General features: G+C 35.0%; 45 protein-coding genes, 1 tRNA gene and 1 riboswitch (2 of these 47 running past the window's edge). Of the genes, 19 read left to right on the plus strand and 27 right to left on the minus strand.

Annotated elements, in window-relative coordinates:
• Nucleotides 1-2,400: the 5' portion of a response regulator gene (locus ACZ5CF_RS01905; protein ID WP_464580007.1), read on the minus strand. It extends 540 nt beyond the left edge of the window; 2,400 of the gene's 2,940 nt are visible here — the first part of the coding sequence; the start codon lies at nucleotides 2,398-2,400; its stop codon lies beyond the left edge, outside the window.
• Between the two features lie 229 nt (nucleotides 2,401-2,629).
• Here ACZ5CF_RS01905 and ACZ5CF_RS01910 point away from each other — a divergent pair, with 229 nt between their 5' ends.
• Entirely contained in the window at nucleotides 2,630-4,078 is a 1,449-nt protein-coding gene (locus tag ACZ5CF_RS01910) for a M14 family zinc carboxypeptidase (protein ID WP_464580008.1), read from the plus strand.
• A 2-nt stretch (nucleotides 4,079-4,080) separates the two neighbouring features.
• On the opposite strand, the gene ACZ5CF_RS01915 is transcribed toward ACZ5CF_RS01910, so the two are convergent.
• Both ACZ5CF_RS01915 and ACZ5CF_RS01920 read right to left on the minus strand, forming a co-directional pair.
• On the minus strand, nucleotides 4,081-4,740 hold the full coding sequence (locus ACZ5CF_RS01915; protein ID WP_464580009.1) for an aspartate kinase: 660 nt from the start codon (nucleotides 4,738-4,740) through the stop codon (nucleotides 4,081-4,083).
• A 54-nt stretch (nucleotides 4,741-4,794) separates the two neighbouring features.
• Complete coding sequence (locus tag ACZ5CF_RS01920; RefSeq protein WP_464580011.1) at nucleotides 4,795-5,154, minus strand: YraN family protein; 360 nt, start codon at nucleotides 5,152-5,154, stop codon at nucleotides 4,795-4,797.
• Between the two features lie 247 nt (nucleotides 5,155-5,401).
• Here ACZ5CF_RS01920 and ACZ5CF_RS01925 point away from each other — a divergent pair, with 247 nt between their 5' ends.
• The 3 genes from ACZ5CF_RS01925 to metG all read left to right on the plus strand — a co-directional run bounded on the left by ACZ5CF_RS01925 (nucleotide 5,402) and on the right by metG (nucleotide 10,668).
• Nucleotides 5,402-6,880, plus strand: coding sequence for a DUF1800 domain-containing protein (locus tag ACZ5CF_RS01925; RefSeq protein WP_464580012.1), 1,479 nt, complete (start codon nucleotides 5,402-5,404; stop codon nucleotides 6,878-6,880).
• 7 nt (nucleotides 6,881-6,887) lie between these two features.
• On the plus strand, nucleotides 6,888-8,504 hold the full coding sequence (locus tag ACZ5CF_RS01930) for a DUF1501 domain-containing protein (protein WP_464580013.1): 1,617 nt from the start codon (nucleotides 6,888-6,890) through the stop codon (nucleotides 8,502-8,504).
• Between the two features lie 94 nt (nucleotides 8,505-8,598).
• A complete protein-coding gene (gene metG / locus ACZ5CF_RS01935; RefSeq protein ID WP_464580015.1) occupies nucleotides 8,599-10,668 on the plus strand; it encodes a methionine--tRNA ligase in 2,070 nt (689 codons plus the stop codon).
• 5 nt (nucleotides 10,669-10,673) lie between these two features.
• On the opposite strand, the gene ACZ5CF_RS01940 is transcribed toward metG, so the two are convergent.
• From ACZ5CF_RS01940 to ACZ5CF_RS01955, 4 genes are all read right to left on the minus strand, one after another.
• Nucleotides 10,674-12,710 (minus strand): beta-N-acetylhexosaminidase, encoded by a 2,037-nt coding sequence (locus tag ACZ5CF_RS01940; protein ID WP_464580016.1) that lies wholly within the window; start codon nucleotides 12,708-12,710, stop codon nucleotides 10,674-10,676.
• Nucleotides 12,711-12,728: 18 nt separating this feature from the next.
• Complete coding sequence (gene nagB, locus ACZ5CF_RS01945) at nucleotides 12,729-14,672, minus strand: glucosamine-6-phosphate deaminase (protein WP_464580018.1); 1,944 nt, start codon at nucleotides 14,670-14,672, stop codon at nucleotides 12,729-12,731.
• Nucleotides 14,673-14,824: 152 nt separating this feature from the next.
• Nucleotides 14,825-16,537, minus strand: coding sequence for a SusD/RagB family nutrient-binding outer membrane lipoprotein (locus ACZ5CF_RS01950; RefSeq protein WP_464580020.1), 1,713 nt, complete (start codon nucleotides 16,535-16,537; stop codon nucleotides 14,825-14,827).
• Between the two features lie 13 nt (nucleotides 16,538-16,550).
• The gene (locus ACZ5CF_RS01955) at nucleotides 16,551-19,652 is read right to left on the minus strand and encodes a SusC/RagA family TonB-linked outer membrane protein (RefSeq protein ID WP_464580021.1); all 3,102 of its coding nucleotides are present in this window, start codon (nucleotides 19,650-19,652) and stop codon (nucleotides 16,551-16,553) included.
• A 241-nt stretch (nucleotides 19,653-19,893) separates the two neighbouring features.
• Between ACZ5CF_RS01955 and ACZ5CF_RS01960 the strand changes: the two genes are divergently transcribed.
• The 4 genes from ACZ5CF_RS01960 to ACZ5CF_RS01975 are packed head-to-tail and all read left to right on the plus strand — an operon-like array spanning nucleotide 19,894 to nucleotide 24,565.
• The gene (locus ACZ5CF_RS01960; protein WP_464580022.1) at nucleotides 19,894-20,937 is read left to right on the plus strand and encodes a sensor histidine kinase; all 1,044 of its coding nucleotides are present in this window, start codon (nucleotides 19,894-19,896) and stop codon (nucleotides 20,935-20,937) included.
• The gene (locus ACZ5CF_RS01965) at nucleotides 20,934-21,650 is read left to right on the plus strand and encodes a LytR/AlgR family response regulator transcription factor (RefSeq protein WP_464580023.1); all 717 of its coding nucleotides are present in this window, start codon (nucleotides 20,934-20,936) and stop codon (nucleotides 21,648-21,650) included. Before ACZ5CF_RS01960 ends, ACZ5CF_RS01965 begins: the two co-directional genes overlap by 4 nt.
• A gap of 10 nt (nucleotides 21,651-21,660) precedes the next feature.
• Nucleotides 21,661-23,472, plus strand: coding sequence for a sodium:solute symporter family protein (locus ACZ5CF_RS01970; protein ID WP_464580024.1), 1,812 nt, complete (start codon nucleotides 21,661-21,663; stop codon nucleotides 23,470-23,472).
• 4 nt (nucleotides 23,473-23,476) lie between these two features.
• Nucleotides 23,477-24,565 (plus strand): acyltransferase family protein, encoded by a 1,089-nt coding sequence (locus tag ACZ5CF_RS01975; RefSeq protein WP_464580025.1) that lies wholly within the window; start codon nucleotides 23,477-23,479, stop codon nucleotides 24,563-24,565.
• Between the two features lie 124 nt (nucleotides 24,566-24,689).
• Here ACZ5CF_RS01975 and ACZ5CF_RS01980 read toward each other — a convergent pair whose 3' ends face one another.
• Nucleotides 24,690-25,022, minus strand: coding sequence for a single-stranded DNA-binding protein (locus ACZ5CF_RS01980; RefSeq protein ID WP_464580026.1), 333 nt, complete (start codon nucleotides 25,020-25,022; stop codon nucleotides 24,690-24,692).
• A gap of 325 nt (nucleotides 25,023-25,347) precedes the next feature.
• Between ACZ5CF_RS01980 and ACZ5CF_RS01985 the strand changes: the two genes are divergently transcribed.
• The 4 genes from ACZ5CF_RS01985 (at nucleotide 25,348) to ACZ5CF_RS02000 (ending at nucleotide 28,086) form a co-directional block, all read left to right on the plus strand.
• Nucleotides 25,348-25,548, plus strand: a complete 201-nt coding sequence (locus ACZ5CF_RS01985; RefSeq protein WP_464580028.1) for a helix-turn-helix domain-containing protein — start codon at nucleotides 25,348-25,350, stop codon at nucleotides 25,546-25,548.
• 110 nt (nucleotides 25,549-25,658) lie between these two features.
• Complete coding sequence (locus tag ACZ5CF_RS01990; protein ID WP_464580029.1) at nucleotides 25,659-26,690, plus strand: DNA cytosine methyltransferase; 1,032 nt, start codon at nucleotides 25,659-25,661, stop codon at nucleotides 26,688-26,690.
• Entirely contained in the window at nucleotides 26,687-27,529 is an 843-nt protein-coding gene (locus ACZ5CF_RS01995) for an NgoPII family restriction endonuclease (RefSeq protein ID WP_464580031.1), read from the plus strand. The genes ACZ5CF_RS01990 and ACZ5CF_RS01995 overlap by 4 nt, the downstream gene beginning before the upstream one ends.
• A gap of 209 nt (nucleotides 27,530-27,738) precedes the next feature.
• Nucleotides 27,739-28,086: a hypothetical protein gene (locus ACZ5CF_RS02000; RefSeq protein ID WP_464580033.1), complete on the plus strand. Its 348-nt coding sequence runs from the start codon at nucleotides 27,739-27,741 to the stop codon at nucleotides 28,084-28,086.
• Here the strand turns inward: ACZ5CF_RS02000 and ACZ5CF_RS02005 are convergent, their stop codons facing one another.
• Nucleotides 28,087-28,557, minus strand: coding sequence for a CBS domain-containing protein (locus ACZ5CF_RS02005; protein ID WP_464580034.1), 471 nt, complete (start codon nucleotides 28,555-28,557; stop codon nucleotides 28,087-28,089). It abuts the gene before it with no gap.
• Nucleotides 28,558-28,671: 114 nt separating this feature from the next.
• Between ACZ5CF_RS02005 and ACZ5CF_RS02010 the strand changes: the two genes are divergently transcribed.
• Nucleotides 28,672-30,960: a M20/M25/M40 family metallo-hydrolase gene (locus ACZ5CF_RS02010; protein WP_464580035.1), complete on the plus strand. Its 2,289-nt coding sequence runs from the start codon at nucleotides 28,672-28,674 to the stop codon at nucleotides 30,958-30,960.
• A 72-nt stretch (nucleotides 30,961-31,032) separates the two neighbouring features.
• Entirely contained in the window at nucleotides 31,033-31,731 is a 699-nt protein-coding gene (locus tag ACZ5CF_RS02015; protein ID WP_464580036.1) for a hypothetical protein, read from the plus strand.
• 48 nt (nucleotides 31,732-31,779) lie between these two features.
• On the opposite strand, the gene ACZ5CF_RS02020 is transcribed toward ACZ5CF_RS02015, so the two are convergent.
• From ACZ5CF_RS02020 to ACZ5CF_RS02040, 5 genes are all read right to left on the minus strand, one after another.
• Nucleotides 31,780-33,849, minus strand: a complete 2,070-nt coding sequence (locus ACZ5CF_RS02020; protein WP_464580037.1) for a M13 family metallopeptidase — start codon at nucleotides 33,847-33,849, stop codon at nucleotides 31,780-31,782.
• A 105-nt stretch (nucleotides 33,850-33,954) separates the two neighbouring features.
• Nucleotides 33,955-34,683, minus strand: a complete 729-nt coding sequence (locus ACZ5CF_RS02025) for a hypothetical protein (protein WP_464580039.1) — start codon at nucleotides 34,681-34,683, stop codon at nucleotides 33,955-33,957.
• A 4-nt stretch (nucleotides 34,684-34,687) separates the two neighbouring features.
• Complete coding sequence (locus ACZ5CF_RS02030; protein WP_464580041.1) at nucleotides 34,688-38,914, minus strand: VPS10 domain-containing protein; 4,227 nt, start codon at nucleotides 38,912-38,914, stop codon at nucleotides 34,688-34,690.
• 89 nt (nucleotides 38,915-39,003) lie between these two features.
• Nucleotides 39,004-39,510 carry a nuclear transport factor 2 family protein gene (locus ACZ5CF_RS02035; protein WP_464580042.1) on the minus strand — a complete coding sequence of 169 codons (507 nt, stop codon included), beginning with the start codon at nucleotides 39,508-39,510 and terminating at the stop codon, nucleotides 39,004-39,006.
• Nucleotides 39,503-40,024: a hypothetical protein gene (locus ACZ5CF_RS02040; RefSeq protein WP_464580043.1), complete on the minus strand. Its 522-nt coding sequence runs from the start codon at nucleotides 40,022-40,024 to the stop codon at nucleotides 39,503-39,505. Before ACZ5CF_RS02040 ends, ACZ5CF_RS02035 begins: the two co-directional genes overlap by 8 nt.
• A 103-nt stretch (nucleotides 40,025-40,127) precedes the next feature.
• Between ACZ5CF_RS02040 and ACZ5CF_RS02045 the strand changes: the two genes are divergently transcribed.
• Nucleotides 40,128-41,081, plus strand: a complete 954-nt coding sequence (locus ACZ5CF_RS02045) for an L-threonine 3-dehydrogenase (protein ID WP_464580045.1) — start codon at nucleotides 40,128-40,130, stop codon at nucleotides 41,079-41,081.
• A gap of 77 nt (nucleotides 41,082-41,158) precedes the next feature.
• Here the strand turns inward: ACZ5CF_RS02045 and ACZ5CF_RS02050 are convergent, their stop codons facing one another.
• The 3 genes from ACZ5CF_RS02050 to ACZ5CF_RS02060 form a co-directional block, all read right to left on the minus strand.
• Nucleotides 41,159-42,571, minus strand: coding sequence for an MBL fold metallo-hydrolase (locus ACZ5CF_RS02050; RefSeq protein ID WP_464580046.1), 1,413 nt, complete (start codon nucleotides 42,569-42,571; stop codon nucleotides 41,159-41,161).
• Between the two features lie 73 nt (nucleotides 42,572-42,644).
• Nucleotides 42,645-43,436: a sulfite exporter TauE/SafE family protein gene (locus ACZ5CF_RS02055; protein WP_464580048.1), complete on the minus strand. Its 792-nt coding sequence runs from the start codon at nucleotides 43,434-43,436 to the stop codon at nucleotides 42,645-42,647.
• Between the two features lie 73 nt (nucleotides 43,437-43,509).
• Nucleotides 43,510-44,142 (minus strand): Crp/Fnr family transcriptional regulator, encoded by a 633-nt coding sequence (locus ACZ5CF_RS02060; RefSeq protein ID WP_464580049.1) that lies wholly within the window; start codon nucleotides 44,140-44,142, stop codon nucleotides 43,510-43,512.
• A gap of 106 nt (nucleotides 44,143-44,248) precedes the next feature.
• A riboswitch (SAM-I-IV-variant riboswitch) is annotated at nucleotides 44,249-44,344 on the plus strand.
• 58 nt (nucleotides 44,345-44,402) lie between these two features.
• On the opposite strand from ACZ5CF_RS02060, the gene ACZ5CF_RS02065 reads away from it, so the two are divergent.
• Nucleotides 44,403-44,843 carry a hypothetical protein gene (locus tag ACZ5CF_RS02065; protein WP_464580050.1) on the plus strand — a complete coding sequence of 147 codons (441 nt, stop codon included), beginning with the start codon at nucleotides 44,403-44,405 and terminating at the stop codon, nucleotides 44,841-44,843.
• 54 nt (nucleotides 44,844-44,897) lie between these two features.
• Here ACZ5CF_RS02065 and ACZ5CF_RS02070 read toward each other — a convergent pair.
• Together ACZ5CF_RS02070 and rseP are read right to left on the minus strand one after the other, a co-directional pair.
• Nucleotides 44,898-44,971 (minus strand) — tRNA-Asn (locus ACZ5CF_RS02070).
• Nucleotides 44,972-45,042: 71 nt separating this feature from the next.
• Complete coding sequence (gene rseP, locus ACZ5CF_RS02075; RefSeq protein WP_464580052.1) at nucleotides 45,043-46,398, minus strand: RIP metalloprotease RseP; 1,356 nt, start codon at nucleotides 46,396-46,398, stop codon at nucleotides 45,043-45,045.
• 175 nt (nucleotides 46,399-46,573) lie between these two features.
• On the opposite strand from rseP, the gene ACZ5CF_RS02080 reads away from it, so the two are divergent.
• The 3 genes from ACZ5CF_RS02080 (at nucleotide 46,574) to feoB (ending at nucleotide 49,662) form a co-directional block, all read left to right on the plus strand.
• The gene (locus tag ACZ5CF_RS02080) at nucleotides 46,574-47,251 is read left to right on the plus strand and encodes an SCO family protein (RefSeq protein ID WP_464580053.1); all 678 of its coding nucleotides are present in this window, start codon (nucleotides 46,574-46,576) and stop codon (nucleotides 47,249-47,251) included.
• Nucleotides 47,252-47,332: 81 nt separating this feature from the next.
• Nucleotides 47,333-47,572, plus strand: a complete 240-nt coding sequence (locus ACZ5CF_RS02085; RefSeq protein WP_464580054.1) for a FeoA family protein — start codon at nucleotides 47,333-47,335, stop codon at nucleotides 47,570-47,572.
• Complete coding sequence (feoB, locus tag ACZ5CF_RS02090) at nucleotides 47,569-49,662, plus strand: ferrous iron transport protein B (protein ID WP_464580056.1); 2,094 nt, start codon at nucleotides 47,569-47,571, stop codon at nucleotides 49,660-49,662. Before ACZ5CF_RS02085 ends, feoB begins: the two co-directional genes overlap by 4 nt.
• A 132-nt stretch (nucleotides 49,663-49,794) precedes the next feature.
• Here feoB and ACZ5CF_RS02095 read toward each other — a convergent pair whose 3' ends face one another.
• The 8 genes from ACZ5CF_RS02095 to ACZ5CF_RS02130 all read right to left on the minus strand — a co-directional run.
• Nucleotides 49,795-51,834 (minus strand): S9 family peptidase, encoded by a 2,040-nt coding sequence (locus ACZ5CF_RS02095; protein WP_464580058.1) that lies wholly within the window; start codon nucleotides 51,832-51,834, stop codon nucleotides 49,795-49,797.
• Nucleotides 51,835-51,888: 54 nt separating this feature from the next.
• Entirely contained in the window at nucleotides 51,889-53,049 is a 1,161-nt protein-coding gene (locus ACZ5CF_RS02100; RefSeq protein ID WP_464580060.1) for a metal ABC transporter permease, read from the minus strand.
• Nucleotides 53,046-54,170 (minus strand): metal ABC transporter permease, encoded by a 1,125-nt coding sequence (locus ACZ5CF_RS02105; protein WP_464580061.1) that lies wholly within the window; start codon nucleotides 54,168-54,170, stop codon nucleotides 53,046-53,048. The genes ACZ5CF_RS02100 and ACZ5CF_RS02105 overlap by 4 nt, the downstream gene beginning before the upstream one ends.
• Nucleotides 54,170-54,913: a metal ABC transporter ATP-binding protein gene (locus ACZ5CF_RS02110; RefSeq protein WP_464580062.1), complete on the minus strand. Its 744-nt coding sequence runs from the start codon at nucleotides 54,911-54,913 to the stop codon at nucleotides 54,170-54,172. The genes ACZ5CF_RS02105 and ACZ5CF_RS02110 overlap by 1 nt, the downstream gene beginning before the upstream one ends.
• 14 nt (nucleotides 54,914-54,927) lie before the next feature.
• On the minus strand, nucleotides 54,928-55,842 hold the full coding sequence (locus ACZ5CF_RS02115; RefSeq protein WP_464580063.1) for a metal ABC transporter solute-binding protein, Zn/Mn family: 915 nt from the start codon (nucleotides 55,840-55,842) through the stop codon (nucleotides 54,928-54,930).
• Nucleotides 55,843-55,850: 8 nt separating this feature from the next.
• Nucleotides 55,851-56,642, minus strand: a complete 792-nt coding sequence (locus tag ACZ5CF_RS02120; RefSeq protein WP_464580064.1) for a transporter — start codon at nucleotides 56,640-56,642, stop codon at nucleotides 55,851-55,853.
• Complete coding sequence (locus tag ACZ5CF_RS02125; RefSeq protein WP_464580065.1) at nucleotides 56,626-57,303, minus strand: metal-dependent transcriptional regulator; 678 nt, start codon at nucleotides 57,301-57,303, stop codon at nucleotides 56,626-56,628. Before ACZ5CF_RS02125 ends, ACZ5CF_RS02120 begins: the two co-directional genes overlap by 17 nt.
• Nucleotides 57,304-57,410: 107 nt before the next feature.
• Nucleotides 57,411-57,671: the end of a polyprenyl synthetase family protein gene (locus ACZ5CF_RS02130; RefSeq protein ID WP_464580066.1), read on the minus strand. 711 nt of this gene lie beyond the right edge of the window; only the last 261 of its 972 coding nucleotides appear in the window; its start codon lies off the right edge, out of view — the gene reads right to left on this strand; its stop codon occupies nucleotides 57,411-57,413.

Here is a 57,671-nt window from a genome sequence, read left to right on the forward strand (position 1 = left end):
AGTTCTATCATCATTTTTAAGCTCTTTTGTTAAGGTTATCCCATCTTTTTTGGGCATCATTATATCTGAAATAATTAAATCTGGGATGAGCTTTAAGGCTAATTCATGGCCTTCTTCGCCATCAGAAGCTGCTACCACATTGTAAGTATCTTTAAATGTATCTACCAACAAATTTCTAACCTCAGTATTATCTTCTACAATTAAAAGAATAGGCATCTCTACATCTTGATATGCAGGTTTTTTCTCTTTATGCTTATTGTAAGGCTGCACATTACTTGCTTTTTCTGATTTTAAGTTTGAATAAGATTGTTTTTTAGATGAAGATATATTTGTTGGGAGTGGCAATGTTACTAAAAAACTTGTAAAGCCCTCTTTTTCACTTTTAACTTCTATTTTACCTTTGTATAAATCAACAAGTTCTTTTACTAAAGCAAGCCCTATTCCTGTGCCTTCATGATACTCATTTACTTGATAAAATCTGTCGAATATTTTATTAATCTGTTTCTTGGTTAATCCTTCACCGAAATTTTTTATTTGGAGTTTTAGTGTGTTTTTCTCTATATATGATTTACACTCAACATTACCATTTATTGGGGTATATTTTAGTGCATTAGAAAGTAAATTAATAGTAATTTTTTCTAAGGCATCTTTATCAAACCAAACTTCTTTGTTTGTGTTTTTAATGTTTAAACTTAAATTAATGTCTTTTTGGTCTGCCAAGTAAAAAAAGGATTCTGCAATAGCACTGATTAACGCTAACGGATTGCCTTTTTTAAATTCTAAGGTAAGGCTACCGGCTTCTATTTTAGACAAGTCCATTAGTTGATTAACAAGTTCTAATAATCGTTTTATGTTATTTTGAATTATCTGCAGCTCTTGTTTATCTTTCTCTTTTAGCTTATTTGAGGCTATTTTTTTTTGAATTGGGACAGAAATAAGAGTAAGTGGTGTTCTAAATTCATGCGAAATATTTGCAAAAAACCTAGATTTTAGTTTATCTATTTCCTTTAGCTTATCATTAGTCTTTTTTCTATTTCTATATAAAAGAAACAAAAACAAAAAAGCAATAAGTAACGTTGAACCAATGGCTATAAATATATTTTTTTGGTTTGTGTTTTTTTGCTGAACCAGCTCATTCTGAGCTTTAAGAAGTGCTATTTCTTGTTCTTTTTTATCTGTTTGGTAAATAGCTTCTATCTCTCTTATTTTAGCAACGTTCTGAATAGTGTTTAAAGAATCTTTTAGCCTATTACCTTCTTCAAGAAATTTATATGCCTCGTAATAATCTCCAATTATTCTATAGGCTTCAGCCAAATTTAAAAGGGCTTCTTGCCGAATGTAAGTGTTCTTTGTTTTGAATTTATTTTGATTGTTTAAGGCTTCTGTTAAATAAGGTATTGCTTTTTGCGAAGCATTCTTTTTTAAATAAAGTTTTCCAAGTTCTAAAGCAGCAAGAGAAGTTTCATAATAACTTTTGTTTGCTTTATGTATTTTATACCCGTTTATTAAAAAATTTTCGCCTTCCTCTAATTTTTGCTGTTGTATTCTTGTTAAACCTAAGTATATGTTTATTTGTGCAACGGTACTTGCATCGTTTATTTTTTTAAAAAAATCAAGGCTTTTTACCAATAAACTATCGGCTTTTGCTATTTCTCCTTTATGATAATATACCTCTCCTAAATGCCAATCGGTTGTTTTAAGGTAAAATGTTACATCGGCCGGTATTTTACTAAATTCAACATTAGCTTTTAAAAAATATTCTTCAGACTTGTTATAATCTTCAAGTTCTTGGTAAACTGTCCCCAAGCTTTGGTAAGCAGCAGCAATAATGTCTGCTCTAAGTGGTTTTAAGGTGTGTAATGAATCAACTTTTAAAAAATATTGTAATGATTTTTTTAAATCGTTTTTTCTAAGATTAATATTTCCTAAAGCAATATATGTATCAGAAATAACCGTTGCATTATTAATTTTACTCGCAGCTTCTATACAGGCATTACATGTTTTTTCTGCTTTCTCTATTTCTCCTAAAACATAATATGTTCTGCACAACCCGTTATTAGATACTGCAATCCCTCTGTAATAGTTAATTTTTTTTGCCCTTTGCAGTGCTTTTTCAAAAAACACTATAGCAGAATCTAATTTATTTATTCTTCTGTAATAACTTGCGTATAGATAATCACTCTCTACTAAACCAATACTATACTTTTTTTCTGTACTGAATTTCTGTATTTGTTTTATGTAATATAATGCACTATCCGGATTAGGATTTATATGCCTTGCCATATTAGTTTTTAAAGCAATAAAGAGCGTAGAGTCTTTTTTATTGAGGTGTTTAAGCTGGGAGTTTTGTGCTTTTAATTTAACACTAACTAATAGTAAGAGTACTAAAACAATTCTCATAACTTTCTGAAAACTAAGGTTTAAATTAAGTTAATTTCATTTTAAATCAAAATATTAAAGATTTTAGTGCCAATTAAATAACCTAATAAGACTGGTTATTTTCTTTTTGATTTTTACTCATAAAAAAGGCTTAAACGGTTTTATATAACTAGTAGATTTCTATTCAAGAAAGTTTTTTAATACCTAGATAAATCAGTAAAATTTAGTACTTTAACAATTAAATATTCCTATGCGATTTGTTTTAGTTGTTTTTAGCCTCTTAAGCTATCTTTCTGTTAATGCTCAAGATTGGAGTACCACTATTTTCTCTGAGTATGAAAACTTCAAAGAACCCTCTTTAGTTAAGAGACAATTTACACACCAAGAAATACAGCCATTACTGCAAAAGCTTAGTAAGTATAAAGCTGTTACTACTACCGTTTTAGGAACATCTATAGAAGGTAAAACAATTACAATGTTAACCGTAGGGAACGGCCCAACCAAAGTGCTTTTATGGTCGCAAATGCACGGAGACGAATCTACAGCTACCATGGCTATTTTTGATGTGCTTAATTATTTAACACGTAGTTCAGATACTATTATAAAGCACATAACTAACAAGCTAACATTACATTTTATACCAATGCTTAATCCCGATGGAGCAGAATTTTTTAAAAGACGTAATGCTATAAATATTGATATAAACCGAGATGCGCTCAGATTACAATCTAACGAATCTAAAATCCTAAAGCGTGTACGAGATAGTTTAACTCCGGATTTTGGATTTAATTTACACGACCAAAGTAAATATTACAATGCAACAAATACGCCTAACACAGCAACCATCTCTTTTTTAGCCCCGGCTTTTAATTACAAAAAAGATGTGAATGATGTAAGAGGCAATGCCATGAAATTAATAGCACAGCTCAATACAATGCTCCAAAACATAATTCCGGGGAAAGTAGCAAAGTATAATGATGATTTTGAGCCCAGAGCGTTTGGAGATAACATTCAAAAATGGGGCACAAGTACCATTTTGGTAGAATCTGGAGGCTACCCAAACGACCCCGAAAAACAGTTTATTAGAAAACTTAATTACGTATTACTTTTAACGGCCTTTAAAAGCATTACTTTGCAAGAGTTTAAAAACTTTTCTTTAGATAATTATTGGTCTATTCCGGAAAACGACAGAAAGCTTTTTGATTTAAAAATTAGCAATATAAACTACAATTACGCGTCAAAAGATTTTGTGTTAGATTTAGGGATAAACCATTTAGAAAGTTATGTAAAAAATGCTACGTATTACCAAGGCGCTATTCAAGATATTGGAGATTTAAGCACACATTTTGGATACCAAACCATAGATGCTCAAGATCTTTATTACGCTCCCGCTAAAGTACACCCTAAAACATTTAACACTGTTGATGATGTTAAAACCTTAAATGCTTTAAATATTATTAAAGACGGGATTGTTTATGTTAAGGTAAAAAATATTACAAAGCCTCAACCTACACAAGCTCCATTTATATTTGTTCCCGAAAATTTTACTCCTTCGCCTAAAATATCGTTTGGCAGCAACCCATCATTTTTACTAGTTTCAGGCAAAGGGAAAATAAAATATGTTATTGTTAATGGATTTGTAGTTGCTGTAGATAGTGAAAACTTACCAATTAAAAACGGCTGGATTCTTAAAAAGTAGCTTTATAGCTTTTTTAAATCTTTAATTGTTTTAAATGCCTTATCTACTTTATCATCATCTACTAAAATGGTAAACTCGTTGGTGGTAGAAATCACTTCGTATATATTAATTCCTTCCCAAGAGAGTCTCTGAAAAATAAAATAGTATAATCCGGGGATTTGAGCATTTTCTTTGGGCAGCTTTACAGTTATAGACGATAAGTTTTCTGTTTTATCAATTAAATGTTCATTTTTAAAAACCTCATCTACCTCATGCGCCACATCGTTACTAACAACAATGGTAACTTCGTTTACTCCTCTTGAGGAGGTGTAGAATATATTTTTATTGTCTTCTATTTTGGTAATAAGCAATGCCATATTCTGCAAAATGGTATCAGACATTTTAAAGTTATAATCATTTAATGCAGACCGTACGGTTATCTCTCCTATATGGCGTAGCACTTTAAGAATTTTATAAGTGGCCCTAAACTCTAAATCACCCGAAAGCCGTTTTAAAGCCATTACTATTGCACCGTTTCTAACTTCTTTTCCTAATTGCTCTTCTACTTCCGGCTTAATTTGTCTTGACAATGAGGTTAAGTTTATAATTCCTTGAGCTAAAGCACTTTGCAAAAAAGGTTTGCTTTTAATATAATGCTCTACTACGGCAGATATTGTTCTCATAATACTAACATTAATCAAACAAATATAACTTAAAGTTATAAATAAAACAATTGGTTAAAAATAGTAGAAAGCATCTTCAATGTGCTCTATAGTAAAGAGGTTGCCTCTTTTTATTATGGCCACAACATCAAAACGTAAATCAACATCTAAATCATTACTCAACACATACTCGTTTGCTGCTTGCACCATGAGCTTTATTTTTTTAACTGTAACAGCATCTAGCGGATTTCCAAAATAAGGGTTGTTTCTGGCCTTAACCTCCACAATTGCTAAGGTGTTTTGATACTTGGCAATAACGTCTATTTCGGCTTTTAAGTAGCGGTAATTTTGTGTTAAAATAGTATACCCTTTATCTTTAAGGTAGTTAGCTGCTAGTTGCTCTGCAATTCGTCCAAAATCGTAATGATTGGCCATAAAAAAACACAATTAGAACCCAAAAAAAGCACAAACTTTAACTTATTGTAAAATCTATATTCTTGCTCTAATTGTCTAAAAAATTAAGTTATTAGTATTCTCTTTATCAATCTATTAAATGTATGAATTTAACCCTGTTGGTGTAATTTTTTTATTTTTTTTTCGTTAAGAGTAAATAAAATAAGGATATATAATCCAAAACGCGCCCTCCAAACGTATATAGTTTAATGTCCCAAATCACTAAACAATGATGTTTGTAAATTGTAACACATCTACCTTAGCTCCGTACGTCCCCACAACCGAGAATCCTTGGGATGCAACCAAAGTAAATCACCTTTACAGACGGTTAGGTTTTGGAATATCGCATGTAGATACACAAACGGCGCTTTCACAATCTCCTTCAAATTTAGTAGATCAGCTAATAGATGAGGCTATTGCCATGCCTCCTACGCCAGCTCCTGTTTGGGCTAATTGGACTAATTTGGATTACCCTGAAGATGATGATTTGGCTAACCAAATGCGCAGAGATCAAAAAAGAGAGTGGGCACTTACCTATGTTAATGCGCTATTAAATAATAACTTAAGAGATAGACTTAGCTTTTTCTGGAGCAATCATTTTGTTACAGAAGAAGACATATACCGTTGCCCATCTTACTTGTATGGTTATATAAACGCCTTACAAATTCATGCCATTGGCAACTTTAAAACATTTGTCAGAGAGATTGGGTTAAACAATGCTATGTTACGGTATTTAGACGGTTACCGCAATTACAGAAACAGACCCAACGAAAATTATGCTCGAGAGCTTTTTGAGTTATTTACGCTTGGTGAAGGGAACGGTTATACAGAAGATGATATAGTTGAAACTGCCAGAGCACTAACCGGTTATGTTGCACAAGGCATTGAAGATGTTGGATGTAGCGGATATGTTTTTGATCCGTCTGAACACGATACTTCAGAAAAAACCATTTTCGGAAGAACCGGTAATTGGGGTTATGATGATGTAATTGATATTCTTTTTGAAGAGCGTACCAATGAAATAGCGTACTTTATTGCAGAAAAACTCTATAAGTTTTTTGTACATCCTGATCCGGATCCTGTTCAGCCAATAATTACAGAATTAGCCAATACCTTAGTAGCCAGCAACTTTGAGTTGGCACCAATGTTACGTCAACTTTTTAAAAGCGAACACTTTTTTGATGATAATGCAATAGGTGTAATTATAAAAAGTCCGTTTGATTATGGTTTAAACTTTATAAAAGAAACCGGACTAACACTTAACGATGAGCTTATAGAAGGCATGATTACCTATTGTGATTTGGCCGGACAACTTTTATTTGACCCTGTTGATGTGGCCGGGTGGCAACGAGACAGAAACTGGATAAATGCCAATGCGCTAATTAGTAGATGGAGCATGTTAGAGTGGTTTTTATTTTACAATTGGCAGCAAGGAGACCAGGAGCGTTTTAGAGAGTTTGCCATAGAAATTGCCGGTAGCGCCAACACAGACCCAGACGATATTACACGCAAAATTGTAGATAAATTAGTTCCTAAAGGCTTGTATTCTGAAACAGATTATCAAGCAGCTATAGATGTTTTTAGAAGCGATGTCCCACCGGAATACTACCAAAATGGCACCTGGAATTTGTATTACGTTAGTGTGCCGGCACAAGTATTCCAGTTATTGTTACATCTTACCAGACAACCAGAATTTCAATTAAAGTAACCTGCTTATGTGTTTAAAACATCAACATCCCGGAAAATCACAAGTAGATCAACATGATTTAGAACATAGCTATTGGAGTAGACGATCTTTTTTACAAGCGCTGGGTATAGCAGGTTCTGGTACCATTATGCTGGGCAGTAACTTAGTAACAGCTTCGGCCCCTTCACCTCTTACGGCAGCTATTAGTAACTCAGAAACAGAAAACATATTAATACTTATAAGGCTTGTAGGTGGTAATGATGGTTTAAATACTATAATTCCGTTAAATCAATTTGATACATACGCAAATTACAGACCTAACATTTATATTCCGGAGAGTAAAATTATTCCTTTAACAGACGAGTACGGTATTCCGGTTTACATGAAAAATGCCGAAACCATGTGGCAAGACGGTCAGATGAAAGTGGTACATGGTGTAGGATACGAAGGGCAAAACTTATCGCATTTTCAAGGTTCAGACAACTGGGCTACAACAGATCCTGCCATGCGTAAAATGAAAACCGGTTGGATGGGAAGGTATTTTGAAGAACTATACCCTGATTTTTTAATAAATCCGCCTCAAGTACCGGCAGCCATACAAATTGGAAGATACAGCAACTTAGTTTTTGAAGGCACTCAAACCAACTATGCCTTTGTAACTGCTAATGCAGAACAGTTAGAGCGAATTGCAGAAAGCGGTTCGTTTTACGATGTACAAGATGTTCCTAACTGTATGTATGGAGAGCAGTTAGCATTTTTAAGAGGAATGACCAATATTACCTACGAGTATTCAGGAGTTATTCACGAAGCTTACACACGTGGTAGCAATCAAGTAGAATATGATGACAATTACTTTGCTCGCCAGATGGCTATTGTTGCAAGGTTAATTAAAGGAAACTTAGGTACCAAAGTATATATGGTTAGTTTAAGTGGTTTTGACACTCACGCAAACCAACCTATAATGCACGAGAGGCTTATGTCTCAGCTTTCATCTGCAGTTAAAGATTTTTACGATGATTTAGCCTTTACACAAATGGACGATTGTGTACTTAGCATGACATTCTCTGAATTTGGTAGGCGTGTTTATGAAAACGGTTCTAATGGTACAGACCATGGTGCTGCTGCTCCAACCCTATTTTTTGGATCTGGCTTAAATGGTAGCGCTTTTGTTGGAGAGCACCCAAGTTTAGAGATTTTAGACAGAGGAAACTTAAGCTATACAACAGACTTTAGAGATTTATATGCAACTGTACTTTCTCAGTGGTTATGTGTAGAGCAAAGTCTTGTAGACGAAGCATTGCTTGGTAGGCCTTCTGTTCCGGTAGATTTAGGATTTAATTGTAACGGAGTAACGCCTCCAAATCCTGATGATGATTCGGTAAGTATAGAGCATATGCCAATTTACCCGAACGAAATGGAACCCTCTATACATATAGAGCTCCCAACAGCCGGCCATGTTGTAATTCATTTATTTAATATTTTAGGACAACGCGTTGGTACTATCTTTAACGAAATGGCTTTTCAAGGCACACATACCATTCCGGTAAAAGAACGTGTTAATACCAGATTATCTACCGGACAATATATTTACAGAATAGAGTTTCAAGGAAAAAAATACAGTAAATCTATGCTAATTAGAGCATAATATTTAAAAGGGCTTACAGCCCTTTTGTTTTTTACAAAGTCTGCTCTTTTTCTCTCGTTAAAATCTGTATTTTTGTGCTTTTAATTCAGCACAAATGCAAAACTCAGCACAACGTTATACTATAACAGCAGCCTTACCATATACAAATGGTCCTATACATATTGGGCATTTAGCCGGTGTATATGTTCCGGCAGATATTTATGCAAGATATTTAAGGTTAATCGGAAACGATGTTGCTTTTATTTGCGGAAGCGATGAGCATGGTGTAGCCATACCTATGCGTGCAAAAAAAGAAGGAGTTTCACCCAAGGAAATTATAGATAAATACCATGCTTTAATTAAGCAATCTTTTAAAGATTTTGGTATTTCGTTTGATAATTATTCAAGAACCTCTGCAGAGATTCATCATAACACAGCATCAGATTTCTTTAAAAAATTATACGAAGAAGGTAAGTTTTTAGAAGAAGTAACAGAACAATTATACGATGCAGAAGCTAAACAGTTTTTAGCAGACAGGTTTGTAACAGGAACATGCCCTAAATGTGGTTATGAAGAGGCCTATGGTGACCAATGTGAAAGTTGTGGCTCTGCACTTAATGCAACCGACTTGATTAATCCAAAATCGGTTTTATCGGGTTCTACTCCAATAAAAAAAGAAACTAAACACTGGTTTTTACCATTAAACCAATACGAAGACTTTTTAAAAGAATGGATTTTAGAAGGTCATAAAAACGATTGGAAGCCTAACGTTTACGGACAATGTAAATCTTGGATTGATGAAGGGCTTAAACCCAGAGCCGTAACTAGAGATTTAGATTGGGGTATTCCGGTGCCGGTTAAAGGTGCAGATGGTAAAGTGCTTTACGTTTGGTTTGATGCTCCAATAGGGTACATCTCTGCCACAAAAGAATGGGCTAAACAACAAGGTAAAGATTGGGAAGTTTACTGGAAAGACAAAAACACCAAACTGATACATTTTATAGGTAAAGACAACATAGTTTTTCATTGTATTATTTTCCCAACCATGTTAAAGGCTCACGGTGAGTATATTTTACCTGAAAATGTACCTGCTAATGAATTTTTAAATTTAGAAGGCAACAAACTATCTACTTCTAAAAATTGGGCTGTTTGGTTACATGAATATTTGGTCGATTTTCCGGACAAACAAGATGTTTTACGCTATGTCTTAACAGCCAATGCTCCTGAAAGCAAAGACAACGATTTTACCTGGAAAGACTTTCAGGCCAGAAACAACAATGAGTTAGTTGCTGTTTTTGGCAACTTTATAAATAGGGTAGTTGTATTAACTAACAAATATTATAATGGCGTAGTGCCGGCTCCGAGAGAACTTACCGAAGTAGATAAAAACACCTTAAAAGAGTTACGCTCTTACCCTGAAAAAATTGCAGCTTCTATAGAGCGCTTTAGATTTAGAGAGGCACTTGCAGAGCTTATGAACGTTGCTCGATTAGGCAATAAGTACTTAGCAGACGAAGAGCCTTGGAAAACTGTAAAAGAAGACGAAACCAGAACCAAAACAATATTATTTGTAGCGCTTCAAATTGCAGAAGCATTAGCCGTTCTGTCCGAACCTTTTTTACCATTCACCTCCAATAAATTAAAACAAATGCTTAATCATAATTTATTGGCTAATACTGTAACCTGGGTAAATATTGGTTCTGCTGAGCATCTCATTCCTGTTAATCACTCCATAAATAAGGGTGAGCTTTTATTCACTAAAATAGAAGATGCCGAAATACAAAGACAATTAGATAAGTTAGAAGCTACTAAAAAGGCTAACGAACAAGCTAATACAGCTATGACCCCACAAAAAGATACTATTCAATTTGATGATTTCACAAAACTCGATATACGAGTAGGCACCATTATAGAAGCAGAAAAAATGCCCAAAGCCAAAAAACTTTTGGTGTTAAAAATAGATACAGGTTTAGATACTAGAACTATAGTTTCTGGTATTGCAGAGCATTTTAAACCTGAAGAAATTATTGGAAAAAAAGTAACGGTGCTTATAAATTTAGCACCAAGAAAACTGCGCGGTGTAGAAAGTGAAGGAATGGTATTAATGGCCGAAACTCCTGAGGGAAAGCTAGTATTTGTTAATCCTGATGAGAGCAACGTTGCTAACGGCTCTGTTATAAGCTAACTTATTTAAGGCAGTAAATAGTTTTTTATTACATAATCACTTAACAGTTTTAAATCTGGTAAAACAGCCAACTCTGTATCTTCAAAGGGTTGGCTTAATTTTTGTAAAGTGCTTTGTATTATTTTAAGTTCTTTTTCACTCATCTTTTTTGTTTTAATTACATGTGCTAACACAGCGCTTACTATTGATAATTGTTCTGAAAGAGTTTGTAATTTAGCAAGCTTAGGATTGGTTTGTAGCGCTGTAAACTTTTTATGGTTTTCTTCCCAAACCGAAAGGTAACCAAGCACTATAGTGGCATTATCTGTTTCTAAAAAAAGTTTAACTGATTTATTAAATGGCCTAACTGCACTGGCATCTGCACTGCAAGCATCTGCAAATAGTGTAAACGGAGAATAGCTTTTGTATTCTGTACCTCCTTTATTGCGTGTATACTGCTTTAAAGGCTCACAAACCGTAACCAACATTTTTAAAGCTTCAGTACTTTGGTTTTCTGTCAGGTTTCTTAGTAAAACATCTCTGTTTCTATAATGGGTAATCCCTACCTCTTCTAACCTGTAACTAACAGTTTTTAACCGATTGTACATATTATCTACATCTGTAATTTGTTGCTCAGACCAGAACCTTTCTGCAATTGCTGCTGTTCTGGGCCATATTCTGGAATCTATGGTAACTGGAGTTACCAACTCACTCCACATGGTCGCTTCACCTCCTAAAATTAATTGTTTCTCTTTGGTAGATAACGATGTTTCGGGTAACGGATCAACTTTATAATGTGATGCAGCAGGATACATTAAGTCTATATAATATCCATTAGACAATACAACTTTGTAGCCTTTTTTTACTGCATTTACTAATGATTGTTTTGCGGGCAACCCCTCATTAGAACCACGCCATGAGTGAATAATGGTAGATTTTGGCATTTGGATATCCATTATTTCTTCCCATCCCATAATTTTCTTGCCGTATTTATTTAAAATTTTTGCTACTCTAACGTTAAAATATACTTGCAGTTCATGATTACTGCTAATCCCTTTTTGCTTTTTAAAGGCTAAAATCTCAGGATTTTCATCCCAATGTTTACCTTCGTTTTCATCGCCTCCAATATGTACATATTCGTGTGGGAAAAGCTGTGACAATTCTTTAAAAACATCTTCTAAAAAAACATAAACTTCTTCTTTTATGGGGTTTAATGTTGGGTTAAAAATTCCTGCATTACGTTCTAAAGTATATATTGTGTCTTTACTTGCCAATTCCGGATAAGCCGTTAAAATAGCAGTAGCATGCCCCGGAACATCTATTTCAGGAATTACCATTATACCACGATTGTGTGCGTAGCTTACAATTTCTTTTATTTGCTCTTGGGTGTAATACAATCCATCTGATGCTAATTCATGAAGTTTTGGCCTGCTGTTAATTTTAACTCTAAAACCCTGATCATCTGATAGATGCCAATGAAAAACATTAAGTTTTAATGCTGCCATTGCATCTAAATTGCGTTTAATAATATGTGTTGGCATAAAATGTCTGGCTACATCTATCATTAAACCGCGCCATGCAAATCTGGGAGCATCGTTTATTTCTGCTGCCGGAAAAAAATAAGTCGATTCATTACTTTTTTGAAGTTGTAATAGCGTTTCTAGGCCTCTAATTGCACCAATATCTGTAGTAGCTGTAAGTATAATTTTTTGATTATTTATAGTTAACTGGTATGACTCGTCTTCGTGAAGCTTTATTTCACCGGGTCTTACAACTTTTATTAACAAAGAAGGAGCATCAGAAAAAACAGAATGTTTGTTAATTATGCCTTGTTTAAAAAAAACTCCGGTTCTATTATCTAAGCGTCTTAAAAACCTATTGGCTGCATCATACAAACGGTCATTGAATGCACCTCGAATACCAACCGTAAAATTCTTGTTAATTAAAAATTTCCCTTCATTAAAAACCACCTCTTTAGGCCAAGGCATCAAAGGTTCTGAAGCAATTTGCGCACTGGTGTTTAGGGCAAGTGTAAAAATAAATATTGTTAAAAGTAATCTCATTAAATAAAATTTAAGGCCTTAATAATAGTGCCTTTTAAAAGCTTCTATTGCTGCATAATCTGCAAAACCAAGTGCTCTGTATCCCTCTGCTGTAGCTCTGTTACGTTCTTCGGCTCTCATCCAAAACTCACGGGTATCATCTCCTTGAAACATTACATTATCTTTTTGTGATTGATGAAAAAAGATGGCCTTACGCTTTTTTAAAACTTGGTCCGGACTCATTGGTACTGCCATGTCTATCTCATGTATGTCCCATTCATGCCAAGCACCTCTATAGAGCCACACCCAGCAATCTTTCATGAAATCCTCGGTTTTTAAAATAGCTAACGCTTTAAACAAAGCATCTAAACACACCTTATGCGTTCCATGAGGATCGGCTAAATCTCCGGCTGCATAAATTTGATGAGGTTTTACTTGCTTTATGATTGCCACCATTTTATGAATATCTTCATCAGATAGTTTTTTCTTTTTTATGGTGCCTGTTTCATAAAACGGAAGGTCTAAAAAGTGTACATTCTCATCATTTAAGCCTAAATATCGGGTTGCTGCATACGATTCTGCTCTTCTAATTAATCCTTTTAAATGCCTGGTTTCATGAGAATCTACAGTATTCTCTTTTTTTTGCTTTAAAAAAGAAATAACATTTTTAGCTTGTTCTGCATTATTATTTAATGCGATGGCTATTTCAGCAAATTTAAGCGCATCGCTATCTGAAACTGCTATATTACCCGACGTTTGGTAGGCTACATGTACTTGGTGTCCCTGCTCTATAAGCCTATCAAAAGTACCTCCCATAGAAATTACATCATCGTCAGGATGCGGACTAAAAATAATGACACGTTTTTGGGCAGGCTTTGCTCTCTCTGGCCTGTATGTATCATCTGCATTTGGTTTTCCTCCTGGCCACCCGGTAATAGTATGCTGTATTTTATTAAACATTTTAATGTTTAAATCGTATGCTGAGCCTTCTTGAGCTAACAAACCAGACATGCCATTGTCATTATAATCTTTGTCTGTTAATTTTAAAATAGATTTTTGAGTTTTTCGGCATAACCAAACTATTGCTTTATTACTTAGCTCATCTGTCCATACGCATGGTCCAACCAACCAAGGTGTTTTATTTCGGGTAAGTTCTGAGCCTGCTTCGGTATCTAAAACAAAGGTTACATTAGTATGCTCTTGCAAGTATGTAGCTGGAACTTGTGAAGAAATATCTCCCTCTATTGCTCTTTTAATAATTTCTGCTTTATGCTGTCCCCATGCCAGTAAAACAATTCTTCTGGCAGATTTAACTGTTGCAACCCCCATAGTAATAGCTTTTCTGGGGACATTTTCTATACCTAAAAATGCTGGAGCAGCATCAACTCGAGTTATATGATCTAGCGTTATGGCTCTTGTTCCGGAATTGTAATGAGAACCAGGCTCATTAAACCCAATATGTCCGGTTCTGCCAATACCCAATAACTGAAAATCTATACCGCCAACTTCTTTAATCTTCATTTCGTAATCTATGCAATATTGGTACACATCTTCCGGTGCAACTGTGCCATCGGGTATATGAATATTTTCCGGTAAAATATCTATGTGATTAAATAAATGTTCGTGCATGAAGTAATGATAACTTTGTATGTTATCTTTCTCCATTGGGTAGTATTCATCTAGATTAAACGTAATAACATTAGCAAAACTCAGCCCCTCTTCTTTATGCATTCTAACCAATTCTTCGTAAACTTTAATTGGAGATGAGCCCGTTGCTAACCCTAAAACACACATTTTGTTTTGCGCTTGTTTATCTCTAATTAAAGAAGCTATTTCTTGAGCAACAATTTCTGAAGCTTGGTCTGAAGAGCTAAAAATTACATTGTGAATTTTTTCGAACCGAGTTTCCTCAAATTTTCCCGGTTCTGAGTACTGAATACTATTTTTACGATTCATGTGATGAATGGTTTGAGAGGTAAACATAAAACACTTATTATTAAAAGTGAAGTAATTAAGCTTTATAATATTGTTAATTTGTTAACTATTCTTCTTTAAAACAAACGGAATTGTTACATCCCGTTTGTATAAAAAAGAAACAAAAAATAGCTAAAAATTAGTTTAAGTACTCTTGTTTGCTACTGTTTTGCCCACCACAATTTTGTTGCTTGTACATCGGGGCCTTGAGCTTGTACAGCTGCTTCCGTATTAGCCCCATTAGTATTGTAGGCAGTACTACCATATCGCATTCGTTGCGGATACGCGCCATTGAGGTCACCACCACTAAATATATCAAAATCAGAAACTCCTTGAGCCAATTCTGTAGGATACCCCGTGTCTCTAACAATTGCCCAGGCTTCAAAACCATCTGTATAGGCTGCAATCCAGCGCTGAATGGCAATTTTCTCTAAATTCTCATCGGTTGTACCATTTAATAAGGCCATATCTTCATTAGCTAAAAACGTATCTATCGCGCCATCATCTACTCCCCATATTTTCATGGCTTGTCTTATACCTTCTTGATAGGCAGCTTGGGCATCACCGGCCGCAAGACCTTTAACAATGGCTTCGGCCATTAAAAAATTCCCTTCGGCTGCAGTAAATACAATTTCAGGAAAAATAGGTTTCCCTTGGTTTTTAGGATTTGTTACAATTTCTGCAGGCCTTGAAAATAATGCTTCTTTTACATGCGGATATATTTCGCCGTTTAATCTGCTAGGTTGCCCAACATAGTACTCACCATCTGTGATTGTTACTGTAACCGTTTCATTACCATCTCCGTCGGTACCATCAACTCTTGTGTAAGATACTCCGGCATCGTCTAATTGCTGAATTATAAAGTTCACATGCTTATCAAAAAGTGCCACGCCAGAACCTTCTGAAGGTTTAGTAAATACCACTTCTCCTCCATCTATTGGTTGTGCGTACATTGGTAATCTTGGGTCGTTATTATTACGGAGGTTATCTATAAGTGTTTTACCAACATTCCAGTTAGAGCCTGTGCCAAAGTTATGCCATATGTCTCCGTAAGCAGCATTAGCCCATTGACTGATTTCTGTGTCTTTTTCCATTAAAGCGTTATCTGTATCTGTGGTTAATAAAGGTTGAGCCATAGCTTCACTTATAGCTGTTTCTGCAAAGCTTGCTCCTGTTGCTCCTTGGGCTCTTAATGCTAATCTTAGCTTTAAGCTATTGGCTAGTTTTTTCCATTTTTGTAAATCACCGTTAAAAAACAAATCATTAGTTGTTAATAAATCTACTCCCTCTCCGGTATTATCTGCATCGCCAATAATTTGCATTGCTTCATCTAATTCTGCAATAACACCTTGGTAAATAGCTGCTTGATCATCAAAAACTGGTGTAACAATATCCGGATTTAATGCTTCTGAATAAGGCACCATCCCAAAAGTATCTGTATACATTTGGTAGTAGAGACCTTTCATGATTAATCCTATGGCATAGTATTTATCGTTTTCTAAATCTCCTCCTTCTTTTACAAAGTTTATAAACACACTAAGGTTGCTTATGTAACCTGCCAACCAATCAAAACTTGCATCTGTATAACCTGCATTATAGCTATAACTTAATCCATCATTCCACCAACTACCGTTAAATCCAAAGGTAAAATGACCTGCAAAACGGTCTGCGTGTATTAGGTGTGCTCGCCAGTACGGAAATCTGTCTGGGGCATATAACCTAATTTGTGTTCCTGTTAAGAAAAACTTTGCGCTTACCTCGTCCGGACCAAAAGCATCGGGCTTTATGTTTATTTCATCAAAATCAGAACAGCCAACCATAACCATTATAATGGCTAAACCTAGTATTTGAATTGTATTTTTTATTTTTTTCATGACTAGCATTAAATTAAAATTTAAGATTTACGTTTACCCCAAAGCTTCTAACTGTAGGCACATTGTTTATTGATATACCTTGACCAGATAATCCTGTCCCTAGGGTTGCATCCGGATCTATGTCTTTTGCTTTTTTATAAAAGAAAAACAGGTTTCTTCCTATGAGTCCTACCGTTGCCGAAGTCATTCCTATTTTTTTAACAACGTTTGAGGGTACTCGGTAGTTTAGCACAAATTCTCTCAACCTAATATTGGTCTGGTCATACACATAGTGTTCTGCAATACCAGAATAGCTAGACCAATACTCTTGAGCAGTGATATTTTCTGTGTTTTGAGAACCGGTTCCGGTGTTTATAGCATCTATCACTATTCCGGATTCTCTGTATTGTAAACTTCTTTCAGATACTCCTGTGCCATCTAAATTAGCCGATGTTGACGAGTAAATTTCTCCTCCAAATCTTCCATCTATTAAAAACCTAAGTGAAAAGTTTTTATACGATAGTGTGTTGGTAATACTACCAATCCAGTCTGGTTGGGCATTTCCTAAAAATTCTCTTTCTGAAGATGCTTGGGGTCTGCCTTCTGCATTTACTAATAAGTTACCACTGTCGTCTGTATCCCAAACGGTACCGTAAATATCGCCAATTCCTCCTCCTACTTCGGCTCTGATAGAAACATTACCACTATTAGTGCTGTTAAGTGGTGTGCCTTCTAAACCATCTATAAGTTCTATCAGCTCATTTTTATTTTTAGAATAAATAAACGAAACATCCCAACTAAAGTTTGGTGTCTGAATTGGTTTTCCGCCAATTAGTAGTTCTATACCTTTGTTTTGAACTTCACCTACATTTTCTCTAAAGAAATTAAACCCTGTTGCCGGTGGTACCGGAACATCAAAAATCATATCGTTTGTTACGATTTTGTATAATGATATGTCTGTGTAGAGTCTGTTACCAAAAAATCTTCCTTCTACACCAACTTCAAACGATTTTACACTTTCTGGTTTTAAATCTTCGTTAAATCTAACATTAGGCGCTCCTAAAGTTGTTAAACCTAAGTAGCCTTGCGCAGGGACATCGAAAGTTTGACGTAATTGATAAACTCCTGTGTCGTTACCTACTTCTGCCCAACTTGTTCTGAATTTTAATAAATTTAGCACTTCTCTATCTGGGTCTACAAACCTTTCTAGCAATATTGCAAAACTGGCAGACGGATAAAAGAAAGAGCGATTATCTTTTGCTAAAGAAGAGGACCAATCGTTACGCCCGGTGAGATCTAAATAAATAAAATCATCATAAGAGAAACTAAACGAGCCGTATAAAGAATTTACTTTCTTTATTGCTAAAGGAGTATGACGACTTTCTTGTATGTTGGTGTTGGCTAAAAAGGCACGAGTAGGAATTTTAAATTGCTCGCCTCTTACCCACATGGTTTCAAAAGTACGCTTAGATAAATTTCCGCCAACACTGGCTACAAGATTAAGCTTGTCTGTTAAATCTCTATTTGCCGTAACTAGAAAATCAGCATTTAACTCTGTGTACTTATTACTGCTAAATGTAACGCGTCCCCAACGCCTAAAGTGATGACCCGGTTGTTGTATTACATCTTCTCTAACATTAGTAATATCTGCACCAACCCTAACAAATGCAGAAAGCCAATCAGTAAATTCGTAGTTTAGTTTACCGAAACCTAAAAAACGTTCTCTTCGTTCATCATTTACATCATTTTCTAGAATCCAATACGGATTTCCGATGCTTTTTCCTTGCCCGGCATAACTAATTACATCATAATCATTGAGTCCTTCTTGTATATCGTACAACGCCGGATTTTCTACTTGATAGCGTTTTAAATCATTAATTCTAATATTTCTGGGCATATAATATACATATGCCATTACTCCTTCTGAACCCAGATTAACTCTGTTGTTAAGCTCTTGGGTAAAATAGGTTGCCTTACCATCAAAACTAAAATTGTCTGAAAGATCAAAAAGTGTTCTTAAATTAACATTATGACTTTGTAATTTAGAGTTTGGCAGTATAGATGTAGTAGCATTATTGGTATAAGAAAAACGAACACTAAAGTTTTCTGCTCCTTTATCTATTGCCAGAGAATTGATGCTTCTGAGTCCGGTTTCAAAAAAATCTTTTACGTTATCCGGTTGTGCTGTATATGCTCTTTGCTCTCCTGTGTAGTATAATTGTTGTGAACCATCTAACTGAGAGCCCCAAGATAAGCTTCCCATACCGGCTAAATCAGGATAAGGGGCGCCATTTGTACCTTGTCCGTATTCATTTTGGAAATCCGGTAAAAACATGGTGTCTTCTATGGCTATGTTAGATGTTAATGTAACTCCTAACCCGGCTCCTTTTGTGCCTTTTTTTGTAGTAATTAAAATTACTCCGCTTGCTGCACGAGAACCATATAATGCAGCAGCATTAGGTCCTTTTAATACCGATATAGATTCTATATCTTCCGGATTAATATCTGTGATTCCGCCTCCTGTTACAGTACTGTTAAATACACTACCGCCAGATTCTGAGCCCGAAGTATCTATTGGAATACCATCTACTACAATTAATGCTTGGTTATTACCGGTAATGGTGTTATTACCTCTTATGGTAATTCTTGAACCAGAACCAAGTCCTCCGGATTGGTTAATTACCAAACCGGCAACTTTACCAACCAAAGAGTTTGCCACATTATAGTCTTTTACCGTATTTACCTCATCTGCTTGAAGTTCTGTTACAGCATATCCTAATGATTTTTTTTCTCTTGTAATTCCTAAAGAAGTGACAACTACTTCGTCTAAAAACTGTGTGTCTTCTTGTAATGTTACATTTATAGTGTTAGATGAACCAACTGTTATTTTTTGTGTTGCCATCCCTAAATACGAAAACACTAAGATGTCTCCAACCGATGCCGTGATGATGTAGTTTCCATCAAAATCGGTTTGTGCTCCGGTAGTAGTTCCTTCAACCAGAACATTAACCCCCGCCAGAGGTGTTCCTGCTTGATCGGTAACCGTTCCTCTTACCTCTTTTTGTTGTGCAAATGCTACCTGAAAAGTAGTTATTAATGCTAAAATTAAGAGGGAAAATGCTCGCGTTTTTTTCATAATAAAATACGTTAGGTCTTAGTTAATTACTACCTAATGTATTCTATTAAGCTATTGTATTGAAATAAAATATCTTAACGGCTGTAAACTACTCATTAACAACATAAATTTATCGACAACCGTTTTGCTAAAAAATAAACTTTTTGTGTTTTTATTGTTAATTAATCAATAATTAGTAACATTGTTTGAGATTTACTCAATAAACTGTTTTTATTTTTAAAAATTAATCAACAATTTAATTTTGCTACTCAAAAACATTAAAACCACTATTCCTATAAAATATCACATCCTTTTTTGGTTTGTGTATTTTGCTTTTAATGTTGTACGTTGGGGTAGTTATTTTAATGATTATTGGTACTCTTTAAAATCTAATCTTGTAGAGTTCCCTATTCACATAATAGTTGTTTATATAAACATCTATTATCTCATTCCAAAGTTTATTCTTAGAAAAAAACACTGGCATTATTTAGCAAGTTTGCTAGCAATGCTTGCTATGATTTATTTAGTTAGAACAGGATTAAATTATTTATTAGTTACAAAAGATATTTGGCCTGAAGCCGATACACAAAGTGCGTTTTTAACCTTTAACCATGTTGCTGCTGTAGTATTAGGAGAATTGTATGTAATTGCTTTTGTTACAGCTATTAAGCTTATTGTAGATTGGAGTATAGAGAAAAAAAGAAACGAAGAGTTGGCAGCGCTCCAACTTAGTACAGAGCTTAAGTTTTTAAAAACACAAATTCAACCGCATTTTTTCTTTAACATCTTAAATAATCTTTATGCCTTAACATTAGAGAAATCAGACAGTGCGCCACAAATGGTAATTAAGCTCTCTAATATGATGCAGTATGTTTTATACGAAGTAAATACTACTAAAATTAGTCTCTTAAAAGAAATTGAGCATATTAATAACTACATAGATATTGAGCGCCTTCGTTTTAAAGATCGTGTTAATGCAAACTTAAACATAACAGGAAATTTAGAAGATATTAAAGTGCCTCCTTTATTGTTTTTACCATTTATAGAAAACTGCTTTAAACATGGCTTAGTTGAGAATGATAATATTTTAATTACCATAAACTTTACCATTAACAATCAATATTTAATTTTTGAAGTCACAAATAATTTTAATGAGAAAGCATTAAACGAACATCAAAAAAAACACGGAATTGGTATTGCCAATGCCGTAAGAAGATTAAATTTACTTTATGCTAATAATTACACCTTTAAAACAACTCAACAAAAAGATAAATATTCAGTGTATTTAAAAATCCCGGCACAATGATTATTAAATGCGTTATTATAGATGATGAACCTTTGGCCATTAATGTTATAGAAAATCACTTAGCCCAGTTTGATAACTTTCAGATTGTGCAAACTTATAACAATCCTATTAAAGCTTATGAGCTTTTAGAAAAAGAAAAAATTGATGTGGTTTTTTTAGATATTAATATGCCGCAAATGACCGGGTTTGAGTTTATAGAAAGTCTTACAAACAAACCGCTTTTTGTAATTACAACAGCTTACCGTGAATATGCCGTTAAAAGTTTTGAGCTGGATGTATTAGATTATTTAGTAAAACCCATTCCGCTTAATCGTTTTTTAAAAACCGTCAACAAAATTTATCAATATAAATACAACACAACCCAAACAGATAGTTTGTTGCAGCAAGAACCCCATATGTTTTTGCGGGTTAACAAAAAACTTATAAAAGTTAACCTTAATGATATTTTACTAATAGAAAGTTTAAAAGATTATGTAAAAGTAATTACTACTTTAGGCGATTATGTAGTACACAAATCATTAACTGCCATAACCGAAGAGCTTCCGGCAAGTAACTTTTTGCGAGTACACCGATCGTACACTATTGCTCTAAACAAAATTGTGGCTTTAGATGGTAACACCATAGAAATATCTAACAGAAAAATACCCATCGGAAGAAACTATCAAAAAATTGCTAAAGACCGAATTTTACACACAAACGAAGACGACTCTTAATTACTTAATTATGGTAACACTAACTACTTTAGATTACGCTCTAATTTTACTGTTTTTTGCTTGCACTTTATTTATAGGTATTTGGGTTTCAAGAAAATCCGGAAAAAACACAACCGAATATTTTTTATCGGGCAGAAGTATGCCATGGTGGTTGTTAGGGCTCTCTATGGTAGCCACTACATTTTCTACAGATACCCCTAATTTAGTAACAGATATTGTTAGAAAAAATGGTGTTTCTGGCAACTGGGTCTGGTGGGCTTTTTTAATTACAGGGCTTTTAACGGTTTTTGTGTATGCTAAACTCTGGAGAAAATCTAAAGTTACTACAGATATAGAGTTTTACGAATTACGATACGGTGGTACTCCCGCTAAATTTTTAAGAGGATTTAGAGCTGTTTATTTAGGAATATTATTTAACATTTTAGCCATGGCGGGTGTAACGTTGGCTGCCATTAAAATTGGTGGAATTATGTTAGGATTAGCACCATGGCAAACCGTTGTTATAGCAGGATTGGTAACCGTTACCTTTAGTGCGCTTGGCGGATTTAAAGGAGTAGTGTATACCGATTTTTTACTGTTTTTTGTTGCTATGGGGGGCTCTGTTGCAGCTGCTTATTATTTAGTTAATCTACCCGAAGTTGGAGGTATGCAAGCATTGCTTTCTCATGAAAATGTAAGCTCTAAACTTTCTATTCTGCCTGATTTTAGTAATACAGAAGCTGTAATTACACTTTTAATTATTCCGTTAGCTGTGCAATGGTGGAGCTCATGGTATCCGGGAGCAGAACCCGGTGGAGGAGGTTATATAGCCCAGCGTATGTTGGCTGCTAAAGATGAAAATCATGCCATTGGCGCAACCTTTTTCTTTAACATTATGCATTATGCTTTGCGTCCTTGGCCTTGGATTATTGTTGCGCTGGTTTCGTTGGTTGTTTTTCCGGATATAGCCAGTATTCAAGAGGCATTCCCAAATATTGCAGACGATAAGTTGGGGCACGATTTAGCCTATTCTGCCATGCTTACCAAACTGCCTGCAGGATTATTAGGCCTGTTGCTTGCAGCTTTAGCTGCAGCTTATATGAGCACTATTTCTACCCATTTAAACTGGGGATCTTCGTATATAGTAAATGACTTTTATAAACAGCAAATCAATAAAAATGCCTCGCAAAAAACCTTAGTAGCTGTTGGTAGACTCTCTACTGTTGTTTTAATGGTGTTTAGTGCGTTGCTGGCTTTAATGCTTCAAAATGCGTTACAATTATTTGATTTTATTTTGATGTTTGGTGCCGGAACCGGACTCATATTTATTTTACGCTGGTTTTGGTGGCGTATAAATGCATGGAGCGAAATTTCGGCTATGTTTGCTTCGGGTATTATATCAATTTTATTTAACACAGAATATATTGGTAATGCACTATTTTCTGATGAAGGCATTTTCCCGTCGTATTTAAAATTTCCTCTTATTGTTTTATTAACTTCTATAATTTGGATTACCGTTACATTACTCACTAAGCCGGAAAGTAACACTGTATTATATACCTTTTACAAAAAAATACAGCCGGGAGGTCCGGGCTGGAAAACCGTTTTAAAACAAGCCCAACAAGACAATATTACCCTAACCGAAACCAACGAGAGCTGGGGTGTTCCGGCCGGTATTGTGGCAATGCTTTTAGGTTGTGTGCTTATTTACAGTGCTCTTTTTGCAACGGGCTATTGGATTTACGGTAACTATACAATGGCATTAATTTTAACTGCAACTGCAACAATTTCGGGCTTTTTATTAACTAAAACCTGGCGAAAAATAAAAGCCAACGTACTGTAATTTTATGCAAAACAGAATAGCATCTATAGATATTTTTAGAGGGATTACAGTTGCAGCCATGATACTGGTAAATAATCCTGGAAGTTGGTCTGACGTTTATGCTCCTCTACTGCATGCACCATGGCATGGTTTAACACCAACCGATTTAATTTTTCCGTTCTTTTTATTCATAGTAGGCATTTCTATCTCATTAGCCTACAAAAACAAAAAATCTAATGCTAAAACTTATAAAAAAATAATAATAAGAGCATTAAAGTTAATTGGTTTAGGGCTGTTTTTAAGTGCTTTTTTACCCTACGTTCCTTTTGTTAAAGATTTTGAAGCCATTAGATTTCCGGGAGTATTACAACGTATTGGTATTGTGTTTTTAGTTTCGGCAGTATTGTACTTAAACGTAACCAGAAAAATGTTACTGCTTATAACCGGATTTATTGTAATAGGATATTGGCTTTTTATGAGTTTTGTTCCGCTCCCGGATGGCACTATGCCAACATTAGAGAGAGCTCCTAACAATTGGGCAAATTATATAGATTGGTATGTTTTAGGCTCTCATATGTGGAAAGCAGATTATGATCCCGAAGGTATTTTAAGCACTTTCCCGGCTATTGCAACCTGTTTGATTGGCGTTTTAATCGGACCAAAAATTGTTCAGGAAAGTCAAGAAAAATTAAAAGATTTACTGCTAATTTCCGGATTATTGCTTGCTATTGGTTACTTGTGGAGTTTTGTTTTCCCGCTTAATAAAGCACTTTGGACAAGTAGTTTTGTGTTGGTTACTGCCGGTTGGGCAACATTATTTTTAGTGCTGCTTCATTATATAACCGATGTAAAAAAAATACCGTTAGGTAATGTTTTTACTGCTATGGGAATGAATGCTATAACGGTGTTTTTCTTATCGGGTTTTATTGCTAAAACATTTTATTTGGTAAAAATAAATGGTATTAGCATTCACACTTTATTATACAACAATCTTTTTACCTACAATTGGCTTCCCAATAAATTAAGCTCGTTATTATATGCCATTGCTGTTGTGACTTTTTACGGAGCTTTAGCTTACGTGCTATATAAAAAACGAATTTTTATTAAGGTATAGGTCTATTCAGGTACAATGGTTTTTAAACAAATTAGGGGGTAGCTTATAAAAAAAGAGGTTGCGCTTAAAGCAGCCTTGGCTTACTTTATTTACGCAACCTCACGCATTAGTAGCTTTTTATAGCTTATTTACCCAGCATTAAAAGCTCGTTACACACAATTTCGGTAACATAGCGCTTGTCTCCTTCTTTGGTTTCGTAACTACGCGAAGTAAGTTTACCCTCTATTGCAACTTCATTACCTTTAAGCAAATACTTTTCTATAATTTCTGCTGTTTTGCCCCACGCTACAATATTGTGCCATTGGGTATCTTTAACAAGCTCGCCCTGCGCATTTTTATAGCTTTCGTTAGTGGCTATAGAAAATTTGGCCAATTTTTTGCCGCTTTCCAGATTAATAATTTCAGGATCGTTTCCTAAATTTCCAATCAACTGTACTTTGTTTCTAAGATTTTTCATGTTTACTAAATTTTTAATGTTAAACAGTTAATACTATTGGTTTTTGGCAACCAACAGTACAAATATGCGACCCTAAAATGCAGCTATCCGACTTATAAACGGTTACTTTCGTTTGTAAATGTTTGTTGTCGTTTGTAAGAAGTTTTTTATTTATATTTGACGCTTTTTACAAGATGTAAAATCTATACACATTCTTGTATATTATATTTTATTCGTGTCTAAAAATAAAAAGAGGTCCTCTTTTCCTTTGTTTACAAATTTTAAGAGAAAGCACACAAAATTTTGAGAAAAAAAGGTATCTTTTTGTCAAAATTTGACAAGTCTTATGGAAACAATATTTAGGGAATATTTAAGGGGGTTGAGAACAAAAAACGAATTGACTCTTACTCAACTTGCTGCTAAGCTGAATTTAGATAGTGCCAACTTGTGTGAAATTGAGAATAGCAAAAGAGACTTTGATAAAAAGCGATTGCCTCTATTAGCAAAATTTTTTAATTTAAATCTGCCAGAGCTAGAGAATGAATAAATTTCTGATCAGCTTGAAAAACTAATTTACAAATACAACTGCTCTAAACAATTTTTGAAAAGTGTAGAAACTAAAGCAGAATACAGAAGAACCTTAAAAGAAAAAAGCGTATGAATATAGTATCATTTTTTGCAGGGGCAGGTGGACTTGACCTTGGGTTTGAGCAAGCAGGATTTAATATTATTTGGGCAAACGAATATGATAAAGAAATTTGGGAAACTTATGAGAAAAACCATAAGAATACCATATTAGACAAAAGAAGTATTGTCGATATAAAAGAAGAGGAGGTTCCCAATTGTGATGGTATAATTGGTGGACCACCTTGTCAAAGTTGGAGCGAAGCAGGTGCTTTAAGAGGTATTAATGATAAAAGGGGAAGACTTTTCTTCGACTTTATACGAATTTTAGAAGCAAAACAACCCAAATTCTTTTTGGCTGAAAATGTAAGCGGTATGCTTTTGCCAAGACATAAAGAAGCGTTACAAAACATCAAAGAAATGTTTAAAAATGCAGGGTATGAATTGTCTTTCCAACTATTAAATGCTTCTGATTATAATGTGCCCCAAGACAGAAAACGTGTGTTTTTTATTGGGATAAGAAAAGATCTAGGATTTAAATATGAGTTTCCAAAAAATACTTTTCCAAAAATTACACTAGAAGAAGCAATTGGAGATTTGAGAGATACTGCACTGCCAGCTTTAGAGTTAAACAAGACAAATGGTGTTAATTGCAAAATCCCAAATCACGAATATATGATTGGTAGCTTCTCAACAATTTTTATGTCAAGAAATCGTGTAAGAAGTTGGGATGAACAATCATTTACAATTCAAGCAGGTGGACGGCATGCTCCAATTCATCCACAGGCTCCAAAAATGAAATTTATAGAACAGAATAAGAGAATTTTTGTTCCAGGAAAAGAACACTTATACCGAAGATTAAGTGTTCGAGAGTGTGCAAGAATTCAAACTTTCCCCGATAGTTTTATATTTTATTATGATAAAGTAGCTGTAGGATATAAAATGATTGGCAATGCAGTTCCAGTAAACCTTGCAAAGTTTTTAGCAGAAAGTATCAAGTCACAGATAGAAACAAGAACAGTTAAAAAAGTAGAAAGACGAAAAACAATATCGGAAGCAGTATGACCAACATTTTAGAGGCTATATGTAATATAGTAAATCATAAAAACTTCGCAATTAGAAGTTTTTATTCTGGAAGAAATAGAGCAAACAGTATGGGAGATGCTCTTGAAAATTATATTAAAGATGCCTTTGCTAATACATTTCAATTAAATAATGAATTGTCTCGATTAGAAATTTATAATAATACGTTTTCTTGGTTAGGCTCACAAAACAATCCACCAGATATTATGATTAAAGGTGGTGATGCAATTGAAGTTAAGAAAACTCAAAGTGCAAATAGTAGTTTAGCTCTTAATAGCAGTTACCCAAAAGCTGATTTAAGACATACAAGCCCGATGATTACAAGTGAATGCAAGTCTTGTGAAGATTGGACAATTAAAGATTTGATTTATTGTGTTGGTCACACTTCCGACGAAAATATAAGTTCACTATGGATGGTTTATGGTAGTATTTATGCTGCTAAGCACGAGACATATCAAAGAATAAAAAAAACCATTTCAGAGGGCATTAAAGATATTTCAGATGTTGTATTTTCTGAGACAAGAGAACTTGGAAGAGTAAATCAAGTAGATCCTTTAGGAATTACTAATCTTCGTATTAGAGGTATGTGGCAAATCGAAAATCCAAGAAAAGTATTTAATTATCTACATGAACCAACAGACAAGGAGTTTGAATTAATATCTATAATTCCTAACGAAAAATACAACAGCTTCCCTGAGAGTAGCAGAATAAAAATTGAAGGAATAAAGGAAGATGGTTTTAGTATTGAAGATAAAAGAGTGAAAGACCCGAATAACCCTGCGAATTTATTGGATTGTAAATTGATAAAATTATGTGTTTAGCTAACGTGAAGTTTAAGCACATAAAAACCTCTCTATTGAGTTTGCAAAGAACTTTCAAGGCAACCAAAGTTAATAAACTAAAGGCAACCATTAACGAGCAAAAAGTCACAAACTAAATTAATATGAATAAATTAAACTGTAGAGCAAATAATAAATATTGTTGATCCATATATCCGTGTTCGTTATCATAAATTTTATAACAATGTAATATGCAACGCAAATGCTTAGAATGCGGCGAGAAGTTAATGGGCAGAATTGATAAAAAATTCTGCTCAGACCATTGCCGTAACACCTATAACAACAACATAAACAAAGACAGTAAAAACCTAATACGCAATATTAACAACCGGTTGCGTAAAAACTACCGTATTTTACAAGAGCTAAACCCGGATGGCAAAGCAAAAACCACGCGCAATAAGTTATTACAACGTGGTTTTGATTTTAATTACATTACAACCGTATATACTACCAAAGCCGGTAAAATATATTATTTTGTGTACGATTTAGGCTATTTACCGTTAGATAATGATTACTACGCTTTAGTGAAAAAAGAATAGCTATTTCCAGTTTTGCCCTTTTAATTGTAGCGCTGCTTTTAAAATATCTTTCTGACTAATTTGACCTACCAATTTACCATTTTCTACAATAGGAAAACGCCTTCTTTTAGAGGTTAAAAACTTGTTGGCTGCATCAAAAATATTCATGTTGCCATCTATAGTTTCTACATTTTTAACCATGCATTTTTCTACCGTGTTGTTTTTATCTAAAGGCATGTTGTAATACCTGCTTTCCGAGACTTGTTTAATACAGTCTCCCTCAGAAATAATTCCTACAAGTTCATTCTTATCATTCACAACCGGCCCACCCGAAATTCTGTTTTTTATAAGTGTTTCTATAACTTCTTCTATAGATTGTTCCGGTTTAAATGTAATAAGCTTACGCGTCATATAATCAGACACTAAAATAGGTTCATGTACTGGACGACTATGATCATTCTTTCGTGCTCCTTGAAAACTTTTTATACCCATAATCGTAAAAATTTAATGTGGTTAGTACTTAAAGTTAGCCATTTTTAACAAATAGCGCAACATAAAATATTGGTATTGTTTCTTTTTATACATTTATATAGAAAACCAAAACTCATGAAAAAATACACACAAGCCCTCTCTTTCTTAGTAATTATTGCATTGGTATATTGGAGTTTTTATGCGCTGTATCCGCAAAAAAGCACATCGTTTACCATTCCTAATAGCAGCTTTATGTTAGATAATGCTTTAGCCCATGTTAAAAACATGGCTCAAAAACCCCATTATGTTGGGGCAGATGCTCATAGTGAGGTTAGAGATTATCTGGTTAATGAACTAAAAAAATTAGGATTAAACCCAACACTACAAGAAGGGTTTACCGGTGGCGATTGGGGTAATGTTAGTAAAGCCATTAATATAATAGCCCGAAAAAAAGGAACGGGCAATGGTAAGGCTCTTTTGCTGCTTTCTCATTACGATAGTAGAGCGCATGCTTCTTTAGGCGCAAGCGATGCTGCTAGTGGCGTGGCAACTATTTTAGAAGGGTTACGTGCTTTTATAGCAGACAACACAACTCATAAAAATGATATTATTGTTGTATTTACAGATGCCGAAGAATTGGGGTTAAATGGTGCACAAGTTTTTGTTAATAATCACCCATGGATAAACGATGTTGGCTTAGTATTAAATTTTGAAGCCCGAGGAAGCGGTGGCCCCAGTTACATGCTTATAGAAACCAACCAGGGCAATGCCAAACTTATTGAGGCATTTAATAATGCAAATGTGCCGTATCCGGTGGCTAACTCCTTGGCATATAGCATTTATAAAATGCTTCCCAACGATACCGATTTAACTATTTTTAGAGAAGATGGTAACATTAACGGTTTTAATTTTGCTTTTATAGATGATCATTTTGATTATCATACTGCATTAGACAAATACGAGCGATTAGACCACACCTCTCTTGCACACCAAGCTACCTATTTAATGCCGGCACTAAACCATTTTAGTAATGCAAATTTAACCGAGCTTTCTGCCACTACAGATTATGTTTATTTTAACGTGCCTGCCTTTAAATTGGTTTCGTACCCGTATAGTTTTATTTGGCCTATGCTACTTTTGGGACTACTTGTTTTTGTAGTATTAATTGGTTACGGATTAAAAAAATCTGTGCTTAGTGTTAGCGATATTGCTAAAAGTTTCATTCCGTTTTTTATAACGCTTATTGTTGCTGGATTAATTGGCTTTTTTGCCTGGAACGTTCTATTACTTATTTATCCTCAGTACCATGATATTTTACAAGGGTTCCCTTATAACGGTCATTATTACATTGCAGCCTTTGTAGCACTTACGCTGGCTGTTTGCTTTTTTGCATACCATAAATTTAATAAGCTAAGCGCTCAAGCCAGTATGGTTGCACCTATTACAATCTGGTTGTTTCTTTGCACAGCTATTGCTGTTTACTTAAAAGGTGCCAGCTTTTTTATAATTCCGGTTTACGGAGCTCTGGCAGTACTTTGGATTTTATTGAACGATAAAAAACCTAACCTTTTAGTGTTGGTTGTATTGTCTGTTCCGGCATTGTGGATTTTTCCGCCATTTATACAAATGTTTCCGGTGGGATTAGGACTTAAAATGATGATTGCAGCAACATTACTTACCACATTGTTGTTTGGGTTGCTAGTTGGCATTTTTTCTTTTTACAACATTAAAAAACAACTCTCCGGATTAGCATTTGCTATAACACTACTTTTATTGCTTATAGCTCATTTTAAAGCAACTCCAACTGTAAATACTCCAAAACCAAACAGTTTATTGTATGTTTTAGATGCCGATAACCAAAAAGCTTATTGGGCAACATACGATAGGGTAATTGATGATTGGACAGGCAATTACATTCCGGACTCTATTAAGGAAAATGCTTTACAAAAAACCACATTAACCAGTAAGTACGGTACCGGATTTACTAAAACTGCTCCTGCACCGGTAAAAAGTATACAAGAGCCTTACATAGAAATTATAAAAGATACCACAGTGGGTAACAACAGGCTACTACAGTTTTGTATTACTCCACAACGCGATGTAAACCGATTAGAACTGTTTATTAATAATGAAGTAGAAGTTTTATCTGCCAAAGTTAATGGTGTTGTGTTTTCTCCAAAATATATTGATAGAATAAATACAACTAAACGTATATTTACACATCATATAAGTGATAATGCTTACACCGAAGTTACGTTGGCGGTTTCACCAAATACGCCTGTAAATATTACCTTATTTGAAGCTTCTTATAATTTACTTTCGCACCCGCAATTTAGTATCCCTGAAAGGCCTGAAAATACAACACCAATGCCTTTTGTGTTAAACGATGCAATTGCTATTCAGAAAACATTACTATTTAATTAAATTGTTTAGGAAGTATTTAAGAGTATAAACAAATAATTTTAATAGTTTTAAGCCCGAATAAATTATTACTACATGAAACGATTACTTTTAGTTATTACAGTATGTTTTGCAGCAAGTAGTTTTGCGCAAAACAACCAGCAATTACAGCAGCATTACGAAGCTTTTTATAAGCAAATGAAGCAGCAAGGCGATATGCAAGGTGTTATAAATGCATTAACTAATTTAAATATTTTAAACCCTTCTCAAGCCAGAAAAGACACCTTGGCTTATTTATACGCTAATGCCGGAAGGTATATGCAGGCACTTAATACTATAGGAATTAATAAAAACACAGCAGATTCTGATTTAGCAGTAGAAACCAAAGCGGTTTCATTAAAAGAGCTTAACCAGCCCAAACTTGCTTTAGAGCATTACGAGCTTTTGTTTTCTAGAAACCCTAACCCATACACTGCCTACACAATGGCCGATTTACAACTACAAATTGGTGATACAGACGGTGCTAATAAAAGTGTTGAATATGGTTTGACTAATGTAAAAGATGATATGAAGTATGCCTTTTATGAAAGCCAACCGCCTTATGAGGTTTCTTTAAAAGCTGCTTTTACCTATTTAAAAGCAATTGTACAGCTATCTAAAGACAACACAAATTTAGATGCTGCTATTGCAACTTTAGATGAAGCTATTACTATGGCTCCAAATTTTAAAATGGCTGTTACGGCAAAGCAAGCTTTAGAAAATAGAAAAAATAATCCTGAAGGAAATAAAAATTAGAACTCCGGTTTTATATTAAAAAAAGGCGCTTTTTAAGCGCCTTTTTTGTTACCAAATTTTAATTCGTTTTTCGGGTGGTAAGTACATACCATCTCCTTCTTTTACATTAAATGCTTCGTAAAAAGCATCAATATTTTTTAACGGTTGTATTGCTCTGTACATCCCCGGAGAATGCGGATCGGTTTTTATTCTGTTCTTTAAAGCTTCGTCTCTCATTTTGGTTCTCCAAACGGTAGCCCAGCTCATAAAGAAACGTTGCTCTGGTGTAAACCCGTCTATTTTGCCGGGATTACCATGTTCTTTTAAGTGAATCTGTAAAGCATCATAAGCAGCATTAACTCCACCTAAATCTCCAATATTTTCTCCTAAGGTAAATTTACCGTTTATAAAAACTCCCGGTAATACTTCTATCTCGCTGTACTGTGCTGCTAATGAATCGCCTAATCTGTTAAATTGCTCAAGATCTTTATCTGTCCACCAATTTACCAAGTTACCATCAGCATCAAAATCAGCTCCGCTATCATCAAAACCATGCGAGATTTCATGCCCTATAACCGAACCGATTCCACCATAATTTACAGCTGCATCTGCATTAAAATTGAAGAACGGAGGTTGTAAAATAGCTGCAGGGAAAACAATCTCATTATACGAAGGGTTGTAATATGCATTTACAATCTGAGGCGCCATAAACCACTCAGACTTATCTACCGGCTTATCTAACTTTGCTATGTTTTCATCAAAATTCCATTTAGAGGCGTTCATCATATTTTGTAAATATGAGCCCCCTTCTTCAACACTTTTTATCTCTAGGTTAGAGTAATCTTTCCATTTATCCGGATAACCAACCTTAACTTGCGTTTTTTTAAGTTTCTCTATAGCTTTTTGTTTGGTTGCCTCATCCATCCAATCTAAAGCATTAATTCTGGCTTCATAGGCTTTTATTAGATTGGCTACCATTTCTTCCATCTGTGCTTTGGCTTCCGGCGGGAATTTTTTATCTACATATAATTTACCCAGTGCCTCGCCAATTGTCCAATTTATAGTTTGTAGAGCACGCTCTTCTCTTGGGCGTTGTTCTTTTGCTCCACGCAACGTTTTACTGTAAAATTCCCAATTGGCTTGCTCAATTTCTTCAGAAAGCATATTGGCTGCATTGTTAAGTACTGTCCAGCGCAAATATGATTTCCAGTCTTCTATATTGTTTTTTGAAAGAACCGTTTGAAGTGATTTAAAATACCCGGGGTCTGTTACAACAATGGTATCTACCTGTGCCATACCAAGGCCTTGCAAATAATTATCCCAATTAACTGCAAACACCATGGTTTTTAAATCTGAAACAGCTGTTGGATTATAACGTTTACTAGGGTCTCTACGCTCAACCTTATCCATTCTAGGCTCTGCAAGCATAATTTCGAATGCTAAAATTCTTTCTGCCTCTTTCTGTGCTTCCTCTTCATTGTAATCTATAAACTGAAGCATTCTTGCAATATGCGCCTTGTACTTTTCTCTTTTTTCTTTAGAATCTTCATCGTCTGCCACATAATAATCTCTATCTGGTAAGCCTAAAGCTCCGGGGCCTAAAAAAGCAACATTTTTGTTACTGTCTTTAGCATCAGCTCTAACACCTACACCAAAAAAGGCAGAAATTCCGTAAGGTTCTGTTTCAATTAAAAATTGCTCTAATTGCGCTTTGTTTTCTATGGCGTTTATTTTCTCTAGATAGGGTTTAATAGGCGCTACACCCATTTTGTTGCGGTTTTCTATATCCATAATTGTTTGATATAAATACACCGCTTTAGCCTCATCTGAATTTGGGTCTAAATTAGGATCGTTTAAAGCTTCGTTTAAAATAGCCAGTGCGTCAGAGTCTGTTTTCTTTCTAAGCGCATCAAAACTTCCCCAACGAGTCCTGTCTGCAGGAATCTCTGTTGAGTCTAACCAAGCACCGTTTACATACCTGAAGAAGTCGTCTTGAGGTCTAACAGATGTATCCATGTAGGCAAGGTTAATACCCGGCTCTGCATCTTGTTTGGCTGTTGCAGCTTCTTTTTTGCAAGATGATATTGTTGCTCCTGCTAAAGCAACTACAAAAAGCGTTTTTGTAAAGTTCTTTTTCATTTTGTGGTTAATTACTTAGTTTCAATGCAATTTAAAACAAAAAAACTGCTCATAAAGAGCAGTTTGCAATTCGTTAACATTTTTTTGGGTAATCTAGATTTATAATTAGTTTACTTTAAACTCAAAGACTTCTGATAGCGACGTGTTTCCTTCGGCATCCCTACTCACAACCTGCCAATAATAAACTGTATCAGAGGAAACAGATACAGTTAACGATGCCTCGGTTACAGCTGTTGCTTCAAGGTTTACAGGAGGTGTAACGGTATCAAAATACACATCATAATTAATTAAATCTCCATCTAAATCACTACCAGTCCAAGATAGTGTAACTTCACCACCCGAAACAGTAATATTTTCTCCCATAGCAGGACTTTGAACTTCGGCCGGATACGGAGCGTAATTTTCTATTCCTTCTCCGGCATTATAAAACTTCCAGGTTTCACTTTCTGCTGTTTGAGAAACCCCGTTTGCTTTAGACTCTACACTCCAAGAATACGGCGTACCACGTAAAATAGTAGCTGCATATTCTGTAGCGCTAGTATTATATGTACTTGTGCTACCGTTTAATAAGTTTTTTATTTTTAAAGTATAGTTATCTGTATTAGCAGACTCATTCCATCTAAAAGTAACTTCACTTTGTGTATCTGATATCACAGTCCCTTCTGTACACTCTTTATCTTTTTCAGGAAAAACCAGTGTAGCAGCAGCTGGCGGATCGGGGTCTGGTGTTGGCCCTGGTCCGTCATCACCTCCGCCTCCTCCGCTTCCGCCACATGAAGCGAATACTAAGAGAGCTAAAAAATATACTGTTGTTAGTGCTTTTTTTGTATTCATGGGGTTATCTTTTAATTACTTTATAGCTTAATTGTTTTTGGTTGGTTTTTATGGTTAAAATGTAAGCTCCGCTTTGTAAGTTTTGTGGATGCAACACTATTTTACCATTATCCGGTTTATAAGTTTTGGTAAATACGCGTCTTCCTGCATACGAATATAATGAAACTGTAACATTTTCGTTTACCTGCCCTAATACTACATTAATGGTATTTTCTGTAAACGGATTAGGATAGATTAATACTTGGTCTGATACTACAATAGTTTCAATATAAGTTCCTTGACAAGCTTTGTCTGTAGTAACTTTTAATGTATTTATCGGCGCTTCAAGGTTTAGTGTTATAGAACTTTCTGTTGTAGAGAACAGTTTATCATTAAGCTCAATATAATAAACCGAGCTACCTGATAAATTTATTGATACTTTTTTGCCATTATCTTGAACTCTCGCATAAACAGATAACGGTTCTGGCTCTGCTACTGTAACCGTAAAACATTGCTCATATTCCGGTTCTTCGGCAAGTGTTATACAAAGCTCGTAAGTACCTGACGTTAGGTCTGAAAACGAGGTTTCACTTGTAAATGATTGAGCGCTATTTATACCATTGCCCGTTAATGTTGCAGTATAGTTGTATGATTGTTGTGCAGTAATTTCAATTGCTCCGTTATTTGACGATATACATGTTTCTGATATTGTTTTTATAGAGAAATTATCTGCTGGAAGTGAAAATACTTCGCAGCCTGTAACATCTACTACAGTATTTGGTGGAGTTCCTAAACATTGATCTACACTATCTGGCACTCCATCATTATCATTATCATCATCACAAACATCTCCAATTCCATCTCCATCTACATCTTCTTGCCCCGGATTGGCTACTAATGGGCAGTTATCTTCTGCATCTAATACGCCATCATTATCATCGTCTGTATCGCAAGCATCGCCCATACCATCAGAATCTGTGTCGGTTTGGTCTGCATTAGCCACAAGCGGACAGTTATCATTTACATCTAAAACACCATCATTATCATCATCTTCATCATCTTGAAATCCTTCAATAATTAAATCGTCTACTACAGCACCTTCTTCAACAACTGCCTGGTCTGAATGAAACACAATTCTGAACATTATATTGGTTTCACCTCTTAAATCGGTTTCACCGTTAATAGCATTAAGTGTAAAATCATAAGCATACTCGGTCATTGTTGCATTAGTACCTGTCCATTGCCCTCCGGGGCAATTAAAACAGTCATTTCCTGTAGTTGCACTGGTTCTATCACTTGTGTACCAATTAGGTTGGCTATTTACAGTACCTAATAAATTCCATGTAGTGCCATCGGTAGAATATTCTACATATACTACATCCCAGTTTTCTTCGAGCTCATACGCCATTTTAAATTTAAGAACCGGACTTAATACTGTAGAAAAATCATAACATTTGGTTACTATATAGCTCTTAACCATGTTGTTATGGTCTCCTGCTAAATTGGTGCCGTAAACTTGTGTACCGGATGCTGTCTGATTTAAAAGAGTTCCCGTTGGAACACCTCTTTGCCACTCAGCTGGGGTTGTTCCATCTTCATTGTAAACCAATAATTCATCAGAAGCAGACTCAAATGTGTTAAGCTCTCCCGTATTACCTACTTCGTTAACATAAAATGAAGTTTGTATGGTGTTATTATCTGAATAAGTGTCATTTGTTATTGTTGCAGTAACTTCTAAATCAACCAGCCCTACAGCTTGAGAAAAAGACGGTAATGTAACGGTTGTAGTTTCTGACGATGCTAAATTACCGGTCCAAGTAAAATTGTTGGTAGTACCGTTTACTATATATTCTATATCTGCAGATGTGATTGGGTTTTGCCCTTGATTTTCTATGGTGATTTGAACCGCAACATCTCCACAAACAACTTGATTTTTAGAAGGATTATCTATTGAAACTAAGCGTATTTCATTGTCGGGAAGCTCTACCGGAATTGGAGATTGCCAAACTCCTCTACCATAAGTTGCTGCTGTAATTATACCTTGCTCTAAACTTATATCTAAATCTCTAACCGGAGAATTAGGCAATCCGGCATAATATTCTTCCCACTCGGTTAAACTGTCATCTAATCTGTAAACGCCTATATTAGTTCCAACATAAATAGGGTTTAAAGAATGACGCCCTTGATGTACTACTATAAAATAAGGCTGATCTGTTGGTAAGTTGTAAGTAATATTAGTAAAAGTAGCCCCACCATCTTCTGATTTGAAAACACCTCTATTACCTTGTTGTGCTGTGGTTACATAAATTATATTATTGTCAGTATTATTTACCTCTATGGAATTTATATTTGATGGGAATGTATAAACGTCTGTAAATGTAGCTCCACTATCTGTAGATTTTTTTAATTTATCGTCTACAGCAACATACATAACTGTTGGATCTATTGGATCTATCTCTAAATCTGTAGCATTCCCCCCACCAAACAAATTTGATACACTTTGCCAAGAGTTTCCTGCTAATTTATACAGTGCATTATAAGCTGCATAAATTTCTCCGTTTTTATCAATAGACAAAGGTGTAATCCAGTCTCCTTGTAAATTACCATTATTAGGCGCTTGTATTGATGCGACCAGGGTTTGACCTCCATTAGCAGATATGTTTAGCGAACCTCCATATTGGGTAAACCCATAAATTAAAGCATCATCATTAGGGTTTATTACGTTATCCATTCCATCTCCACCATGGTATGTGCGCCATTGGTTATTTCTGTAAGAGTGACCGCCATTATCTTGAAGCCCTCCAATAATTTTAGAAGCATCTTTAGGGGCTACAGTAATGCGATAAAACTGACTAATAGCCAACCCTTCTGTATGATCTGTAAATGATTGACCTCCATCTGTAGAGGTGTAAACCCCACCATCACTACCGCAAAACAAAATTCCGTTAAAAAATCTAAGCATATGAATATCGGCATGGGTATAAGCCTGATCAAAAACATTCCAGTTGTTAAGCTTAGTAAAGTTATCCCCTCCATCAACCGATTTCCATATATTTAAACACCCAACATAAATCTCATCTGCATTAGTAGGTGATACTGCCATGGCTAAATCAAACCAAGCTTGATTGCTCTCTAAAATATTACTTGATTCATTTGTTTCTGTAAAGGTTTCTCCTGAATCTGTAGATTTATATACTCCATTAAACTCGTAATCGTTAGCACTTGTTTTAGCACTTAAAATATAAACGTATTCAGGATTGGCCGGTGTAACTTCTAACACAAAACGACCTGATGAAGCTGGTAGTCCTTCGGAAATTTCCTGAAACGTCTCTCCGGCGTCTGTAGATTTGTAGTATCTGTTATTTGTAACAGCATATATTACATTGCTATCGCCTGGTTTTAATTTAAGATCTTTAATGTTTCCTGAAAGCTTTTGAGTCCAATTTATTCCGGCATCTGTAGTTTTATACACCCCATTATTAGTAGCAACCCAAAGTGTGTTAGAGTTATTAGGATCTATATAAATTTCGTTCATTGAAGTTGGGCTATTACTTGGGCTTAATCCTGTAGGGCTCCAAGTTTGCCCTCCATCTGTAGATTTAAATACTCCTACACTAAAAGAATCGCCTGCATCATCATCTCCGGTAGCTATATAAATAATGTCAGAGTCATTTGGGTCTATAGCAATCCCCGAAACTCCTATTTGAGGAAGCTCATCTGTTAATGGTGTCCATGTATTGCCTGCATCTGTAGATTTCCAGATACCTCCTGCCGGAGCACCAACATACCAAGTGTTAGCATTATTGGGGTCTACAGCAATTACATTAACCCTGCCTTGACCGGGAAGCCTGCCTCCTTCGGCAATATGCGAAAAGGGTCCTAATGGCTGCCAGTTTGCTGTTGGGTTTTTGGCTAAAACACTACTATTTTTATTTTCCCAGGTTTTCCATAACTCGTGGGGTGTTGGCAAGTATCCATTCTCATCAACAAAATGTTTCCAGAAAGACTCCCAACGTTTAAAAGGTTTATAACCAGCTCCTTTTTTAGAAATATCTTTGTTTTTAAAATGAGCTTCAAATGCATTAGAAATATCATATAAAGAATACCATTTTTCACCACTTTTTGTAGTAATTCCTTTTTGGTTTTCTTTCTCTAATTTTTCTAAACCGGGAGCCAGTTTATTAAACTGTGCTGAAACAGAAAAACTAAAAAGAGTAGTTAATAGTAATGGTAAGATGTAATAACGTTTCATGAAATTCTTTTTAACGAGCGTTAATATAAAATAATTTTAGTTTTTGGTTTGATTTTCAATATGATAAATTTGTTAAACTCGTTAAAAAACTATTTTTTTTGTTTTTTAACTATAGAAGACTTTAAAACACTGTCTTTTTCTTTTTTTAAAGCAACAATTTCTTTAACAAACTCATTAGGTATAGCTATAGAAAGAACATAGTGAACTATCTTCCACTTTCCGTTAATTTTTTTTAGTACCCCAGAGCCCCTACAAATTTCCATTTGAGTGTCTAACAACTCATCAAACCAAGCAATTTTAGCTGTTTCATCTATATAAATATTTCTCTCTATACAGGTAAAACTCCATGCTTTTCCTCTATCAAAATAAGGTTTTGAAAATGCTTTAAAAGACTGTAAATCCCAATTTTCAGTAGCATCAGTTCCAATAAAAACGGCTTTTGGTGCCATGTAACCAAAATACTCCGAAAAGTTTGCATCTGCAGCAGCTTTATGCCAATTATTTAAAACAGTGTGAATTTGCTTTTCTTCAGGGTTTTGAGCAAAAAAGAACTGTACACTTAGGAGTGTTAGTGTTGTTATTAAAATTTTATTCATCGTCTAATAAAGTTTCGGAAATATTGTTGGTTAGTACCTCTGTAAACTGATTGCGTAATGCATTAAAAGCCAGCAATAGTTTTGCTTTTTGGTTTGTTATAGTATTCTCTGCAACTTGTGCTTCAGAAAGTTTTGCTTTTGTTTCTAACAAATAGGTTTCAAGCACCTTTAACCTGCTTTTAATTCTGGCATCGTTTAAGGGTTCCGGAATACTGTCTTTATTAATGTTTTTTTCTTTTTCTATGAGCTCATCTACTAAAAGCTTTAACTCTTCCTTTTTATTTTTACGAGTAAGTGTAACAAAACTTTTTTCGAATTCTTTATATGAATCCCATTTAGCTATTTCTGCTTCTACTTCTGAAGACATCTTAACGATAGTAGGTAGCTGTGCGACAGTTTGTGATTCTTGAGATTCTTTAGGAGAATAATCTAAAGGTTTCGGATTATTTTCTTTGCATCCTAAAACAATTAAAAAAATTAAAAGCAGTGCTAAAAAATGTTTTTTGCCAATCATGTTCCGAAAATACAACTTTTTGTTTTTTGCCTTTTCAAAGGTAATCTTTAAAATATGATGTTCATAACCTTAATTGAGGGTTCTTTTTGTTATTTTTGCGACCATGAAAACTGCTGTTTTAATTCTAGGTGCTTGTGGGCAAATTGGCTCTGAATTAACCATTAAGCTTAGAGAAAAATATGGTGTTGATGCTGTAATTGCATCAGATATTAGAACCGGGTCTGATGAGCTAATGCATTCCGGACCTTTTGAAATATTAGACGCAACTAATAAAGAAGCCATACAAGATTGTATAAAAAAACACAACATAACCGATGTATATTTAATGGCTGCCATGCTTTCTGCAACTGCCGAGAAAAAGCCGGAATTAGCATGGCATCTTAACATGACATCGCTTTTAAATGTATTAGATTTAGCCAAACAAAAACTTATAAAAAAGGTTTTTTGGCCCAGCTCTATTGCAGTTTTTGGCCCAACAACGCCAAAGCAAAACACTCCTCAAGTAACCATAACAGAACCTACAACTGTTTACGGTATAAGTAAATTGGCAGGTGAGCGCTGGTGCGAATACTATCATTCTAAATATGGCGTAGATGTTAGAAGCTTACGCTACCCAGGTTTAATAAGCTGGAAAACCCCTCCGGGTGGTGGCACTACAGATTATGCTGTTGCTATATATTACGATGCTATATCTAAAGGAAATTATGAGTGTTTTTTACGTGAAGACACGAAGCTTCCAATGATGTATATGGACGATGCCATTAATGCCACTATAAATTTAATGGAGGTGCCGGAAAAAAATATAACAATACGATCTTCATACAATGTAGGGGCTTTAAGTTTTACTCCACAAGAAATAGCCAGTAGTATTAAAAAACACATCCCTTCCTTTAATATAAGTTACAAACCCGATTTTAGACAAGAGATTGCAGATTCTTGGCCTGAAAGTATTGACGATTCTCAAGCTAAAGAAGATTGGAATTGGAAACCTACATTTTCTCTGGAAGAAATGACTAAAACAATGTTAGCGCATTTAAAAGATAAAGCTGTAATATAAATTACTATTAATTATATATAAAAAACGACTCTGAAAAATCAGAGTCGTTTTTTTGTATGAAAACTGTATTACCCTTATTACTTCTTTAACGAAGTAGGGCAAACCTCATCGGTTACAGGAATATTTGCCTCTTTTATTGCTTTAAAGCCCCCGGCAACATCAACAATATTGTGTATTCCTCTGCTTTTAAGGATTGATGCTGCTATAACAGAACGGTAGCCCCCTGCACAATGCACATAAAAGGTTTTGTTTGTTGGAAACTCACTTATATAATCGTTAATAAAATCTAGCGGAGTATGATGAGCATTTGCAATATGCGAAGAAGCAAACTCTCCATCTTTTCTTACATCAAAAACAGGAACATTGTTTTCTAAATGCTTTTTAAACTCCTCGGCAGATATTGATTGTAAAGTATCTATTTCTTTTCCGGAAGATTTCCATGCTTCAAAACCTCCTTCTAAATAGCCTAAAGTATTATCAAAACCTACACGAGATAAACGCGTAACGGCTTCTTCTTCTCTGCCTTCAGGGACTACTAATAATATAGGTTGTTTTACATCTTTAATTAAAGCTCCAACCCAGGGTGCAAAATTACCGTCTAATCCTATGAATATAGATCTTGGTATGTGTCCTTTTACAAACTCTTTTTGATGACGCACATCTAATATTAGAGCTCCAGTTTCGTTGGCAGCAGCTTCAAAAGCATCCGGAGAAAGAGGTCTGGTACCACGTTGTAACACCTCGTCTATATCATCATAGCCCTCTCTATTCATTTTAACATTAAGCGGGAAATATTGAGGTGGCGGTAATAATCCATCGGTTACTTCCTTAATAAATTCCTCTTTGGTCATATCGGCTCTTAGTGCGTAGTTTACCTTTTTTTGGTTTCCTAAGGTGTCTACTGTTTCTTTCATCATGTTTTTACCACATGCAGAACCTGCTCCGTGCGCCGGATATACAATTACATCGTCTGCTAACGGCATGATTTTTTCGCGCAAACTATCATACAACATTCCGGCTAACTCTTCTTGCGTCATATTTGCAGCTTTTTGTGCTAAATCCGGTCTGCCAACATCACCTAAAAACAAAGTGTCGCCACTAAAAATAGCATGATCTTTACCGTTTTCGTCTCGCAACAAATATGTTGTACTCTCTAAGGTGTGCCCCGGGGTATGTATAGCTACAATGGTAACATTCCCAAGTTTAAATTCTTGTCCGTCTTCTGCAATAATTGCATCAAAAGCCGGATTAGCTTGTGGGCCATAAACAATTGGCGCTCCCGTAGCTTTAGATAAAGTAAGGTGGCCACTCACAAAATCTGCATGAAAATGAGTTTCAAAAATGTATTTTATTGTTGCATTATTTTGAACTGCTTTATCTAAATATGGTTGCACCTCTCTTAAGGGATCTATTATGGCAGCTTCGCCATTACTTTCTATATAGTAAGCTCCTTGAGCTAAGCATCCTGTATAAATTTGTTCTACTTTCATAATCAATCTTATTTTAATACTTCAAAAATACGATATGTTTGTTGTTTACTATGTGACAAAAGTCACATAATTGCTACACAAGTTCTTTCCAAAATATATATATGGCCATAACCAGTATGAACCAACCAAATCCTTTTTTTAGTTTTTTATTACTTATATATTTTGATAAATATCCTCCTATTAAAATTCCTATTATTGTAAGTGCAGAGAAAAGTAGCAAAAACATCCACTCAATGGTAAGGGTTTGCAAATCGCCGGCAAACCCAATCAATGAGTTTATTGCTACAATTACAAGCGATGTTCCTACGGCCTTTTTCATGGGTAATCCTGCCCAAAGCACTAATGCCGGAACATACAAAAAACCACCTCCTGCACCTATTAAACCGGTTATAAGCCCAATTACAACACCTTGTATAAAAGTTTTATAATACGCTTGTGGTTTTACAGGTGTCTGTACTTCTTTTTTATTTTTAATCATAGAGTAAGCTGCCATAAACATTACTATGGCAAAAAACACCATGATTGCCATGTTTTTAGTCAGACTAAACGATGCAATGCTTACTATTTGGTCTGGAATATTGGGAACTAAAAATCTTCTGGAAACATAAACGGCAAGAAATGATGGAAATGAAAATGCCAATCCGGTTTTAAAATCAACCAGCTTTTTTTTATGCTTTTGAATAACCCCTACCGAAGCAGATGAGCCAACTACAAATAATGAATATGCTGTTGCAACTACCGGGTTGTAGCCCAACAGGTACACTAGTAAAGGTACTGTTAAAATTGAGCCTCCTCCGCCAATTAATCCTAAGACAACACCAATTATAATGGCTCCTGCATAACCTATAAAATGATTAAAATCCATGTGTAGGAAACTGTTTTTTACAAAGGTACGTGCTTAAACACCTATTGGCGTAACATTTGTTACACTATTCTATTTACAGGTGCAAAACCTCAATACTATTTCTGGTCATTTTTATTTTTTGCTCGGTTTCTAATTTTTTTAATAGTCTTGAAATAACCACTCTTGAGGTGTGCATATCAAAAGCAATGTCTTGATGCGTTGTTTGTAAAACAGGGGTTCCTAAAACTTTAGCTTTATCTTGAAGGTATTTTAACAAACGTTCATCCATTCTTAAAAATGCTAAAGCATCTACAGTTTCTATAAGCTCCATCATTCTGGTGTGGTAACTTTCTAAAATAAAGTTTCGCCAGCTTGGATATTGCTCCATCCATTGTTCTAAATAAGAAACCGGAATCATGTACAATTGTGTAGTGGTTTCTGTAATGGCTCTTATTTTGCTTTTAGCCGTGCCCCAACAACAACTTAATGTCATAGCACAGGTGTCTCCTTTCTCTACAAAATAAAGTAACAACTCGTTGCCATCAGTATCTTCCCGAAGCACTTTAATGGCACCTTCTAAAACTAAAGGAATATTTGAAACCGAATTACCAATGTCTAAAACAACCTCGTTAGCATCAAGTTTTTTTAGATAGCCAACTTTACTGATTTCTTGTAATAATTTGTCTTGAAAAAGGTATCCGAAGTTTTGCTGTAATAACGGATGCATTTGTGCTGATTTACTCTGTGTAAAAATACAAGAGTACTATGGATATTAAAAGTTTGCTTTGTGTTTTTTAATATAATTTAGTTTTTACAATTTAAATCTTATATTAGTATTGTATTCTGATCCCTTTAATGGGAACCAACCGAGTGTAGTCACCACGGTGGTAAAACAATACGGGCTTTACTAGTCAAAACAAACGTAATTTTCCTATTGCTTTTTCGGGATACAAATAAATTAAATTTTAACTAAAAATAATTTGTATTATGATGTCTAATGATTCATTTAGCAAAACTATTTCTAACCCTGGCTACGGCCAATTTCCTTACATTATTGTTAGGGTTCATCATGGTATTTATATGCAAATACCAATTCACTTTATTAAAGAAGAAAAAGTAGAAAATCTGGCTTTATTCCCAGGAACACATATTACTAATGTTTCTGAAGATATTTTAAAAAAGGATAAAGCCACTCAAATTTCTTTACTACATGACAGACTTCTTGAGGCTACAAAAAATGTAATTAGTAAAATTAAATCTAAGACAAATAATGACCCTCAGCTTTGTTTAGTTTTAGGTAAAAACCGAGCTATATATTATGAGAATGGAAAATTTAAAGAGAATTCTTCAATCCCCCGGGGTGGTACCTTAATTGATCAAAACAACAACACACTTGCAATAAATGCTGATCATTATATAGAAGATTAAATTATTAAGATAATTAAAACAAAAAAGCCCGGTAATTACCAGGCTTTTATTTTGCTCCCCCTGCTGGGCTCGAACCAGCGACCCTCTGATTAACAGTCAGATGCTCTAACCAACTGAGCTAAGGAGGAAAATGTTATTGCTTTTTTGCGGATGCAAATATAGCTGTTTTTTGATTTATCGCAAACAAAAAATAATTTTTTTATCCTTTAAATAAAAGTCTATAAATATCATTTCCGTTGGCAAACAATAACAATGCAATTAAAATAAAGAACCCTGCCATTTGTGCATACTCCATAAACTTATCGCTAGGCTTTTTACCAACAACCATTTCGTATAATAAAAACATTACATGACCGCCATCTAAAGCAGGGATTGGCAATATGTTCATAAATGCTAATATAAGCGATATAAAGGCTGTTGTTTGCCAAAAACTAACCCAGTTCCACTCTCCCGGAAACAAATTACCAATAGCTGCAAAACCACCAACTCCTTTGTAAGCTCCGGTTTCCGGATTAAATATTTTTTTCATTTGTTGCACATAACCACTAAGTATTTTTTTTCCTTTGTTAAATCCGGCAGGGATTGCTTCTAAAAACGAATATTCTTTTGTCTCTAAGGTTATGGCTTTCATTCGCTCTAAGTCTGATAACGACATCCCCGTTAGCACTCCAATTTTTCCTTCGTTATTAATTTTAACCGGAAATGTAACCGTATCTCCTTCGTAACGCCGTACTGTAAAATTAACCTCTTGCCCTTTTAAACGTTCTACCAGCTCTTTAACTTCGTCATGATAGGTTACTGGTGTATTTCCTATTTTTATTACGCGATCTTTTGATTTAAATCCGGCTTTATAGTTATGCGATTCTTTAGGAACCTCGGCAACTACAAAGGGAATTCTTGGCGATATAAAAAATCCGGTGTTTTTATTTTCTATAAGCTTAGAGATAAAATCTACCGGCATTTGTTTTTCTATTATTTCGCCATTACGGTCTATAGTTAGTGAGTTACCGTTTACTATTTTTGCTGCTAAATCATTATAGTTTACAACTTCTTCACCATCTACAGCTATTATTTTATCGCCGGTTTTTACTCCAATAAGTTCACCCATTTCCGGCTGGGTAACCCATACACCATCTTTGAGGCTTTTCATTGGTAAGTATTGTTCTCCATAAGCGTAGGCTAATCCAATATAAATAACAATAGCCAATATAAAGTTAACCGTTACCCCTCCTAACATTATAATGAGTCGTTGCCATGCGGGCTTGCTTCTAAATTCCCACGGTTGTGGTTCTTGTTTCATTTGCTCGGTATCCATACTCTCATCAATCATTCCGGAAATTTTAACATAACCCCCTAATGGCAACCATCCTATACCATAAACTGTTTCGCCAATTTTCTTTTTAAACAGTGCAAACTTTACATCAAAAAACAAGAAAAACTTCTCTACACGAGTTTTAAATATCTTGGCAGGAATAAAGTGTCCTAACTCATGTAGAACAATTAGTAGTGATAAACTTAATAAAAGTTGTAGTGCTTTAATTATAAACGGGCTCATATAATATTTTGTATTCTAACTTACTTTGTAAACCGCACAAAAGTACATTTTTAATAGTTGTAAAAAAAGTTACACACTATTCTGAACCTGTTTTTAAGAAAGTTTTAGCAGGTGTTTGGCATAAATAAATTACCATAAATAACACACATACACTACCTTTGCGCAAAAATTTAATATGCTTCAGTTTTTTAGCAAATTTAAATATTTAGGTATTACTCTTTTAGTGCTTTCCAGCATAATAATTACCCTTTTTTATAATGCACTAAAGCCTAAACCTAAACTACCTATTTACCAACCTGCTATGGTAAATAGTGAATTGGTAGATAGCACTTTACAACATGTAAAAAAGTACCATACCATTGGCAACTTTACTCTTGTAAACCAAAACGGAGATACCATAACACAAGAAAATTACAAAGACAAAATTTATATAGCCGATTTTTTCTTTACCACATGCCCAACCATTTGCCCAATTATGACAGACAATATGGTAATTATACAAGAGGCTATTAAAAATGATGATGAAGTATTACTCTTATCGCACACGGTAACACCAGAAATAGATTCTGTTGCTCAATTAAAAAAATATGCTTTAGAAAAGGGTGTTATAGATGCAAAATGGAATTTGGTTACCGGAAACAAAAAACATATTTACAACTTAGCAAGAAAATCGTATTTAGTCGCTAAAGATGATGGTGATGGAGGTCCGTATGATATGATACATACCGAAAATTTTGTGTTAGTTGATAAAAAAAGACGAATAAGAGGTTTTTATGACGGTACCAATACCGAAGATATTGAGCGCCTGCTGTCTGATTTAAAAATTTTAAAACAAGAATATAAAAACCCGTAACAACAGAAATTTTACGTTACACTTTTTAAAACTAGTTTTTTAGCTTATTTTTGCTTACTTAAAATCAGTCTAAATAAGAATATGTGTACAGTAGCCGATTTAAAACGTGGTGAGAAAGGTATAATTAAAGAGATCTCTATAAACCATATTCCTATAAAGCTTTTAGAAATGGGATGTCTGCCTGGCAACGAGGTAGAACTTATACAGCTTGCTCCTTTTAAAGACCCAATGTATATAAATGTAAACGGCTCTCATTTAGCAATCAGAAAAGAAACTGCCGTTCATATAGAAATTCAAAAAATTCAAGATATTACCCTATGAGTAAGCAAATAAAAGTAGCACTTATAGGGAATCCTAATACCGGTAAAACTTCTGTTTTTAATGCTCTTACAGGGTTAAACCAAAAAGTAGGTAATTATCCCGGTATAACTGTAGAGAAAAAAGAAGGTATTTGTAAGCTTCCCAGAGGTGTTAAAGCACATATTTTAGATTTACCCGGCACCTATAGTCTAAATACCACATCGTTAGATGAAAGTGTTGCCGTAGAAATTTTACTGAATAAAAATGATAAAGATTTCCCTGATGTAGCTGTTGTAGTTACTGATGTAGAAAACATTAAGCGAAATCTTTTGCTTTTTACTCAAATTAAAGATTTAAAAATTCCAACCATATTGGTCATTAACATGGCCGATAGAATGAAACGTAAAGGAATTACATTAGATATTCCTGTTTTAGAAGACCGCTTAAAAACTAAAATAGCGTTAGTTTCTACCAGAAAAGGTGTTGGAATAGATCATTTAAAAGAACTTATTTTAGATTACAAATCGCTTTCTGTAGAGCCGTGTGTTAACGCCTCTATTATAGATCCGGAGTATTTTGCCGATCTTAAAAAAACCTTTCCCAACCAAGATATTTATAAACTTTGGTTGGTAATTACACAAGATGTAAACTTTACTCCTTTAGAAAAAAAGGTTGTTAAAGACACCTCGGCTTTCACAACCAAAAGCACGGCAGAACTTAAAAGAATGCAGCAAAAAGAAACCATTGTAAGGTACCAATTTATAAATGGGGTTCTTAAAGAAGGTTATAAAATAGACCGTGCTTCTGCAAAAGGATTTACAGCCACATTAGACAGGGTTTTAACACACCATATTTGGGGATATGCCATATTTTTTATCATCCTGCTAACTATCTTCCAAGCTATTTACGATTGGAGTAGTTACCCCATGGATTTTATAGACCAACTATTTGCTTCTTTTAGTGATTGGACCAAAAACACTCTGCCTCCCGGCGTATTTACTAACCTAATTGCAGAAGGTATTATTCCCGGATTAGGTGGCATCGTGATTTTTATTCCGCAAATAGCATTTTTGTTTTTGTTTATATCGGTGCTCGAAGAAAGTGGTTATATGAGTAGGGTAGTTTTTTTAATGGATAGAGGTATGCGCCGTTTTGGATTAAGCGGTAAAAGTGTTGTGCCCCTTATTTCGGGTACCGCTTGTGCAATTCCGGCAATAATGGCCACCCGAAATATTGAAAGCTGGAAAGAACGACTTATAACTATTCTGGTAACTCCATTTACAACCTGTTCTGCCCGCTTACCGGTTTATTTAATAATTATTGCCTTAGTAATACCAGACAAACGTTTTCTGGGAATGAATCTGCAGGGCATTACCTTAATGCTTTTATACCTGTTAGGTTTTGTTATGGCAGTAATAGCTGCCTGGATTTTACATAAAACGCTGCAAATAAAAGGCAAAACATTTTTTATTGCCGAAATGCCTAACTATAAAGTCCCTTTATTAAAAAATGTGGCTTACACGGTTATAGAAAAAACCAAAAGTTTTGTTTTGGGTGCCGGTAAAATAATTTTAGCTATTTCTATTATTTTATGGTTTTTAGCTTCTAACGGGCCTACCGAAAAATTTACAAATGCAGAACGTATAGTTACCGAAATCAACCCTACACTACCTGAAGATGAGTTAAGCACTAAAATAGCTTCGTATAAATTAGAGAATTCTTATATAGGGTATATAGGAAGAGCCATAGAACCTGCCATTAGGCCTTTAGGATACGATTGGAAAATTGGTATTGCCATTGTAAGTTCTTTTGCTGCCAGAGAAGTTTTTGTAGGAACCCTTGCTACCATTTACAGTGTTGGCAGTGAAGAAGAAGAAACTATTAAAAACCGAATGGCCGGAGAGGTAAATCCTATTTTAGGCGGCCCGTTGTTTAACTTTGCTTCCGGAATATCGTTATTACTATTTTACGCATTTGCTATGCAATGTATGAGTACTTTAGCTGTTGTAAAAAAAGAAACAAATAGCTGGCGTTGGCCATTATTACAGCTTGTTTCTATGAGCACAATAGCATATTTGGCTGCTTTAATTGCTTATCAATTACTTAAATAGTATGGAAATTATACAGCACATATTAGCATATACAACCTTGTTTTTAGCCATTGCTTATTTAATTAAGAAGTTTTTTGTGGTAAAAAAACAGCCACAAAACCCCTGTGTTAGCAAAGATTGTGGCTGTAAAAATTAATTTTGTTTCCTGTACTTTTCAAACCAAGCTATAGTGTGGGCTATTTTAGTTATTAAGTTGCTTGGTCTTGATGCAATGCCATGTGAAGCCTCCGGAATTTCAACTAAAACGGTTTGTATTTTTCTGAGCTTTAAGGCATGATATAGTTGTTTTGCTTCGCTTGGTGGTGTACGTAAATCGTTCATTCCCACCATAACCATAGTAGGTGTTTGTATGTTACCAACTAAAGAAATCGGAGAAAATTTCCAATAAGTTTCTACATTTTCCCATGGTTGCCCGGGATAGCGATAATTAGCATACCTAAAATAATTATCTGCTACCAGAGTTTTACTAATCCAATTCATTACGGGTTTAGCAACCACAGCAGCTTCAAAGCGGTTGTTTTTTCCAATTATCCAAGCCGTCATTATGCCACCGGCACTCCCTCCGGTAACAAACAGTTGGTCTTCGTGTGCTAATCCTTTTTCAATTAAATAATCAACCCCATCCATAACATCTTGGTAGTCGTCTCCCGGATAATTGTTATATAACAAATTCCCAAACTCCTCTCCGTAACTGGTACTTCCTCTTGGGTTAGGATAAAAAACAATGTATCCTGCTGCTGCATACAACTGCATTTCGGCAGAAAATCTATCTCCATAATTTAATATTGGCCCACCATGATTCTCCACTAAAAGCGGGTACTTTTTATTAGGATTAAAATGTGGTGGTTTTACAATCCATCCTTGAATATCTCTGCCATCTACAGTAGACTTGTACCAAACCTCCTCTACTTCTCCTAAAGTTCTGTAGGGTAGTAAATCTGAGTTTAAATCGACAATAATCTTGGGGTTTTTACTTTTTTGTTTCAAGATAGCCAAAGCAGCGGGGTAACTAGGTGTAGTATGTGTGTAAGCAATAGTGTTGTTTTTTGCAAGACTGTAAGAACCTCCCGGATAAGGTCTTCCTATAGATGTGCCTCCAAGATTGTCGGCAATTTTAGTTACTTTCCCTGAAAGGCTTATGTAGCCTATTTTAGTATTGCCTTTATCATCATACGTAATATAAAGCCCTTCACTTTTGGCATCCCATTTTATGTTAGATACGCTCCTGTCTAAAGCTTCAGAAAGTACACGTTTATTACTTCCATCGGCATTCATTATATGAAGTTTTCTAACCTGGTATGCTTGTACTTTATCTTCGTAGCCTAAGTAGGCTATATATTTTCCGTTAGGAGAAACTGTAGGGTTATAATCAGGTCCTTGTCTGTTGGTTAATGCAGTAATTGCTCCTGTTTGTAAAGATACGCTGTACAGTTCGCTATTGTTATAATCGTACTCCCAATTATCTGATCTGTTTGCCGTAAAATAAATAGTATTACTATTAGGATGCCAAGAAATTGGTCCGTTATGATTATAATCTCCCGATGTAATTTGTCTGGGCGCTCCTCCTTGTGATGAAATCACAAAAATATGATTAAAGCCGGGCTCAATATATCCTCTGCCATCTGCTTCATGATATAATCTGTCTGTAATTCTAGGAGATTTTGCCCATTTTGCACCTTTAGGCTTTTGAGGCATTTTTGCTAAAACCGGTGGTGCTTTAGGCACATTCATGGTAAATGCAATCCAGTTTTCGTCTGGCGACCAAGATATTGATGATGGCGATTTTGGAAGTTGAGAAATTCTGGCAAATTTACCGCTATTTACCCAATACATATACAGCTCTGTACCTTCGTCTGTGGTACTTGCAAAAACAATTCGGTTTCCTGAAGGAGACCATCTGGCAGAGAACTCATTTACCTCTCTTGTGGTTAATTTTTGGTGTTGTGAACCATCTGATTTAACTATCCAGAGATTTCCCACTGCTCTGTCTTTCATTATATCAAACCTCATTCTTCTGTAAACCACCCAGGTTCCATCCGGAGATATTTGAGGGTCTGAAACATATTCTAAATCAAATACATCTAAATCTTTAAAGGCAGGTTTTTGAGTGATTTGAGAAAAGGCTTCTACAATAATTAAAAGACAAAAAGCTAGTAAAACCGATTTTTTCATGACAAGGACATTTTTTATGCCCTTAAAAATAATCATTTTTTTAAGGTAGAATTTTTACCCTCTAAACAAAAAGTAATCTTCTTTCATAGCCTCAATTTGAGTATGCTTATTGGTAACAATATAGTTGATGGCCTTTTGAGTGAAGTCGTCTCCTTTTTCTGTTAAATTAACAATACCGTTACTGATGGTAATCATGTTATTTTTTTGTGCCAAGTCTAACACCTTTTTAGCTTTAACTTTTTGCCAATTTATATGCTGACTTAAATGGTTTACATGACGCTCTTTTTCATCTGAATGATTTTTTAAATGCAACAAAAACGTAAGAAGCATTACCTCTATTTTTTGTTGTTTTTGACGGTACAATACAGCCCACAAGCCTTTGCCCGGAGCAAATAAATAGACTGCTAAAAACACGATTCCTAAAACAGTAGTTATAGACCCGGCTATAGAGGCATCTAATAAATGTGCAACCCAGTATCCTGCAATAGCAGCAAAAACCCCAAAAAAGCACGAAAGCCATAGCATTTGCTTTAAATCTTTTGTGAGTAAATAGGCTGTTGCTGCCGGTGCAATCATAAGTGCTACAACTAAAATGGCACCAACAGCATCGAAAGCACCAACAATAGTTACCGATGAAACAGACATTAAACCGTAATGCATTACAACCGGCGAAAATCCTAATGAAGCCGCCAATCCGGCATCAAACGTGCTTACTTTTAATTCTTTAAAAAAGGCTAAAAGCAACGCAACGGTTAGTACTAAAATTACACCTATTACCCAAAGTGACTTTGGGCCAAAATCTAACCCGTTTATGAGCAATCTATCAAAAGGAGCAAAAGCTAATTCTCCCAACAACACGGCATCTACATCTAAGTGCACGTCGTTAGCATTTTTAGCAATTAAAATAACACCTATACTAAACAATGCCGGAAAAACCAATCCAATAGCAGTATCTTCTTTAACCAATCCGGTTTTTTGTATAAACTCTACTAAAACTACAGTGATAACACCGGTTACAGCTGCCAAAATTATTAGTAAAGGCGACGCTAAATCGTGAGTTATAAAAAACCCTATTACAATTCCGGGTAATATAGAGTGACTTATGGCATCACTTATAAGGGCCATTTTTCTGAGCACCAAAAACACCCCCGGTATAGCACAGGCCATGGCTACTAAACTTGCAATGAGTTGTATTTCTATTTGTGCGCTCGTCATTTTTCTTGATCTTGTTGGTTGTATAAAGAAGCTGCTTTATTAAAGCCTTCTTGTGTTAATGACCACATATTACCACGAATAGTTATGTAGTTTTTATGCTCTAATTTTTTAAGTGATTTTTTAGTAAATCCTTGAAAATTGTTTAACAGTTTTATATGATGCGGATGCGATATGTTTTGATGCGTTTTAGCAATATTGTACATAAAAGCAAGTGTTTTATGTAGTTTTAAATCGTTTCTGCTTTTTTGAAATCTTATCTCTCTAAATAACAATCCTCTACTAGGAGAAAATATAAAAGACACCAACACAAAAGCAGCTGCTACTAATACAATTACAGGTCCGGTAGACAAATTATTTTGTGTAGCACTAATTGCTGTACCAACCACTCCGGATATTGCACCAAATAGTGCTGCTAATACTACCATTATCCCCAAACTGTTTGTCCATTGTCTTGCAGCTGCTGCCGGAGCTAATAACATAGCACTCATTAAAACTACTCCTACAGTTTGTAGTCCTAAAACAATGGCAAGTACTATAAACGAAGTAATTATAATATCTATAACCTTTGTGTTAAACCCTAACGTTTTAGTATAATCTGCATCAAATAGAAGTAATTTAAACTCTTTCCAGAATAACACCACAATAATTAAACAAATACCTGCCACTATACTCATTAACCAAACATCACGTTCTAATAGCGTTGCTGCTTGACCAAAAAGATACGTGTCTAGCCCGGCTTGATTTGCATTAGGTTGCTTTTGAATAAATGTTAGCAGCAACATTCCGAAACCAAAAAAAAGCGATAAAATTAAACCAAGTGCAGTATCTGATTTTAAGTGTGTTTTGGTGATAATACCTCTAATCCAGAATGTTCCGATAAGGCCGCTTAAAAGCGCTCCCAATAAAAAAGTATTGCTGTCTTTTGCTCCGGTTAGCAAAAAGGCAATTGCAATACCCGGCAATGCAGCATGAGATATTGCATCGCCCAGCAAGCTTTGTTTTCTGAGTACTGCAAAACTTCCTAGCATACCACAAACAGCTCCTAATACAGCTGTGCCAAGGGTAATGGTACGAAGTGTATAATCGTTTAAAACTGCTGCAATATATTCTTGTACATTCATTATTGCTGCACGCTAACTTTATAATTAATTCCGTAGGTTTTGGTTAGGTTATCGTCGTTAAAAATATCTTTTACCGGTCCGGTTGCAATACGTTTTACGTTTAAGAATGTAACCCAATCAAAATACTCCGGGACCGTTTGCAAATCATGATGAACAACTACAACTGTTTTCCCTGCTTTTCTGAGCTCTTTTAATATATTTATAATTGCTTTTTCTGTGGTGGCATCTACCCCTTGAAAAGGTTCATCCATAAAGTATATAGATGCGTTTTGAACAAGTGCTCTAGCTAAGAAAATACGTTGTTGTTGCCCTCCGGATAATTGACTGATTTGCCTGTCTTTAAAAGGCAGCATCCCAACTTTTTCTAATGCTTCTAAGGCTGCTTTTTTTTCTTTTTGCCCCGGTCTTTTAATCCATCCTAAGCTACCATAAGTTCCCATCATAACAACATCTAGTGCAGTAGTAGGAAAATCCCAATCTACACTTCCTTTTTGCGGAACATAGGCCACTAATGAACGTTGTTTTTTGTATGGTTTTCCATAAACCGAAATGCTTCCGGCCAATGGTTTGATAATTCCGAGTATGGCTTTTATGAGCGTTGATTTTCCTGCTCCATTCGGTCCAACAATAGCCATTAAAACCCCTTCCGGAATTCTAAGATCTATGTCCCACAACACCGGTTTGTAATTGTAAGCTACCGTTAAATCATCTACCGCTACTGCTATTTTTTGATCTTCGCTCATATATTACAAATCTTTTATTGTAAGGCGTTAACAATAGTGTTTACATTATACTTAAACATGCCTATGTAAGTTCCCTCGGGTGTACCGGCATCACCCAACGCATCAGAATACAATGTTCCTCCTATTGTAACCTCATGACCTTTAGCTTTAACAGATGCTTGTAAGGCTTCTATAGTACGTTTTGGTACAGAGCTCTCTACAAATATGGCTTTAACATTGTTTTCTATAATAAAGTTTGCCAGTTTTTGAACATCTTGTACTCCGGCTTCTGTTGCAGTAGATAATCCCTGCAAACCAACAACTTGAAAGTTAAAAGCTTCGCCAAAATAATTAAACGCATCGTGTGCAGTTACTAAAATGCGCTGCTCTGCCGGTAGTTTATTTACTACGTTGGTTACCTCTTTTTGTAAAGCATCTAACGATGCAAGGTAGTTATTAGCATTGTTTAAATAATATGCTGCATTTTTAGCATCTAATTCTGCTAATTTATTGGCAACAAACTGTACTGCTTTTTTCCAGTAGTTTATATTAAACCAAATATGAGGATCGTAGTTAGAAGCAAAATAATCTGAGCCTATAAGTTTACTTTTATCTAATGCATCTGTGATTGCAAAGGTAGTTTTGTTTTGCTGCTGCATTTTCTCGAAAATATCAACCAACTTCCCTTCTAAATGCAATCCGTTATAAAACACAACATCTGCATTAAATAATTTAGAGACATCTCCTTCACTGGCTTTGTATAGGTGAGGATCTACGCCACTTCCCATTAAACCTTGCAGTGTTATTTTGTCGCCACCAATCACCGATAACATATCGGTAATCATAGTGGTTGTGGTTACTACATTAAGTTTTTCGTTTTTTTGCTTTGTTTCTGTTTTACAAGCTCCTAAAACAAGTAATATGCTTAGTGATAAAACTATTTTTTTCATGTGTCTTTTTATTTAGGAATTCTAAAACTAATACCTCCGCTTATGTATAAATCTTGAGTGTTATTTAAACTAGTACCGCCAGAGAGGTCTAACTGAACATTATTGCTAAGCAAATAAGTAAATCCGGCATCCCATAAATGACTTGGTCTGCTGTCTTCCGGAAGTTCTCCGTATAACTCTACAAAAGTGCCCAACTTATCTGTTATACTATAACCATAGGCAAGAGTATATACATAGTTCGCTTCTGGAGAATCACCGCCCCATTCTGCTCCTAAGTTGTACGAAAGGCTAGAATTCTCACTTAAAGTATGTGCAAACGAAAACCTAAAATCTACCCCAGTAGTTTCCGGCCTGTAATCTGTTGCTGCTAAAAATGGTAATTGCAAATGACCAATTAATCCTATTTCGGGCAACCACCCGTTTTCTTGCGTTATGGCTACTTTAGCACCTAAAAGCAATGGCGAAAATCCGCTTAAAACATTCTCTATTTCATTGCCGTTAAACTCAAAAGCTTGCTCGGTAAAATCCCAACCTAAACGCAACTCTAAATTGTCTAGCAAACCAACTCTAACTAAGGTAGTGTTAAACGTTGTCGTTTTCTCTTTAATAGAATTTTCTTTAAACGATTCGTAAAAAGTTCCTGTTTCTACCTGTATAAAACCAACCGGAATAACAGACGGAGATTCTGTTGCATCGGGCCTATCGGTTACTAATGGACCTAACGTTTCTTTTTGTTCTTGTGAATATGCTTTAGCTGCTGCTATTAACGCAAGTAAAACAATCTTAAATTTTCGTGTCATTTTCTACTTCTTTTACTAATAAATTATTTGCTACGGTTTCTGTTATAGTATGTTTATTATTGTTATTTATTGCAATTAGCATAGAGTTGTCAAATGGTTCTACACTAAGTACTTTTATGCTATCTCCTATAGCAATTTGCTTTTTGTTTAAATACCTTAAAAAATCGTCTGACGAGTCTTTAACTCCTAACAAAATTGTCTCTTGGTTCTCTTGTAGTGTAGAAAGTTTAACCTTTTTTCTTCGTGTAATATTCCCATCTTTGTCCGGAATCGGATCACCATGCGGATCTACAGTAGGGTAGCCTAAAAATGCTTCTAATCTGTTAATTAAGCGTTCAGATTTTATGTGCTCTAATTGCTCGGCAATGTCATGAACCTCATCCCAAGAAAAGTTTAGCTTATCTACCAAAAACGCTTCCCACAAACGGTGTTTTCTAATAATAGATACTGCCACTTTTTTTCCTTTATCAGACAACTGTACGCCTTGATATTTTTTATAGATAACCAATTCTTTCTCGGCCAACTTCTTTAACATATCGGTTACTGAAGACGCTTTAGTATTCAGTTTCTCTGCAATTAAATTGGTGTTAACCTCGGTACCATTTATTCCGCCAAGGCTGTAAATAGCTTTTAAATAATTTTCTTCGGCCTGAGAAAACATATTTTATTTTTTGGCAAATGTAATCATTTTTTTAGATAAGCCTAAAAATATTTTAAAGCAAATAAAAACCTCGCTTATTTACGAGGTTATATTGTTGTTAAGGAGTATTAAGATTGCCTGTCTATTAACGAAGTGGCAAAGCTTATAAAATGTTCTTTGTTAGTAGCAGATAACGATGTTTTATTTAAATAATTAAAGGCCTTTTGTGTGTAAAAAGCAACTGTTTCTTTGGTTTCTGCAGCTGCTCCTGTTTCTTTAAAAATATTTTTTACTTGTTGTACTTTATCATCAGATTTTTTTGTAATTGCGTACCAATCTAACAATGTAGCTTTTGTTTGGGCATCGGCTCTTTCTAAGGCTTTTAGGTA

The sequence above is a fragment of the Lutaonella thermophila genome (genome assembly GCF_055387725.1).

Coding starts and splice junctions, on each gene's coding strand:
- ACZ5CF_RS02080 (WP_464580053.1), top strand. CDS start 46,574: ATGCTTCAGTTTTTTAGCAAATTTAAATATTTAGGTATTACTCTTTTA.
- ACZ5CF_RS02095 (WP_464580058.1), bottom strand. CDS start 51,834: ATGAAAAAATCGGTTTTACTAGCTTTTTGTCTTTTAATTATTGTAGAA.
- ACZ5CF_RS02040 (WP_464580043.1), bottom strand. CDS start 40,024: ATGATTGGCAAAAAACATTTTTTAGCACTGCTTTTAATTTTTTTAATT.
- ACZ5CF_RS02045 (WP_464580045.1), top strand. CDS start 40,128: ATGAAAACTGCTGTTTTAATTCTAGGTGCTTGTGGGCAAATTGGCTCT.
- ACZ5CF_RS02015 (WP_464580036.1), top strand. CDS start 31,033: ATGAAACGATTACTTTTAGTTATTACAGTATGTTTTGCAGCAAGTAGT.
- ACZ5CF_RS02020 (WP_464580037.1), bottom strand. CDS start 33,849: ATGAAAAAGAACTTTACAAAAACGCTTTTTGTAGTTGCTTTAGCAGGA.
- ACZ5CF_RS02025 (WP_464580039.1), bottom strand. CDS start 34,683: ATGAATACAAAAAAAGCACTAACAACAGTATATTTTTTAGCTCTCTTA.
- ACZ5CF_RS01910 (WP_464580008.1), top strand. CDS start 2,630: ATGCGATTTGTTTTAGTTGTTTTTAGCCTCTTAAGCTATCTTTCTGTT.
- ACZ5CF_RS02000 (WP_464580033.1), top strand. CDS start 27,739: ATGCAACGCAAATGCTTAGAATGCGGCGAGAAGTTAATGGGCAGAATT.
- ACZ5CF_RS02005 (WP_464580034.1), bottom strand. CDS start 28,557: ATGGGTATAAAAAGTTTTCAAGGAGCACGAAAGAATGATCATAGTCGT.
- ACZ5CF_RS02120 (WP_464580064.1), bottom strand. CDS start 56,642: ATGACACGAAAATTTAAGATTGTTTTACTTGCGTTAATAGCAGCAGCT.
- ACZ5CF_RS02060 (WP_464580049.1), bottom strand. CDS start 44,142: ATGCATCCGTTATTACAGCAAAACTTCGGATACCTTTTTCAAGACAAA.
- ACZ5CF_RS01930 (WP_464580013.1), top strand. CDS start 6,888: ATGTGTTTAAAACATCAACATCCCGGAAAATCACAAGTAGATCAACAT.
- ACZ5CF_RS01970 (WP_464580024.1), top strand. CDS start 21,661: ATGGTAACACTAACTACTTTAGATTACGCTCTAATTTTACTGTTTTTT.
- ACZ5CF_RS02110 (WP_464580062.1), bottom strand. CDS start 54,913: ATGAGCGAAGATCAAAAAATAGCAGTAGCGGTAGATGATTTAACGGTA.
- ACZ5CF_RS02010 (WP_464580035.1), top strand. CDS start 28,672: ATGAAAAAATACACACAAGCCCTCTCTTTCTTAGTAATTATTGCATTG.
- ACZ5CF_RS01950 (WP_464580020.1), bottom strand. CDS start 16,537: ATGAAAAAAATAAAAAATACAATTCAAATACTAGGTTTAGCCATTATA.
- ACZ5CF_RS02100 (WP_464580060.1), bottom strand. CDS start 53,049: ATGACGAGCGCACAAATAGAAATACAACTCATTGCAAGTTTAGTAGCC.
- ACZ5CF_RS01990 (WP_464580029.1), top strand. CDS start 25,659: ATGAATATAGTATCATTTTTTGCAGGGGCAGGTGGACTTGACCTTGGG.
- ACZ5CF_RS02105 (WP_464580061.1), bottom strand. CDS start 54,170: ATGAATGTACAAGAATATATTGCAGCAGTTTTAAACGATTATACACTT.
- ACZ5CF_RS02115 (WP_464580063.1), bottom strand. CDS start 55,842: ATGAAAAAAATAGTTTTATCACTAAGCATATTACTTGTTTTAGGAGCT.
- ACZ5CF_RS01980 (WP_464580026.1), bottom strand. CDS start 25,022: ATGAAAAATCTTAGAAACAAAGTACAGTTGATTGGAAATTTAGGAAAC.
- ACZ5CF_RS02050 (WP_464580046.1), bottom strand. CDS start 42,571: ATGAAAGTAGAACAAATTTATACAGGATGCTTAGCTCAAGGAGCTTAC.
- ACZ5CF_RS02055 (WP_464580048.1), bottom strand. CDS start 43,436: ATGGATTTTAATCATTTTATAGGTTATGCAGGAGCCATTATAATTGGT.
- nagB (WP_464580018.1), bottom strand. CDS start 14,672: ATGTTTACCTCTCAAACCATTCATCACATGAATCGTAAAAATAGTATT.
- ACZ5CF_RS01985 (WP_464580028.1), top strand. CDS start 25,348: ATGGAAACAATATTTAGGGAATATTTAAGGGGGTTGAGAACAAAAAAC.
- ACZ5CF_RS01920 (WP_464580011.1), bottom strand. CDS start 5,154: ATGGCCAATCATTACGATTTTGGACGAATTGCAGAGCAACTAGCAGCT.
- ACZ5CF_RS02035 (WP_464580042.1), bottom strand. CDS start 39,510: ATGAATAAAATTTTAATAACAACACTAACACTCCTAAGTGTACAGTTC.
- ACZ5CF_RS02125 (WP_464580065.1), bottom strand. CDS start 57,303: ATGTTTTCTCAGGCCGAAGAAAATTATTTAAAAGCTATTTACAGCCTT.
- ACZ5CF_RS01955 (WP_464580021.1), bottom strand. CDS start 19,652: ATGAAAAAAACGCGAGCATTTTCCCTCTTAATTTTAGCATTAATAACT.
- ACZ5CF_RS01975 (WP_464580025.1), top strand. CDS start 23,477: ATGCAAAACAGAATAGCATCTATAGATATTTTTAGAGGGATTACAGTT.
- metG (WP_464580015.1), top strand. CDS start 8,599: ATGCAAAACTCAGCACAACGTTATACTATAACAGCAGCCTTACCATAT.
- ACZ5CF_RS01915 (WP_464580009.1), bottom strand. CDS start 4,740: ATGAGAACAATATCTGCCGTAGTAGAGCATTATATTAAAAGCAAACCT.
- ACZ5CF_RS01925 (WP_464580012.1), top strand. CDS start 5,402: ATGATGTTTGTAAATTGTAACACATCTACCTTAGCTCCGTACGTCCCC.
- ACZ5CF_RS02065 (WP_464580050.1), top strand. CDS start 44,403: ATGATGTCTAATGATTCATTTAGCAAAACTATTTCTAACCCTGGCTAC.
- feoB (WP_464580056.1), top strand. CDS start 47,569: ATGAGTAAGCAAATAAAAGTAGCACTTATAGGGAATCCTAATACCGGT.
- ACZ5CF_RS02030 (WP_464580041.1), bottom strand. CDS start 38,914: ATGAAACGTTATTACATCTTACCATTACTATTAACTACTCTTTTTAGT.
- ACZ5CF_RS01940 (WP_464580016.1), bottom strand. CDS start 12,710: ATGAGATTACTTTTAACAATATTTATTTTTACACTTGCCCTAAACACC.
- ACZ5CF_RS01965 (WP_464580023.1), top strand. CDS start 20,934: ATGATTATTAAATGCGTTATTATAGATGATGAACCTTTGGCCATTAAT.
- rseP (WP_464580052.1), bottom strand. CDS start 46,398: ATGAGCCCGTTTATAATTAAAGCACTACAACTTTTATTAAGTTTATCA.
- ACZ5CF_RS01995 (WP_464580031.1), top strand. CDS start 26,687: ATGACCAACATTTTAGAGGCTATATGTAATATAGTAAATCATAAAAAC.
- ACZ5CF_RS02085 (WP_464580054.1), top strand. CDS start 47,333: ATGTGTACAGTAGCCGATTTAAAACGTGGTGAGAAAGGTATAATTAAA.